The organism is Sphingobium fluviale (genome assembly GCF_004122115.1).
Classification (GTDB): Bacteria; Pseudomonadota; Alphaproteobacteria; order Sphingomonadales; family Sphingomonadaceae; genus Sphingobium; species Sphingobium fluviale.
The window spans coordinates 57,672-113,885 of record NZ_SBKP01000004.1 but is presented as its reverse complement, the minus strand read 5'-3'; the positions used below and the strand labels follow the sequence as shown (position 1 = coordinate 113,885).

Genomic DNA, 56,214 nt, shown 5'->3' with positions numbered 1-56,214 from the left:
TCGAAAGCTTGGTCCGCCCGCGAAATATCCCTGACTGGCAGGTGGCGAGGTCGAGGCCGCAGAACTTGAGGAACTGGCGATGGTGAGCAAATCGCCGAAGGTCGCCAGCCTCAGCCAGGATCGTCAGGGCATTGATCGGACCGATACCAGGGATCATGCGCAGGAGCTGATAATCACGGTTCGCGGCTAGTGCATCATGAGCAATGCGTTCGATCTCGTTGCGCTGCTGAATAAGGGTGCGGGCCTGGGCGATAACCATGCGGAACATGGTGACCGCAGTGGAATCCTCATCAATCGGCAACGCTATCGAAGCGCAGGCGGTCTCGTATATGTCGTTGACTACCCGTGCCTTGGAAACCTTGCGGCCGATCAGTGGCCATGCTTGTTTGGTAAAAGCTTCGCGACCGAGTGCGGTGATGCTGCCCGGCGTTGGAAACCGCTCGATCAGTGCCAGAAACCAATCGGACCGGCTGTTGCCGGCGAAACGCTCGATCTCCGGGAAATAGAGCGGCAGATAGTGCGTCAGGATCCGGTGCCAGGTCTGGGTTTTCGCCTTGGAAATGGCTTCATGCGTCTTCGACATCTCCTGCAGGTCATTGATGCCAGCGGCCAGCGGATCGACATAGCGCTGGGTCGCACCGATCCGCAGCATGTGCAGGATGACCTGGGCGTCTTTGGAATCGTTCTTGTCCCAGCCATTGTGCAGCGCTTCGCGCGTCCTGGCCAGGCCGACTGACGAAATCAGGCGCAGCTCGAACCCGGCGGAAAGCAACCGGTGCGCCAGCGTGCGGTGATAGTTGCCAGTCGCTTCGAAGCCAACAATGATGGGCCTTCCGATGGCGGCCAGATCAGCCGCCAGCCGATCATAGTCCTCCTTCGTCGCCATGACGGTCATGCGGCGACGGCGGCCGCCTTCCGGTCGTTCGAGCAGAACTTCCTGGCGGTGCTTGGACATATCGATGGCTACCAGAACGGCATCCGTGGGAGTAGAATGAAGCTTGGTCATGATCGGTCAGTCTCCAAAGGGTTGAGTCGACAACTTCACTTTAGAGACCTGCTGGCCGGTCATGGCCGCCTTGATGAAGCTGGCGGGCGCTACGCGCCCTTGTCTCCATCAAGGCATTGCGGCCCTTCAACAGGCCGCTCCCAATGTGCTACGGATCATGCTACAAAAGCTTCGCCTTCAGGGATGCCTGCAAAGCGCTCGGCCTCAAGCATATCCGTACCAAGCCCTACACGCCCAAAACCAACGGCAAGGCCGAGCGCTTCATCCAGACCAGCCTGCGCGAATGGGCCTACGCCCGCGCATATCCAACTTCAGACCACCGAAAACAGGCGCTCGATCCCTGGCTGCATAATTACAACTGGCACCGTCCGCACGGCAGCCACAATCCATGCCACCCATCAGTCGGCTCAATCAGCCAATGAACAGCCTGTTGAGCCTCCACAGCTAGGGGTTCATCCCTCCGTCGTCGGCCGTGTCGGCGGCGTGTCAGGCGGCGAGGATGCTCCCAATTCCCGATACCCAGGCGTAAACGGCTCCACGCAGCGGGTGCTCTCGGCGTTGAACAGCAGGCGTGTCACGTCGCGGCGCGCATAATGACCGACCGGATCGGCCGCCGATTTGGCGAGCGAAATCAGCCCAAGGTCGATCTCGGCAATGACGAGGCCTTCCTCGGTATGCGGAATAAAATCGGCGAGCGGGCGACCGTCTGGCCCGAAAATCATCGAGCGGCCGCCGCCTACGGGAAGGAACATACGGCGCTCGTCCGTGTCGCACAGAATCGCCTGCATCTCCGGCGTCACCACCGCTGTCGCCGCGACCACGAAACACCCACCCTCGGCGGCATAAACCTGACTGACCGCCGTGTTCAGCTCCGCGCCCAAAGCATAGGCACCACCTTCATAGAGCGCGAAACTGGGCCAGGAAGCCACATGGATCTGCTCATGCTGGGCATACATCGCATATTTGACGAGGGGCTGAAGATGTTCCCAGCAGCATAGCGCCCCAAGTCGGCCCAGCGATGTATCGTGCACTGCGAGATCGCTTCCGTCTCCCTCGCCGAAAACGGTGCGCTCCACATGCGTGGGCTTGAGCTTGCGCCGGTGGGCGATGACGCTGCCGTCCGGCGCGATGATAGATTGCCCGATATACAGTGTACCATGATCTCGCTCGCTGGTGCCGAGCACGACATGGATTCCCGCGTCCGCCACCGCAGAACGGATCGCTTCCATTTCCGGGCTTTCGGTCGCGATGCTGTTTTCATGGTAGGCCTGAACGAATTGCATCCCCCAGGCCGGGTGTCCCAGCCACGGCCAGAAGCAGTAGCCGGGCAACCAGGTTTCGGGGAAGGCGAGCAGTTCGACGTCGCGCGCCTTGGCCTGGCGGATGAGGTCGATCGTCTTGGCAACGGTTCCCGCCAGATCGAGATAGACAGGTGCGGCCTGAACTGCGGCGGCTAAAAACGGTTTGGCTTTCGGCACTATAGTATGTTCCCTGCGATGACAGACGCTTACCGAACGACAATAACCGAAGATTGCGTGTCCGCTGCTGGCACAGGGCGAAGAAAACCTTGACTGAGACCGAAACTGGGTGATGTTCGGATGTTGGAAAGGTGGGCGATGACAGCCGTACGCATGCGATCCAGCGATATTAAGGGAAACCCGCTTGCCTACTGGCAGGATGTTGTCTGCGACCTGTTCGTTCCGCTAACGTGTAACGCTGCGGAAAGTCGCTCGTTCGACTGGGAGTTTGTGAGCGACGGCATAAGTGACCTGCGGCTGGTGGAGATGCGCGTGACGCCGCATCATGTGTCTCACACGCGCGAGCATGTTCGCCGCTCCGCCGATGCCTATTTCATCCTGAGCCAGCATGTGAACGGCACGGGTGTGGTGGTGCAGGACGGGCGCGAGGCCGCGCTTCAGCCCGGTGATCTGGCGCTGTACGATTCGACCCGGCCCTATGATCTGCGCTTTGCGGGCTCCATGCACCAGCGCATCGTACGCATCCCCCAGCGACTGCTGAGCGACAGGCTGGCGCATGCCGAACGTTTCACCGCAAGGCCTGTTCGTGCGCAGACCCCGATTGGGCGTCTGTGCAGCGATTTCGTCACCAGCAGCTTCGGCATTATTGGGCATGCCGGTTCGGTGGGAACTACGGTACGCGACACGCTGATCGATCTGTTATGCGCCGCACTACGGGAAAACACCCTGTCGACCCGCCTGGACAGCGCCGTATCAGCCGATGTTCTTCGCCGCCGGATCATCCGCTATGTGGAAACGAACCTCTCGGACCCTGACCTCAATGTCGAGCAGATCGCTGGCGCGATGCGCATGTCTGCGCGCTATGTCCATATGCTGATGAGAGAGATGGATAGCACGCCCGGTCGGCTCATTTGGTCCCTTCGCCTCGACCGCTGTGCGCAGGCGCTGTCCGACCCCGCCAACGCAGCCATACCGGTCGCTCAGATCGCCTATGCGTGGGGCTATAAGGATGCCGCGCATTTCGCGCGATCGTTTCGGTCCCGGTTCGATATATCGCCCGGCGATTATCGGCGGCGGGCCTTAGATCAGGACACACAAGCGTAGCGCAGTCGCGGTATTCCTAGCCATCGCCGAATACGAACAGGTTTAGGCCTTCCTCGGAACGCGCGACCGTCACAGGCCAGCCGAGCACATCATTTTCGTGGGTCATAGCGATAGTCGCGGCATCGCCAGGTTTTGACCGGGCAATGAACCGTAAGCCCCCTGGCGTGCGCCCGATGACGACAGCCATTTCAGGCGCGCCCCTCACGTGCAGGACGCTGGCCGTTTCCACGGTTCCGGGGCCGTCATACCCATCGAGCAGCGGCTGTGCGGGCACAGCATCCAGCTCCGCCTGAAGCGACGTGCTGCTCCAGTTTCGCCAAGGCCGGGGAATGGTCGAGTAAACCCCGGCGCTGTATTTGGAGAGAAACCCGCCGTTTGCTCCGACAAAACCCGCCTTACCCGGTGCTTCCCGCAACACGGGAACAAGCGCCGCAATGGCATGCATGGAATAGTTGTTTCCCGGCCCTCCGAAGTACGGCAGCCCCCCGACAACGGAAAGTTTGCGGGGGTCATCTTCCGACAATCCAAACTCATCGATGGCGACGTTGGACACGGCAATGGGAAAGCAGCTATAGAAATCGAATGTCGCCACAGCATCGGGGACCAGCCCCGCCCGCTTAAGCGCCGCGCGGGCCGCGGCGCGAGCAGCTGGAGAAGCGCTAAGATCGGGGCGCGAGAGCAAGGGTTTTTCGGTCGCTCTGGCATAACCATGAAGATAGACGCGCCGATCGGGCGCGACCCCCAGATCATCGGCAACCCGCTGCGATGCGATCACCACCGCCGCACCCATATTGACCTGATCCCGCGCGACCAGTCTCAGGGGATAGGGATCGGCAATCCAGCGATTGCCGGGGCTAACCGTGATAAGGTCGCTGGCAGAATAGTTCGGCACATCCCACGCCGCCGCTGAATTTGTGCGCGCGACGGCTGCGAGGGGCGCAAAGAGGCGCCCCATGTGCTCGGCATAGTCCGCCTGAGTCATGCCCAATGCGGCGCGGCGCGCATTTTCCGCCAGAGCATAGCCAATCGGCGCGTCGACCACCCCATGCCGTTCGGCCAGCGGATCCTGAAACGCGCGTAGGTTCGCACCGCGATCCTCGACCTCTCCACCCGGGCTTTCCGAGAAATCGAGTGTACGCCCCTCTCGCGCCGCGTGGCGTATCGTAGAAATGGCTTCCGCACCGCACAGCAGAACAAGATCGAACTCCCCAGCGGCCACCCGCTCGCAGAATTCGCTGACAAGATCCTGAGGTGACTGGCCACCACCCTCGCCCCAGAATGCGGATCGCGGCTTTATGCCCAGTCGCGCCGCAATGGAGCGCGGAAAATTGTCTGAGGCGCCGAATATCGGTTGCTCTAGCCCACTGTCCTCGAATGTACGGGTGGTTACGATGGCATCGATATACGGGGCAAGATCGCGGCGGGCCATCGCATCGGAAATGGCAGCGCGGGCCGCCACCGCCGCCAGATCAGCCGCCGACCATGCTTGGTAATCGGGCGCGTCGATCCGGTCGACCGACTGGCCTACACCTATGATGACCGGTGTTGTGCCTGCCGCTCTCATCGCGCGCGCCAGACGGGCGGACGCTTTTCGGCAAACGCCTGCGCCCCTTCCATGGCGTCTTCAGAGGAAAATACTGCTTCTGTCTCTGCTTCGTTGCGGTGCCAGTCCGCTTCGTCGGCCTCGAATCTGCCGTCGCTCAATCGACGGGCGACGCGCTTGCTCGCCTGTACGGACAAGGGGGCGTTGACGGCAATCCTGCGGGCGAGGTCCATAGCGCGGTCCATCAGTGCATCCGCCGAAACGACAGCGTTGACCAGACCGAAATTCAACGCCTGATCGGCACTGACGGGATCGCCGGTCAGGAGGATTTCCATGGCGATCTTGTGCGGCACCTGCTGGACAAGCCGGAACGCCCCACCCGCAGCGGCCAGAAGGCCACGCTTCACCTCAGGCAGCCCGAATGTTGCGGTGTCCGACGCGACCGCCAGATCACATGCCAGCACGATTTCCGTACCGCCACCCATAGCGAAGCCGTTCACGGCGGCGATCAGTGGTTTGCTTATGGGATGGTTTACGACACCCGCGAATCCCCATGCTTTGCGCCGCTCGTCCTGCGGAATAACTGGTTGCCGAGCGGCAACGGACTTGAGGTCGGCTCCGGCACAAAAGGCCTTGTCGCCCGCGCCCGTGATGATGATGGCACGGATATCCGGATCACGATCCGCTGCATCCAGAGCATCGCCCAATGCCATGGCCACTTCAACATTGATCGCATTGCGCGCTTCGGGCCGGTGGATGCGCAGCACGAGGACATGGTCGTCCCGCGCCGACTGGAGAACGCCGTTGGCTATATCGTCAAAGTGCATGGGGAGGTGTCCTGCAAGGGAAGGAGAGGGCGCCAAGCGTCACCGGATGGTGCCGATAATGTTGCGTGCCATGAGATCCTGCATCTGCGAGGGGGACAATCCCAGCCAGTCGCTGAGCACAGCGTCGCTGTCCTGCCCAATCAACGGTGCGGGCGCCTGATCGGGATCTGGCATGTTTTGGGCGCGCACCGGCCGGGCCTCGACCAGAAAAGGCGCCGGGATGGCGGGATGCGCGATCTCGCGAAAGAAGCCACGCGATACGAAATGCGGAAAGCCGGGCATGTCTGCCACCCGCAGCATCGCGCCCGCCGGAACGCCGCTCGCCTGGAGCCGCTCCATGGCCTCATACGATGACCGCTCGGCGAGCCAGCTGGTGAGCGCATGCTCGATGGCCGGGCGGTGCCGCGCGCGATCAGAGCGGTTTGCCGTGTCGTGACCCTCGAAACCTATCAGGCGGGCAAGTGCGGTCCATTGCGCGTCGTTCTCGATGGTTACAACGCACCAGTCGTCATCACCGCCGCACGGATAGACGCCCCATGGCGCATCGGGGTCATCGTCAATCTGCTGCCCTTGTGCGCGCAGCGAGGCCACGGCCATGTCGACGCCGAGATGGTCGAGAATGATTTCTGCCTGCGCGATCGTCGCCTTGCCTCCCGCTCCGGTTGCTTTGCGCTGGACAAGAAGCGCGAGTGCGGAAAGCGCGCCCAGCCGTCCGGCCACATGATCGGGATAGACCGTCATCGCGTCGGAAAAGGAACCGGGATCATCAAGCGAACACCACAGCGCCGATAGCCCGGTGGCCGCGCGCACCAACGGTCCATAACCAAGCTGCCGGCTACGGGGACCGGTTGACCCGAAAGCAGAGCTCTGGATCGACACCAGACCGGGATTGATCGCTCGCAAAGTCTCGTCGTCAAAACCAAGCGCATCCAGCGTGCCGGGCTTGAAATTCGACAGGAGGACATCCGCCTGCGCGACAAGATCAAGGAACAGCGCCTTCCCCTCTGGATCGCGCAGGTTGAGCGAAAGGCTGCGCTTGTTCCGGCCGCCCGCCGCGAAGGAAGGCGACATGACGCTGCCGTCCTGCGTCTGCCGCACCCCATCGGGAAAGGCGGGATTCTCGATCTTGATCACATCCGCGCCCGCATCCGCAAGCAGCCTGCCGGTTTCCGCGCCCACCACGATGACGCCCATGTCAATCACGCGCAGCCCCTGTAGCGGCCCGGCAGACTGGGCACGCGGCACGCCCGTATCGTTCCTTAGCAGCGCTGCTCGCGCACGCTGCGCGTCCCGATCGGGTGTCGTTAGGGGCAATCGTGTTCCGTCGACTTCGACCGGGGCGCGGGGCAGGCGAATGTCGACACCGCGCAGCCTATGCGCTTCATAGAGCTGACGCGAGCGGTTCTGGTCGCTGTCGATTGCCTCGTCAGCGCTTTGCAAAGCCGCCGTGGGTACGCCGATCGCTTGTCCCTGTTGCTCCAGTTCCGCCCGTGTCTTGTCGGCAAAGAAGCGGGCGATGGCGGGAACCAGCGTTGTGGAATTGAAGCGCGTCCGAAGCTGTTCGTAGGCAGGATCGGCAAACTCGGCGGGTTCGCCCATCCACTTGAACATCGCCTGCCATTGGCGTGGGGAGAGGACACACAGCCGGACATAACCATCGGCGCAGGGAATGATGGGATATTGATGGTGTACGTCCGGGCGGCCGCGCGGCAATTCGCTCGCGCGGACTCCGGCCGCGGCGCTGCCGTTCACGCCAAAGCCGGGGTCCAGCGCCTGCACCACGCCATCGAGAATCGAAAAGTCGATCAGATCCCCTCGCCCGCTCTCCAGCCGCTCGGTGAAGGCCAGTAAAGCGACAAAGGCGGCATGGACCGCCGCGCATGCTTTCGCAATGGCTTCGGGTGGCATGACAGGGGGGTGGCCGGGCCTTCCGGACCGCGACAATCCACCCGACAATGCGTGGAGAACCGGATTGGTTGCGCGCCAGCAGGCCAGGGGGCTGGCTTCACCAAAGTCGGAAAGATTGAGGATGATCAGCGCCGGATTGGCCGCCCGCAAGGCGGCGTTCGCAAAGCGGGCATCTTCGAGCGCGGCGAGGCCGCCGTCGTCGATCAGGATGTCGCAATCCCGGATCGCATTGAGAAGCCGGTCACGATCGGCGGGGACAGCACGATCGATCGCCAGGGCGAGCTTGCCACGGCCCAGGGCGAGCTGTTCGATGTCTGTGCGCGTGATGGCCCGATCTGGATCAGAGCGGCCTTGCCCGCCGTTCTGGAAATCAACCCGCGTTACCAGCGCACCAAAGTCCGCCAGAACGCGCCCCGTGAGCGCCATCCCGCCCGACACGATATCCAGCACACGCACGCCCGCAAGCGCGGCGGAAACAGGCTGGGGCAAAGGATCACTCAGCATAACAAGAATATTCCGGCCTCGTTCCGTATCCCCTCTGGTCCGGTCTGCGGCAAGGCAACTTTATCATATTCGGGATGGTCATCCGGCGGGTGCAGCCTCCGGACAACCATCATGCGAACCCGAAGGAACGGTCCCTTGCCTGCTGGCGCTTGGCGCGCGACAACCGACAAGGCACCGCTGTCTCCTGCGGTCAGTACGTAAAGCCCAGCGTAACACCGTAAGTCGCAGGCATACCGGCAAAGCGGGTCAGCGTGTCGACCTGACGGCCAATGTTGGTGCTGTAATATTTGTTGGTGATATTCTGTCCCCAGATCTGCACGCGCCAGCGGTTGTCGGCGTCTGTCAGACCGGCCCGCAAGCCAACCAGCGCATATTTGTCAATCAGCAGATCCGGCTGCTCCCCGAAGTTGGCGAAGGCCGACGAGCGGTAGCTGACCGAGCCGCCAACATAGGCATCGAGGCTGCTACCAAGCGGGAAGCTGTATTCGGCGTCACCAGTGAGCTGCCACTTGGGCGTGTTAGGCAGAGCTTCGCCCTTCACGTCGATCGGGTTACCCAGCGTGTCCTGCGTCAGAAGACTGTTCTCGACTTGCGTCTTGAGATAGGTCCCGGCGGCATTGAGCTTCAGATTGCGCACCGGCCGCCAATCGATGTTCAACTCGGCGCCTTTCACGCTGGCTTTCGGCAGGTTGATCAGCGCATTGAAGGGGCCAAGAAATGTGGAGACAGTGCCAATTGCCTGTTTGTTACGGAAATCATAATAGAATCCCGCACCACTTATTTGGATCGTCTTGTCGAGCAACGCCGCCTTGAAACCTGCTTCATAGGCGAGCACCGATTCCTGATCCACGCGGGTCGCCTGATTGGAGAAGGTGATCGGCAGGTTGGAGAAGCTGCCCGACTTGAACCCCTTGGTCACGTTGCCATAGACCATCGCGTCCGGCGTGATCTTCCAGTTCGCACCCAGACGCCAGGAGAAATTGTTCTCATCCAGCGACTGGGGAATACCGTTGACGGGCTGGAAGGTGTTGATGTCCAGCGAGGTACAAGCCGCCGGAGCAATGGGCGGTGCGCCCGTAAGAATGAATGTGAGCGTCGATGAGAACGCCGTAGACGAGCCGTCGCCGCCGTCGCGCGTACAACCGTTATAGTCACGGTCCTGCGAAGTGTAGCGCGCCGACCCCTGCAACGTCACGCCAGAGCCGACATCGAGATCAAGACTACCGAAGACAGCGCTGGTGTCGACCTTCTGCGTGTTCAGATCAGACAGCTGGGTGAGCACGACGCCGAAAAGAAACGCGTTGGTGCCGCCGAAATCGATCCGCTGGTCTTCATAGAGCGACTGATGATCTAGGCTGCCGCCGATCATCCACTGCAAAGGCCCGGTCTTGCCGGAAAGGCGCAGCTCCTGGTTGAACGTCTTGATATTGGAAACAACGCGCGCAAAAATGTCGCGGTAGTCGGTGGCATCGCCATCATAGGGCGAATTCTGCTTGAATTCGAGATAGGAGGTCAGCGACGTAAGTGTGATGTCGGGCGTGACATTCACCGTGCCGGACAAGGCGACCTGCCAGAAATCATCGTCGCGTGCGAGATTGACGCCGGGATCGAAATCGGTTTCCCGCGCGTTTTTCGGAACAGGGCCATACACGCTCAGCGCATCGACCGGCGGCTGATAGGGGAAGAAGGTTGTAAACGGCGCGAAGCGTATGAACTGCGACGATTGTGTGTCGGACTTGTCGCGCCAGCCGTTGACATTGAGGGTGAAGTTAACATCAGCGCTTGGCTTCCAATCCAGCAGGACACGGCCCACAAGGAAATCGCGCTTGCCGTTCTCCTCGTTGCGCTTTGTGCTCTTTTGCCAGTTGCCCCGCATGTCAGCCTTGGCCGCGACGCGAATACCCAAGGTCGAAGACAAGGGCGCACTCACAAAGCCATCAACTCCCAGCTGGTTGAAGCGGCCATAGGTTACGCTGCCGCCCGCCGAAAACTGCTCGGTCGGCTTGGCTGCAATGTAGTTGACCGCACCACCCGTCGAATTCTGTCCGAACAGGGTTCCCTGCGGCCCCTTGAGTACCTCGACACGTTCCAGATCGAGCGCCGCGCCGCGCGTAAGTGTCGAGAAGGCCAGCGGTATCTGGTCGACATAGACACTGACCGCCGGATTGGCGAGCGAGGACTGGTCAAGGAAGCTGATGCCGCGGATGCCGTATACCGGCAGGCCGATATTGTTGATCTGATAGGTAAAGCCCGGAACCAGCCGGGGAAGATCGTCAACGCTCTCCACGCCGCGCTTGACGAGGTCTTCGCTGGCAAGCGACGCAATCGACATCGGCACATCGCTCAGACGTTCCGAACGCTTCTGGGCGGTCACTATTATCTCGAAGCCCTCGCCCGAAGCATCGTCAGCGACAGTGCCAGTGGAGGCTGGCGTCTGCGCGAAAGCAGGCCCGCCGAACGGGATTACCGCTGCGAGAATGGCGGCGGAAACACTCTGCATAAGTCGGTTACGTACCATGATGGTCTCCCTGATTTTTCTGACGTGATGCCTGCGCGGCTTAGGTGCGCTTCACCCATTTCCCTGTTCGACGCTCAGCCCCATGAGGCCAGCGCGTCAGCCTTCCCTAATCATTCTATCAACGTGCCATCAAGTTTACAATTAATCAACTAGCTAATTTTCAAACCGATGTATTTTTATCACTCTTTTGGCGCTTAGCTCTCCCAAACCGCCTGCAGTGCCCTGACGACTTTCTCCGTCGGCGCTCCGTCGTTGAAGTGGGTGAGATACTGCCCAGACCGATCCGTGATGTAGACCAGTGCGCTGTGCGGCACCGCGTAGCCTTCCGGATCGTCCTCGTCCGCCGCGCGCTGGGCGAACACCTTGTACGCGCTCCTGACCGCTTCGATCTGCTCCTTGCTGCCGGTCAGCCCTGTGAAGCGTGGAAAATTCGTCTCCAGGAATTCCTTCATACGCGGCGGATCGTCTCGTTCAGGATCGACGGTGATATACAGTGGCGCGAAGGCCTCCGCGCGACTACCGATCCGGTCGAGTACGTCCGACATTTTTCCCAGAGTTTCCGGGCACACCTTACGGCAATGGGTGAACCCGAAGAAAATCATCATATGCCGTCCGCGATAGGTGCGGTCGGTGACATGCTGCCCATGATGATCGATGAGTTCAAACGCGCCACCGATTTTCACGCGGTTAGTCGCCATATTCACTCCAGTTGGTTCAAAACCGCCCTGCGGGGGCACTTGGTCATAACGTGTGGTGCGCCTCAGCGTCTCCGGACATTCCGTTACTGGTTGACCCACAGGACCAGATCCGTCGCCCCCGATACTGGCAGGTCAAGGACAAGCAGGCCGTCCTCTATCGATCCGGTTACGGAGCCATCGTGAACATTGACGCTCGCACCATCTCCGGCGAGCAGCCGCGCCCCGTCGCGCTCCAGCACCCATTGGCCCGATCCTTGCGCGCTGTTCGCGAAGGCCAGCTGCGCCGTTCGCCCCTTTGCGCTGGCGTCGGCCTGAACCGTGACAACCAGCGCGCTTGCATCAGAGAGATAGCCCGCCCGCAGCACGTCAATAAACGGAGAGACATCGGCCAGGTTCGGCTCGGCGAAATGGGCTTTGTCCCACGGCTGGCTATACAGCTTGTGCAGCCCATCGGGGACGTTCATGCGGCTGAAGGCAATCAGCGCGTTGCCGACCCAAGGATCGACATAGACGAACCGTCCGTCCGCGTCGTAGAACTCGTCCCGGCGCGGATAATAGAGGCCGCCCTTTTCCCATGTTGGATTGAGATAAGTGTCGGCGTAGCACAGGATCTTTTCCAGCCGTTCCGCATCGCCCATTTCCGAAAACCACAGGGCTGCAAGGCCGACACCGGAGTCCGGTCGCTCGAACTTCTCGACATATTCGCCGGTAATCAGCCGTGGGCGGGGGAGCAGCATGCCCGGCTCCGGTTCGATGAAGCCCTTCTCCAACTGGCGCGGGTAGAGATCGCGCACGAATTCGGGGTTCCAGCTGTTCAGGATCGTCGCACTGTAACTGTTCTCAGCGCCGACGGTGTAGTCCTGCTTCACATAATAATAAGCGAAAAAGTCATCGTTAGTGACCCAGCCCTTGCGCTCCCATGCGGCATGGTAGGCGCGCGTGACTTCATCGGCGAACTCCGTGCCCTTGCGCACATCGTGAAAGCGGAAGCCCAGCATCGGAAACTGGTTGCAGCTGATGAACACCATATTGGGTTCGCACGCGATGCCCAGAAATCCGCTTTCGACCATCTGCCAGTAAATCACTTCATTGAGTGACGTCAGATCGTAGACAAAGCTCTCCGCGCCGGATGAGAAGACCGGCTTGAACTCGAACGTCAGCCCGCCCTCACGCTCGTAGCGATCATCGTCGAACAGCACACCGAATAGTCCCGCCATCGCATGGACATGGCCGCTGTACATGATGTTTTCCTTGACGACCGGGTCGCGCCAGCCCTCCCGAAGCTCAGTCAGGTCGGCATCGAAAAACGGGCCGGACTTGCTGGTATGTTCCCAGTAGTTCCACACATCATAGCGCAGCATCTTGCGCATCAGATGGGCATAGGATTGCTTGAACGCACCGGGTGCACCGGGCAACCGATGAAAATGCGCGATACCCAGCGCGTATGCCATCCACGCCAATTGATAGCGATAGGCGTTGATATATTCCTGCCCCGCCTCGATCCACCCCATGCGCGACCAGTCGCCATCGAGCTGCCGCGCCAGATTGCCGATGTGGCGCAGGTGGCCGATCTGCTTAGCATCGAGAAGCGGGAGCGCTTCCGCACCGGTCGGCAGCCAATGCGCCGCGTTGCCGTCTGATCGTGACACTGTCGTTGTCATGCGGTGCTGACCTGCTTGCCCCGGCGGAAAAGCGTTTGGGTATTGGTGTAATCCAGCAGCCCTTCCACGCCGCCTTCCACACCGAGACCCGATTGTTTCATCCCACCGAACGCCGTGGTCGGCGAGAGATGACGGGTCTCGTTGATCCAAACCGTTCCACTGGCGATCTGGCGCGCGATTTCGCTGGCCTTGTCTTCGTCGCTCGCCCAGACCGATCCGCCCAGCCCATATTCGCTGGCGTTGGCGCGGCGCACTGCATCGTCAATATCCCGGAAGCGAAGAAGGGGGAGAATTGGCCCAAACTGCTCTTCCTGAACGATGCGGCTATCTTCGGGAGGATTGTCGAGGATCGTGATAGGCACGAAATAACCGGGTGTTTCCGGCACGTCGCCGCCCATCAAGAAGACATGGCCCTGTGCCTTGGCATCCTCGATCAAGGCGAGAACGCGTTCATATTGTTGCCGGTTGTTGAGCGGGCCGAGCTGGGTGCCCTGTTCGGACCCATCGCCGACTTTGACCGTGCGCGCATAGGCGACGATGGCGTCGCGCACGCGGTCGTAGATGTCCTCGTGAACATACATGCGCTTGGTCGCAATACATATCTGGCCGCTGTTCGCAAACGCCGCCCAGAACAGGTCCTGCGCAACCGCATCGACGTCAACATCGGGCAGCACGATCGCCGCGTCATTGCCGCCGAGTTCCAGCGTTACGCGCTTGAGGCTGCTGGCAGCGGATTGCATCACGCGCTTGCCGGTCGCGGTGGAACCGGTGAAACTGACCTTGTCGATGCCGGGATGGCTGGTCAACCAAGGGCCGAGCGCGTCGCCCCCGGTAACGATATTGAGCACGCCGGGCGGAAGGATGTCCGCCACCAGCTGGCCGACGCGCAAAGTGGTGAGCGGAGTGAACGGCGAGGGCTTCAGCACCATCGTGTTGCCAGCAAGAAGAGCTGGGCCGATCTTGAACATCGCAAGGATAATGGGGAAGTTCCACGGCGCAATAGCACCTACGACGCCGATCGGCACGTGGCGCGTTTCGCTGGTGCGTCCATCCGCATCTTCCTGAACGGTGATGGGAAGATCGAGCGTCGCCGTCCCCCTCAACCAATAGGCCCCGCCTATGATCTCGCCCTCCGCGTCGGCATGCGGCTTGCCTTGCTCGCTGGTGAGCAGGCTCTTGAGCTCATCCTTATGGGCAACAATCACGTCAGCCATCGCATGGAGCGCTTTGCGACGCTCCTCGATCGGTGTGGCCGCCCAGCCTGGAAATGCCGCTCGCGCCGCCGCGACCGCGCGGTCCAGATCGTCTGGGCTGGCATCGGGCGCCGTACCGATCACCTGCTCGGTGGCGGGATTGATGACGCTCAGTCTCCCGTCACCCGCCACAGGCTGGCCATCGATCAGCATGGGTAGATGAATCTCGATGTTCATGGCAGCGCTCCAGTTCAGGGAATTAACACGGCTTTGACGCAATCGCCACGCGCCTGCGCGGCGATTGCCTCGTTGATTTCGGCAAGGGGAAAGGTCGTGATCAGGCGGTCAAACGGAAAGCGCCCTGCCTTGAAATGACCCAGCAACTCAGGAATGAAAGTTTGCGGATCGCTGTCGCCCTCGATGATCCCCATGATCCGCTGGCCCGATACGAGCAGGGAAGCGAGGTTGACCGATATCGCGGCTTCCCCGGTTTTGGGGATGCCGACCAGACCCATCGCCCCATGATTGCCTAGATGCGCGAGCGCCGTCTGCACCACCTGTTCGTTGCCGGTCGTGTCCAGCACATAGTCCAGCCCTTCGGCAGCAATGGCACGCAGAGCCTCCCCCGTATCGGTGGAAGCGGGATCGATGACGTGGGTTGCTCCCACGTCCCGCCCTGTATTCCGGCGGCTTGCAAGCGGATCGACCAGGATGATGGTCGAACAGCCGCGGATGACGGCGGCCATTACAGCAGCCAGTCCAACCGGCCCACCGCCGAAAATGGCAATGGATGAACCGGGCGTACAGGCAAGCGAGCGCATGACGCTGCCCGCGCCTGTCTGGAACCCGCAGCCCAAAGGGCCGAGCAGCGCGATCGGCAAGCCCGCATCGACTTTCACGGCGTTGCGCGCAGCAACGATCGTCGTGCTCGCAAACGACGACTGGCCGAAGAAGTGGGAGGACAATTCCTCTCCGTCCTTGCTGAACGCGGTCGAGCCATCATCCAGTCGTTTGCCGACATAGTTGAGCGCCCCGAATGACAGGCAATAGCTGGGAAGTCCCCGATGGCAACGAGGGCAGGTGCCGCAATGCGCGAAACCGAGAACGACATGATCACCCGGTACGAGATTGACCACGTCAATGCCCACGGCTTCCACCACCCCCGCGCCCTCGTGCCCCATCACAGCAGGCAGCGGATAGGGTATGAACTGATCCCGAATCACAAGATCAGTATGGCATACGCCCACGCCAAGGATTTTCACCCGAATCTCATCAGGCCGCAGGGGACCGAGCTGAATATCCTCAATGCTGAAATCCGAGTGCGGCTTTCGCGCGACAGCGGCAATAACCATGGGCGTTTCGGCTCCTCCAGAATCAGATGGTCCTGTTACGTCGCAGCGACCATCCTACGCTATTATAACGGACTGGCTAACGGTTGTCGTTTCGAGGCCCGCGGCGCTCCGGGCACGAGCAATTCCATCATATGCACTTTCATTCTACAGTTGATATTTAATTGATTAATTATATTAAGCAACAATCTTGTCTTCTGCTTCCGAAAGTGTTGCGCAGGGGAAGTGCGGAGACTGCGAGGGTCGAAATGCGGCAGGAGCGATCCGCCCAGGCGGTGTAAGTGCGCGGCCGGGGCGGTGCCACGGTGATGCGGGTGCGAGTTCTTGCTCCACAGGAGTGCATGCTTTAGCTAGGCGCTTGACGGAGCGAGCGCTCGCGATGATGGACCGGGCAGCGGGGACGGGAACGGAAATGCTCCTGTGGGGTAACTGAGGAACACTATGCGGACGGACAGCGTGCCTATAGCAAGGAAAACCAATGCTTCGGCGGAGGCGTTGCTCGTTGCAACGGCGGAACTCCTGTCCGAGCGCGGCGATCTTGATGTGTCGTTCGCAGAGATATCGCGGCGATCGGGCGTGAACGCGGCGATGATAAAATATTATTTCGGGAACAAGGATGGTCTGCTGCTTGCGCTTGTGGAACGGGACGCAGAGCGTCCGATGGCCGCGATGGACCATCTGTTGACGACCGCATTGCCTGCGGATGAAAAACTCAGGATTCACATAAGTGGCGTGATAAACACCTATCATCGCTCGCCTTATCTCAACAGGGTCACTCATCATCTGCTCAACAACGCTTCGCCGGATGCAGCGACACGGGTCATCGATATTTTCATGGCACCGATGGTGAACGCCTATCGGGTCATCATTGCGCAAGGAGTTGACGAGGGCACCCTCGCGGAGACAGACCCAAGGTTTCTCTATTTCACGATTGTCGGCGCTTGCGAGCATATCTTCTTCGCCAACAGCACTGTCCGCCATGTGTTGGGCGCAGCCAAAGTGACGGACCGCATCAAGCAGGAATTTTCCGCGCATGTGACGGAGATTTTGCTGGCCGGTCTTCGTCCCCGCCCTATCGGGTAGCGGCCCGCCGCCTGCGGCCAGCCTCTTCTGCACATCGGTTGCTGGAAAGATCATCCCAGCGGGCATAACACTTCCGTGCCGAGATCGAGAGCCAGACTGACCCCGAAGCGGGAAATGATTTCGCCCGAACACTGCCGCATTTCGGCCCATTCAGGTGACTCGATGCAGCGCAGTAGGGCGGCGCGATCGGCAAAGGTCATCACGGCGATGCGGTAGCTTGCTGGTTCCATGCCCGGCAACCCCTCCGCCACGGTCGCCGTCAGTTCCACCAGTTCCGGCAGCACGGCAGCGCGCGGAACATGGGTCGAGAGATAATATTGCTCGAACGCTTCAAGATCTTCAGGCTTTGGCCGAGACCAATAGGCATATAATTTATACAACTCTTCCTCTCCTTATCGCGACAGTTCAGGGGATCGTGATGATGACCTTTCCACTACGATGGGGCTTCGCGGCGTGCGCCAGCGCGTCTTTGACGCGGGCCAGCGGATAGGTCGCCTCCACCGGGATCGTGAGGTCGCCTTTGCCCAGCATGGCGCCCAGCTCGGTATAGAGTGCAGCGATTTCCTCTCGCGATGCTGTGTTCCACCAGCGCGCCAGCCAGAAGCCCCGCAACGACACATCGCGAAACACCGTGTCGCGCGCTGCAATGCGGCATGCCTCGCCCGACAGCAGCCCGTAGTTCACCACCACGCCGCCTTCGGCCACGCTGGAACCGAGATTTTGGGTCGCCTCTCCGCCGATGGCATCGATGGCGAGCCGGGGCAGCGCGCCTCCCGTCAGTGCAGCGACCCGCTCCGGCAGATCAGGACCATCAGTCAGGACGATGGCGTCGGGACTTGTCTGCCGCACTTCGGCCACCGCCGTTTCGCGGCGCACGATGTTGATAAGGCGCAACTGGCGCGCCTGCGCCAGTCGGTTGAGGTAACAGCCCACTCCGGAATTGGCGGCATTCTGCATCACCCATTCACCGGGTTGCAGGTCGACGAACTCCGTGAGCATCAGGCGCGCGGTCGCCGGATTGACCATCAGCATCGAAAGCTGGAGCGGATCGTTGTCGGGCAGAGGCACCAGCACGGCGGCGGGCATCAGTATCTGTTCGCGCCAAGTGCCGGTTTTTGCAAACACCTGGTGAGCCAGCACCCGATCGCCGCACTTCAGGTGCCTAACATCCGCGCCTACGTCTATAACCCTGCCCACCCCTTCTCCACCGGCAAAGATCGGCAGGGTGGCGATGTCTTTCCCATAACGCCCCTCAAAGCGCAACAAATCGCCCGGATTGATCGGCACCGCTTCCATGGCAATCAGCACCTGTCCGGCCTCAGGCGCGGGGGGCGGAAGTACCTCGATCAACTCGGCAACCTGATCGCCGGGACCGAACTGCGAATGACCGACTGCTAGCATGGCATCTCTTCCTCTCGCCCCTCTCCTGCGCATCATAAAATGTCCCGGCGAACCTGGCATCGTCGGTTCCGACGATTTTCCGCAAGGCACGCGCAATCTAAACACAAGATCAGCGTCTGGGATGGCAGGAAACGCAGATCGGAGATCAGATGACGTGCGCCTGATAGACTTTTTCGACCGTTCGGAGAGCCTCTATCCGGATCATGTCTTCCTCAAGCAAGGCGATGTCGAGACGTCCTATCGCGATAGCGCGGTGCTCATTCAGCGGATTGGTGCGGCACTGCAACGCGAGGCGGATGTTGCGGGACCGGTCGCACTTCTCACGCCCAATGATTATCGCTGCGTGCTGGCGATGTACGGCGCGATGCGCGCCGGTCGCCCGCTCGCCCCGGCAAGCGACCGCAATCCCCTCCCTGACATCGCAGCCTATCTCAATGGGGTGGGCGCACGAACGCTCTTTTTCCATTCCAAACATTTGGGCACGGTCGAGATTCTGCTGTCGGATTGCCCGAATTTGGAGGAGCTTGTCTGTCTCGACAGCACGGCCACGCGCTTTCCGGGTCTGGACGACTGGATGGCACCCGAAGGCGCGCCGGTGCGGGACGTGCCCGCCGCTCCGGGCGATGCATGGGCCTATTTCGGCACCAGCGGCACGACGGGCAATCCCAAGATCGCGATCCAGACACACATGACCGCGCTTGCGGTCACGGTCGACATGCTCTTCGGACTGCGTCTGCATGACCCTGTGAAGCATCTGGTAGCGGCACCGGTGACGCATTTTGCCGGATCGCTGCTCTTTGCACTGACTGCGGTCGGGTCCACGCATATCCTGCTGCCGGAAGCAAAGGTGGATCAGATTCTAGGCACGATCGAAACGGAACGCGCTGAGGTCGTATTCCTGCCGCCCACGCTCGTCTACCTCGCGCTGGATCACCTGAAGACCCATCCGCATGATGTCAGCTCGCTCAAGGCTCTTGTCTATGCGGGGGCGCCGATGGCTTCCGCCCGCGTGGTCGAGGCAATGGGCCGCTTCGGCGAGGTGTTGTACAACATGTACGGCCAGACCGAGGCCAATGGCCCCATCGCCGTCCTGCGCCCCGAAGAGCATCGCCCCGGCGTCAGCACGCGCTTGGATTTACGTCTCCGCTCGGTCGGGCGTGCTTCGTTGATGCGCCGTGTGGAGATCATGGATGACAGTGGCGCACTGGTCGGCCCCGGAGAAAGCGGGGAGGTGGTGATGCGCAGCTGGGGCAATTGCGCGGGCTATCTCGACAATCCTGCGGCGACGGCGGACCTGTACCGGCACGACTGGCTGCATAGTGGGGACATCGGCATCAAGGACGACCAGCAGTATGTCACGCTGGTCGATCGCAAGAAGGACATGATAATCAGCGGCGGCTTCAACGTCTTTTCGGCTGAGGTGGAGGAATGTCTCACAGAGCATCCGTCGATCTTGTTCGCCGCTGTATTCGGTATTCCCCACCCCAAATGGGGCGAGGCGGTAAAAGCAGTGGTTCAGCTCAAGGATGGCCAAACCCTCTCCGAAGCAGAGTTGATCGCGCATTGCAAATCGCGGTTGGGCAGTGTCAAATCCCCCAAATCGATTGAATTTTCGGATAGCCTGCCGCGCAGCCCCACCGGCAAGATTCTGAAAAAGCTTCTTCGCCAGCCTTATTGGGAGGGCCAGGAGCGCAATATATGAGCAAGGATAGTGGCACGGACAAGCGATACAGGCTGCGGCAGGGTCTTTCGGTTCCCGCCATTGCCGCGCCGATGTTTCTGGTTTCGGGGCCGGATCTGGTTATCGAGGCTTGCCGCAGCGGGATCATCGGCAGCTTTCCGTCCCTGAACGCCCGGACGCCCGACGAGCTCGACCGATGGTTCGCGCGCATTGCCGAGGAGACGGTCGGGTACGCGCCCTATGCTGTCAATCTGATCCTAGACCGGCGTAACCCCCGTCGGGATGAGGATTTCGCGCTGATCCTGCGCCACAAGCCGCCGGTCGTGATCACCAGCGTGGGGTCGCCAGAAACCGTCGTCGCGCCGATCCATGACTATGGGGGTATTGTATTTTCCGATGTCGCAACAATGCGCCATGCGACGAAGGCCATTGCCGCGGGGGCGGATGGCCTCGTCCTGCTCACGGCGGGGGCTGGAGGAAATACAGGATGGCTCAACCCCTTCGCCTTTACCGCTGCGGTACGCGCCATCTTCGATGGTCCGCTGGCCATCGCGGGGTGTGTGACGCATGGTGCCGAGTTGGCGGCTCTCGAACTGCTGGGTGCGGACTTCGGCTATATGGGAACCCGGTTCCTCGCGTCTAACGAGAGTCTCGCGCCCAGAGAACACAAGGATGCAGTCGTGGCAGCGACGGCGGATGACATCATCCTGACCGACCGAATATCCGGGATGCCAGCCAATTTCGTCCGCGCAAGGCTCGTCGAAGCGGGTGTGATGGACGCTCGTGGCGAGATCCTGTCGACGCCTGCCGAGGATTATTATTCCTTCGCGAACGTGTGGAGCGCCGGGCAGGCCGCCGGGAGTATCGAGCGCCTCGAACCGGTTGCGCAGATCGTCCGCCGACTGGTCAGTGAGTATCATGCCGCACGGAGCGGGCATCCATAGGTTCTGACCCCGGACGGCGCGTTATCGGGTCATTGCCAGTACTCTTGGAACGTTGCATGATCAGCCGGGGCCAGAGCACCCGGCGCACCGCACAGCCTGTCAGAAAGTAACGCCATTCGTTCCAGCCATTCCCATTTCGGCGCCAAGCTGTTTCAGCCCACAAGCCTGCAGGATGGGTTGCGCCGCACAGCGATTTGCGAGCAGGTTCTGGCTGCGCACCATGCGCGGCTTACGCTCTTTGTCGCGCCGGCCGGGTACGGCAAGACTGTTTCCATGACACAGGTCGCCGAGGATCTGACGGCAAGGGGTGTCACCCCCGTCTGGTTGAGCCTGGACGCGTCAGACAACGATCCCGATCGACTGCTGCAGAGCCTGGATGCCGCCACGCGAAGGCTGACCGAACCGGCGTGGGACAGCCATGGCGCAATGTCGGTAGACCGCTTCATTGAGCGGTTTTTCCAAGCCTCACGGCCCTATGCCCTGTTCCTCGACGATTTCGAGCAGATCAACGATCCCTCTGCGCTGAAACTGGTGAAAGAAATCATGAGGTCGACACCCGCGCATGGCCGCGTCGTCATCGGCAGCCGCACCCTGCCTGCTATTGGTCTTGCGAAGCTCAAGACCAGTGGCAGCATGGTGCAGATTGACGTCTCACGGCTTCAGTTCAGCGAGCAGGAAATGGCGCAGTATCTGAGCCGCAGTGGCCGGTCGTCTCTCCCAGCGGCAGACTTGCTCCATCTTTACAGGAAGACGGAAGGATGGCCAGTCGCCATCCGCCTGGCGTCCACGATATTGGACGGAGGGGCTGATCCAGAGAATTTCGTCAGCAGGTTTTCGGGATCGCAGGCGGAAATGTCAGCCTATCTCGCCGAAGAAATACTTATGGCGCAGCCCGAACACACCCGGCAATTCCTATTGCGGACATCGCTGTTCAAGGCGTTCGATGCCGGGCTATGCGACGCCATTTTCAGCCAGCGTACCAGCGCATCCGTCATCGACGAGCTGATCCGAACAGGAGTGCCGATTTCCAAGGCGGCCGAGGCGGATATCTACAAGTATCACAGCCTGTTCCGAAGCTATCTGCAGGGGCGTTTGGAGAGCGAGCAACCGGAGGAGGTTGATCGCCTCCATCACAAGGCGATGATCTGGTATCAGTCCCAGGGGCGGATGGTGGCCGCTGTCGACCACGCCATCGCGTGTCAGCGGTATGAGGATGCCATCCAATTTCTGAACGGCGTGGGGTTCAGCCTTCTTGAACAAGGCCGGGTTCGTCTGCTCTCTCGCTGGTTCGACAGCTTGCCTGCGGATGCGATGAAGACAGCGCCAAAGTTACAGATCGTGCAGGCATGGGCGACCTGCTTTACCGCCGGGCCGCGCGCTGCCGAGGATGTTCTGGATCGCTATGGCCTGTTGCACAGCGACGATGTGCCATCTTACGCGGATGCGGTGTGCATGCTGCCGATGATCCACGCCATGCTCGACAATTTTCCTGCGGCGCATGATGCGGGCATCGCCGCATCGGCCTACTTCGCCGGGGCGTCCCGATACACACGCGAGGTATTCCATATCTGCATGGCCAATGTCTTTGCCTCGCTCGGTCTGGCCGACAAGGCGCGGGAGCAGCTCGATCTGGCGGAGGACAACCCCCGCAAAAGCCGCGCGGTTTTCTCTGCCATGTATGCGGAAGCCTTGCGCGGCATCATGGACCTTCAGGAAGACAATTTTCGCAACGCGAAGGCGCGGTTCGACATAGCCGTGCGCACCCGGCGCGAAGACGAGATTTTTTCGTTCAACGGCTTCGCATGGGCGGGGGTCCTCCATGCTTACACCTATTACGAGGTGAACGAGCTTGACCGGGCGGCGCGCCTCCTGCGCTTCCACCTGCCGTTCGTCCGCGATGCCGGGATGCCTGATCACCTGATCATGGCTTATACATACCTGTCACGCGTTTCCTTCGAAGAAGGAGACATAGACGAGGCATACCGACTGCTGGTCGAACTGGAGGCGGCAGGCAAGCGCAATGGCTTGCGCAGAGTGGTGGCCGGAGCGCGGCTCGAACGCGCACGCTTGTTCCTGCGACAGGGCAATGGAGCGTCAGCGGCGATCCAGCTTACGAATCTGGAGGAAGAGACGCTCTGGTTGCGTGTACGGGAACAACGACTGATCGCTAACGATCTCGATACCTTAGATCTCGCGCGCATCCGCCTGTACCTCCATGAACACCGGGCGAGCGAGGCGCTTGCCCTGATCGAAACCGAGATTATGGATGCCCGCCGATCATCCCGGCTCCGCCGTCTGTTGGCGCTACGTTTGCTGGAGGCTGCGGCATTGCTGATGAACGGAGATGCGCGCCGGTCCCGTTCCACGATGCGCAGCACGTTGATGAAATGCGCGCGCGAGGGGTATGTCCGCCTGATTGTCGATGAGGGTGCGCACGTAGCGCGCGCCGTGCGCTCCTACGCGCTACCCGCCATTGAAGAAAAGCTGGGCCGCTCAAATCCTGTTTTTGCATCCTATCTCAATACGCTGCTAGATGCGCTGCCGCCGGGCCTGGACGCGCCCGATACTGCCGCCGACATGGGGGCAGACCATTTGACGCCCAAGGAGATCGATGTCTTGCGCCTGCTGGCCGAGGGTTATTCCAATGCGCGTCTCTCGAAACATCTTGGCGTGTCGGACAGTACGATCCGCACCCATTTACGCAACATCAACGCGAAACTGGGCGCGACCAGCCGGGGCGACGCGGTGGCGAGGGGGCGGCGTCTGGGCCTGATCGTCTGAGGTCGAAACCCCATGTCAGAGCGTCTGCCCGTCATCCACCGTGATGTCAGAGCCAGTCGTGTTGCGTGCCGCATCTGACAACAGATAGAGCAGGGCGCCATCCAGCCCGTCTTCCTCAACTAGCCGACGGCGCGGGAAGCCGTTCATCTGTTTCTGGCCTCCTTCGCTCGCGAACCAGTCGTTGACCAGATCCGATGCGATATAGCCGGGCGAAAGGCAGTTCACATTCGGTCCGGTGCGAACCCATTCGCGTGCCAGCTGTCGGCCCATATGGCTAACCGCCGCCTTGGATACGCTGTAGGGCGTCATTCCGGGCGACACGATGCGTGCCGTGATCGAGGAGATCAGGACGATCCGGCCCCTTTCGGCTATGTCGGCCGCCTGCATCCGCTTCGCGGCCGTCCGTGCGGTCAGGAATACACCGCGCACATTGACCGCGAAGACGGCATCGAAATCCTCGATCGCGATGTCATTCACGCGTCCAGAATGTTCTATCCCGGCATTGGCCACCACGGAGTCGATCACGCCCAGCTCTGCCTGCGCCCGGTCAAACGCCGCTTCGACCGAAGCTTCGCTGGTGACGTCCATAGGAAGGGCCAGGGTCTTGGCACCTGTATTGCGCAGCTCTGCCGCGATGGTCTCAAGCCGCTCCGTACGTCTCGCGGCCAGCACAACCGCCGCGCCGGCATTTGCGCAAATTCGGGCAAACCGCTCGCCCAGCCCACCCGACGCCCCGGTGACAAGAACGGTGCGACCCGCCAACATTTCTCCCGACATTCCCGATTCCCCATTTCCTCAGCGCGGCTGCATACGGATCGCGCCATCCAGCCGGACATCCTCGCCATTGAAATAGGCCGTCTCGATCATGGCCATGGCCAGGCGGGCATATTCCTCCGGTTTACCGAAGCGCTTGGGAAAGGCAATCGATGCAGCAAGCGCGCTTTTTACGGCATCGGGTGCGGAATTCATCAATGGCGTATCAAAAATGCCAGGCAGGATCGTGTTCACACGTATCCCTTCACTCATCAGATCGCGCGCGATGGGCAGGGTCATGCCGACAATGCCACCCTTGGATGCGGAATAGGCGGCTTGTCCCATCTGCCCGTCTTCTGCCGCGACCGATGCGGTCAGCACCATAGCCCCGCGTTCGCCATCCTCGCCCGCATCAAGGGTCAGCATCCCCGCGGCGGATTTTGCAACGCACCGGAACGTACCGACGAGATTGACCTGAATGACCAGATCGAAAATATCCATTGGGAAGTGGCGGATCGAGCCGTCGGTCCGCGACCGGTTAGCCGTGCGGTGGACATTGCCGACGCCTGCGCAGCAGACCAGTACCCGTTCTTGGCCGTGGGCGGCGCGGGCGCGGGCGAACCCGGCATCGACCGACGCGTCGTCCGTGACATCGACGCTGCAGAAGATGCCGTCAATCTCAGCGGCAAGCGCGGTTCCCAGTTCCTGATTGCGGTCGAAAATCGCGACGCGTGCGCCCTTGGCGGCGAGCGCCCGTGCGGTTGCAGCCCCCAGGCCGGATGCACCACCTGTGACGACTGCTACGGTTTCCTTGGTGATGTCCATGGTCTTCCTCAATCTACGAAGTGATCGATACGTTCGATGATGATGGCTGGTGCCATGCCTCCAGCCGCACACATTGTGGCAAGGCCATAGCGCTTTCCGGTTCGCTCCAGCTCGTCGACCAAAGTGCCGATAAGAATTGCGCCTGTCGCGCCTATTGGATGACCGAGCGCTATCGAACCGCCGTTGACATTGACCTTCGCCCGGTCGAGGCCAAGAGCGCGGATGAACTTTTCCGTCACGACAGCGAACGCCTCATTGATCTCCCAAAGGTCGATGTCCTCGATGCGCAACTTCGCCTTTTCGAGCACCTTGCGTGCGGCGGGTACGGGCGCGTTCAACATCAGCGTCGGATCGTCACCCATATTGGCGGTGGCAAGGATGCGGGCGCGGGGAGCAAGGCCGTGCCGCTCGGCATAGCTTCGCGACGCGAGCAGGATGGCGGCGGAGCCGTCCACCACGCCTGAACTGTTCCCCGCATGATGAACATGCTCTATCGCGAGATCGGGATAACGGCGCAGGATCTGCTTGCGGAAGCTATCTCCCTGCTCGTTATAGGCCCAGTCTGCCAGCGCCGCGAAGGCCGGTTTGAGCTGCCCCAGTGCTTCGGCCGTCGTGCCGGGACGCGGATATTCGTCACGGTCCAGCACCACCGCGCCCTGATCGTCGCACACCGGCACCAGAGACTTGGCGAAGCGGCCTTCCGCGATGGCGATGGCTGCCCGGCGCTGGCTTTCGGCGCCCCATGCATCCAGTTCTGCCCGGCCGATGCCCTCCAACGACGCAACCGCATCGGCGCAAATGCCCTGATGAGACTGGGGATGGAGTAGATCGAGGCTAGGGTTTTGGGCGCCCATGAGCGTAGGCTCCAGCCCGCCCGCCACCTCGGTGCGCTCGCGTTCGGAGGTGTAACTCATCATCTCGGTGCCGCCGGCGATGATGCACTCCTCCATGCCGCTCATGATCTGTGCGGTGCCGAGCGCCACGCTGGTAATGCCGCCTCCGCAGAAGCGGTCTAGCGTCACGCCGGATGCACTTATGTCGAACCCTGCATCCAGCGCGGCCATGCGGGCCAGATCGCCCCCCTGCTTGCCGCGCTGGGCTGAGGTGGACCAGATGATGTCATCTACGGTGCCCGTATCGAGAGAATTGCGGCTGGCAATTGCACGCAGGACCACCGCAGTCAGTTGCTGAGGGTGAAGATGCGCAAGCGCACCCTTCCCGATTTTTCCGATGCCGCGCGGGGTGCGCACCGCATCAATAATATACGCTTCCGTCATTGCGAGTCCATTTTCAGGGCGGGACCGGCGAGTTGCCCGGCCGCACCTTAAGAGTTAGTTAATTACATGACTAACAATGACGGCGCACGCAGTTTGCGTCAATTGGAATCTGGAGCGGGCGGATGAGTAGGGCCAAGAACCCATTTGTGCGTAGCTTGCTTTTGAAGCCCTCTTATGTCTGCCCTTATATATCCCCGTCGGTTTGATTTTGCGGTTGTGTGCGGAGGAATGGGCAAAAGTGGCACAGTGTTTATCGATGACAGTAATGCGGGGACAGGGGGGGGGAGATGCCGACCTTGAACAGGTGCGCCGAGGCGATCTGGGGGATGAGGCAGCAGTCGGCGAGGCCGGGGCCGCAGCCTAACGCAAACGTGCCGCCGTGACGCTTGATCATCGTCTCAAGTGCCCAAAGCCCCATGGCGTTCTATGCGTTGAGAGCCTCTTTCTCGACATCGAACCGGCTGCACAATGGTTGAAGGGCTGCCAGATTGTTACGCAGATGGATGCTGCAGGCGACAAGCTGGGCCATCGCACCCCAATGACAATGCCCGGCACCGTGTTGACTTGTCGCCAACAAGCTTATCACAAGGCCGGGGTATCCTCAGCAGCCCAGCTAGTGCCGACGATTCTGAATTCAGAGCGTTATTTGTGGTTGCGCGGTAAAAGTATGCGCACTGTCTAGGCAGCGGAAGCGATTGAGCAATAGATCGTGGAACCGCCCAGCTTTCGATAAATCGCTTGGCTGGTGACCCCTACGGGAATCGAACCCGTGTTTCAGCCGTGAGAGGGCCGCGTCCTGACCGCTAGACGAAGGGGCCGCGCTGCATATGCGTCAGCGAGAGCGGCCACCTAACGCGGCCGCCCCGCCAAATCAAGCGAATTACGCCGCGGCCTTGCGCCGCTCCGCGAGCTCGTCGTTCAGCATCTCGGCGAGCAGGAACGCCAGCTCCAGCGACTGCGCTGCGTTGAGGCGCGGGTCGCAATGGGTGTGATAGCGATCCGCCAGCCCCTCGTCGGTAATCGCGATCGCGCCGCCGGTACATTCGGTCACGTTCTGGCCGGTCATTTCGGCATGGATGCCGCCGCCGAAGCTTCCTTCGGCCCGGTGCACGGCGAAGAAGCCGCGCACTTCGGCCAATATCCGCTCGAACGGGCGCGTCTTATAGCCATTGGCCGCCTTGATGACGTTGCCGTGCATCGGGTCGCATGACCACAGAACCGGGTGGCCCTCCCTCATCACCGCGCGCACCAGCTTGGGCAGGCCCGCCTCGATTTTGTCATGCCCATAGCGAGTGATGAGCGTGATGCGGCCTTCCTTGCGGTCCGGGTTCAGCACATCGAGCAGGCGGATGAGAGCATCCGGCTCCAGGCTCGGCCCACATTTCATGCCGATGGGGTTGCCGATGCCGCGCAGATACTCGACATGCGCCGAGCCTTCGAAGCGGGTGCGATCGCCAATCCACAGCATGTGCGCGGAGGTGTCATACCAGCCGCCGGTGAGGCTGTCCTGCCGAGTCAGCGCCTGCTCATAGGGGAGGAGCAGCGCCTCATGGCTGGTATAGAAGCTGGTGCCATTGAGCTGCGGCACGGTGTCGGCATCGATGCCGCACGCCTTCATGAAATCGAGCGCCTCGCCGATCCGGTCGGCCATCTGCGCGAATTTCTTGGCCCATGGGCTGCGGCCCATATAATCGAGCGTCCAGCGATGCACCTGATGCAGGTTGGCATAGCCGCCCTGTGCGAACGCGCGCAGCAGATTGAGCGTGGCGGCGGACTGGTTATAGGCCTGCACCATGCGCTGCGGATCCGGCTCGCGGCTCTCCGGCGTGAAGGCGATGTCGTTGATGATGTCGCCGCGATAGCTGGGCAGCTCCACCCCGCCGATTACCTCGGTGCCTGCGGAGCGCGGCTTGGCGAACTGGCCCGCCATGCGCCCTACCTTCACGATCGGCAGCTTGGAGGCGAAGGTCAGCACCACCGCCATCTGCAGCAGCACACGGAAGGTGTCGCGAATATTGTTGGGGTGGAACTCGGCAAAGCTCTCGGCGCAATCGCCGCCCTGCAGCAGGAACGCCTCGCCCCGCTGCGCCGCCGCAAGGTCCGCCATCAGCGCGCGCGATTCGCCCGCGAACACCAGCGGGGGATAGCTCGAAAGCTGCTTTTCCGCCGCGCCCAGCGCCGCCGCATCATTATAGGTGGGCATTTGCAGCCCTTCATGGCCGCGCCAGCTATCGGGCGCCCAGTTTGCCACTACCACGTCATTTGCTCCCAAAACGTCCTGCTCAGACTCATATACCATGCCCTATGGGGATTTGGCAGCCTTGAGGCAAGGGTTAGCGTCTCACACACCATTGCGCGCGGCGCACCCCGGCTCCATATCTCGTGTCATGAGCATCATGATCCGCACCAATCTCGACGAGCCGGAAACGGGCGTAACCTTCGTTCCCCACCGCCCGGCGCGGCCGGACAAGGTAGACGGCGGCAAGCTGTTTCGCATCGTGTCGGATTATGAACCTGCGGGCGATCAGCCCCGCGCGATAGAGGAACTGGTCGAGGCAGCGGTTGCTGGCGAGAAAGATCAGGTGCTGCTGGGCGTTACCGGCTCTGGCAAGACCTTCACGATGGCGAAGGTGATAGAGGCGGTGCAGCGCCCTGCCCTCGTCCTCGCGCCCAACAAGATTCTCGCCGCGCAGCTTTATGGCGAGTTCAAGAGCTTCTTCCCGGACAACGCGGTCGAATATTTCGTCTCTTATTACGACTATTACCAGCCCGAAGCCTATGTGCCGCGCTCTGACACCTATATCGAGAAGGAGAGCAGCGTAAATGAGGCGATCGACCGGATGCGCCACTCGGCCACGCGTGCGCTGCTGGAGCGGGACGATGTGCTGATCGTCGCCTCCGTCTCCTGCCTCTATGGCATCGGTTCGGTCGAAACCTATGCGGCGATGACCTGCGCGCTGAAGAAGGGCCAGGTGGAGGACCAGCGCGAGATCATCCGCAAGCTCGTCGCCATGCAGTATAAGCGCAACGACGCCGCGTTCGTGCGCGGCACCTTCCGGGTGCGGGGTGACAATCTGGAGGTGTTCCCTTCGCATTATGAGGATAATGCGTGGCGGATCAGCTTCTTCGGTGACGAGATCGAGGAAATTTCCGAGTTCGATCCGCTGACCGGAAAGGCCTCTGCCAAGCTCGATTATATCACCATCTATCCCAACAGCCACCACGTAACCCCCGGCCCCACGCTGAAGCAGGCGATGGACAGCATCCGCGCCGAGCTGGCCGTGCGCCTCGCCGATCTGAACGCACAGAACAAGCTGCTGGAGGCGCAGCGGCTGGAGCAGCGGACCAACTTCGATCTGGAGATGATCGCCGCAACCGGAAGCTGCGCGGGGATCGAGAATTACTCCCGCTTCCTCACCGGCCGCATGCCGGGCGAGCCGCCACCGACCTTGTTCGAATATCTGCCCGAAAACGCGATCCTGTTTGTCGATGAAAGCCACCAGACGATCCCGCAGCTGGGCGCGATGGCGCGCGGCGACCACAAGCGCAAGACAACGCTGGCGGAATATGGCTTCCGCCTGCCGAGCTGCATCGACAACCGGCCCTTGCGCTTCAACGAGTGGGACGCGATGCGCCCCCAGACCATCTCCGTCTCCGCCACGCCGGGTGGCTGGGAGCTGGAGCGCACCGGCGGCGTCTTTGCCGAGCAGGTGATCCGCCCGACCGGCCTCATCGACCCGCCGGTGGAGATCAGGCCGGTCGAGGATCAGGTGCAGGACATGATCCACGAGGCGAAGCTGACGGCGGCGAAGGGCTATCGCACGCTCATCACCACGCTGACCAAGCGCATGGCCGAGGATTTGACCGAGTTCATGCACGAAGCGGGCGTGAAGGTGCGCTATATGCACTCCGATGTGGAGACTCTGGAGCGCATCGAGCTGATCCGCGATCTGCGGCTCGGCGTTTATGACGTGCTGGTGGGCATCAACCTGCTGCGCGAGGGGCTGGACATCCCCGAATGTGGCCTCGTCGGCATATTGGATGCGGACAAGGAGGGCTTTCTGCGCTCTGAAACGTCCTTGATTCAGACTATCGGCCGCGCCGCGCGCAATGTCGACGGGCGGGTCATCCTCTATGCGGATCGTGTGACGGGCAGCATGGAGCGCGCATTGGCCGAGACGGGGCGCAGGCGCGAGAAGCAGCGCGCCTATAATGATGCGCACGGCATCACGCCCACCACCATCAAGCGCAACATCAGCGATATCGTGGGCGATGTCGCCAGCCGCGATGGAGTCGTCGTCGAGATCGATGAGAACACCCCGCACCTCGTCGGCCACAATCTGCGCAGCCATATCGAGGATCTCGAAAAGAAAATGCGCGCCGCCGCCGCCGATCTGGAGTTCGAGGAAGCCGCCCGCCTGCGCGACGAGATCAAGCAGCTCGAAGCGGCGGAGCTGGGCCTGCCGCCGTCGGAGCAACGCACCACCCCCCGCGGCCGCGCGACCGAAGGCAAGCCGGGCACGCGCAAATTGCGCTTCGGCAAGACGCAGCGCAAATTCTGATACTTGATCCCCCGCTAACCACATCTCGCCACCCGCGCTTAATCCGCGCCGTGGCATGGGGTGCAATCGGCGTGGAGGATTTTCGGCATGCAGGCGATCGGCATTTCCTTGTCGGGCATACAGTCCAGCCTCTCCCGCTTTGACGCAAGCGCAGCGCGCGTGGCGCGTGCAAGCGCAAATCCGCCCGCGCCAGACTCCGCTCCGCAAGGCGGCGTAACCCCCGCGCCGCGTCAGGCAGCGGCTGACATCGATATCGCCAGCGAGATGATCGAGCAGCTCACCGCCAAGCTCACCTATGACGCCAATCTCTCGGTGCTGAAGACCGCCGAGGAGATGCAGCAGAGCATCATCCGCCGCTGGGCATGACCGGATCGCAGCGCGGCCCTTGAGCCGGGCAGCCTGCGCGGTCATAAGGGGCGGGATGACTATATCCAGCCCGCTTCGCCTCGCCTGCATCCTCGGAGGCGCGCTTATTCTCGCCAGTTGCGGCCCCAAGCCAACGCCTCAGCCGCTGCCACCGCCACCACCACCACCCGCCCCGATAGCCGTGCCGCTCTCTGCGGACTGGCGCGAATGGCCGGTCGCGGCGGGAGACTGGAGCTATCGCGCGGTTGACGGTGGATCGCTCGCCAGCTTCGGCGCGCCGGGCCAGCCCGCGCAGCTTATCCTCCGGTGCGACGTAGCGACACATCGCATTTCCGTCTCGCGCGCCTCCGCCGCGCCTGCCGAACTGATTATCGGGCAGATGACGATCCGCACCACATCGGGCGATGCGCAATGGCCGGTGCTGCCCGGCGGCGCGCCGGGCGCAGCAACCAGCCTTGCCGTTGCTACCCGCGCGGCCGTGGATGGCGTGTTTGACCGCATGATCTTCAGCCGAGGCCGCTTTGCCGTGGAGGCGCCCGGCGCGCAGCCTATAGCTGTGCCAGCCTGGGCCGAAGTGGCGCGGGTGATCGAGGATTGCCGGGGGTGAACGCGGTGTGCGCCAGATGAAAGGCGAAGCGCGGAGTATGATTCGAAAAAAGAAAATTACAAGCCTTGATCGCACCGCCAATATGACTCACAGTGCAGCTGTGGCCGGTGGTTTTTTAAGCGTCTGGTCTGACAATGCCCCGGTTACGCAGGCTTCAACAGCGCGAAAGGAGGTGATCCGATGTCTCATGGTTCAGCAAGAGGGTCGGACAAGTCCGTTCGGGGGATGCGCAGCTAGGCGGCGATACAGCGCCGCGTCCTGATTGCCCCCCTTCATCGCGCGGATGACATGAGCGTGATGCGGGGTTTCACTCAGGAAAGCGCGGTTTTCATTTCCCGATCAGGTCAGCCTTCCGACCGCTGACCATGTCATGATGGGCCGTCAGTGCTTGAGTGCGCTGGCGGCCCCTCTCATTTCAGGCGCATGCAGGCCCATATGGGCTGAAATCCCCACAGCCCCTAGCCCCTAGCCCCTAGCCCCTAGAGCGCGCTGCGTTAAATCTGACGCAAGATGCGCGCTCTAACTTTTTGCTGTCGCATCGTTTTTTGCCAAAAACCGGTTCCCACTTTTTGGCACGATGCTCTAGTAAAAGACGCCGCCCTTCATCACGCGCCTGACCCGGCCCTGCACCGGCAGCTTGTCAAACGGGGTGTTGCCCGCCGCCGCCGCCATGCGGTTGCTGTCGACGATCCACGGCGTATCGGGATCGACGAGGATGACGTCTGCCGGGCTTCCGCCTGAGAAACTGCCCGCGTTCACGCCCAAAATCCGCGCGGGGTTGGCGGAGAGCAGCCGCATCAGGCCGGTAATGCCGATCACGCCGTCCCGCACCAGATTGAGCGAGAGCGCGAGCAAAGTTTCGGCTCCCGCAACGCCCGGCGCGGCATCGGCAAAGGGCAGGCGCTTGTCCTCCGGCCCGCGCGGATCGTGGCTGGAGGTGATGACGTCTATCGTGCCGTCCGCCACCGCCGCCAGAGCGGCCTTGCGATCATCCTCTGAGCGCAACGGCGGAGAGAGGCGCGCGAAGGTGCGATAGTCCGACACTGCATTGTCGGCGAGGAACAGGTGCGCGGGCGATATGCCGCAGGTGACGCGCAGGCCTTCCCGCTTTGCGGCGCGAATAAGGTCGAACCCTGCCTTGGTCGTTACCAGCCGGAAATGGATCGCCGCGCCGGTCTCGCGCACCAGCGCGATATCGCGCGCGATCGCCATCGCCTCGGCACAGGCGGGTGCCGCCGCCAGCCCCAGCCGCGTCGCCGTCTCGCCATTGGTCGCCACCGCCCGGCCCGCCAGCCCGGCGTCCTCGGCATGGGAAATGACCGTGAGGCCCAGCCCGCTCGCATAGCTCAGTACCCGGTGCATCACGCCCGAATCCGCGATCCAACTGCGCCCGGTGCCCACCGCCTTGGCCCCCGCGACCCGACACAGGCCGATTTCCGCCAGCTCCGCGCCTTCCAGCCGCTTGGTTGCCGCCACAATCGGGTGGACCCAGAAATCGGGCTTGCCCTTGCGCGTCGCCTCGCGGATGAGGCCAACGTCGTCCAGCGGCGAGGACTGATCGGGCATCAGCGCGGCGCGGGTGATGCCGCCGAAATGGAAGGCGGGCTTGTCGGTCTTGAACACGCCGAGGTCCACAAGGCCGGGCGCGACGACAAGGCCGGTCGCATCGACAATTTCCGCGTCAGACGGCACATCGACCGTGCCGCTGGCAAGGATGGCGTCACCCGCGATCAGCAGCGTGCCGTGGATCGGCGCATCCTGCGCGGGATCAGCGAGCAGCCCGCCGGTAATGGCGATTTTCGGACCGTTCACCATCCCAGAATCTTTGTTGGTCGGGCTGTTCAAGTCCACCCCTCCACTCCCCTGGCAGATCGCGTCAGCACATCGAGGCACGCCATGCGCACGGCGACGCCCATCTCCACCTGCTCGGTAATGGCGGAGCGATCCGGGTCGTCGGCCACGCCGCTGGTAATCTCCACGCCGCGGTTCATCGGGCCGGGATGCATCACCAGCGCATCGGGCTTGGCAATAGCCAGCCGCTCTGGCGTAAGACCATAAAGCGCATGATATTCGCGCGGGCTGGGGATGAACGCGCCGTCCATCCGCTCGTTCTGGAGGCGCAGCATCATCACCACATCTGAACCCGCAAGCGCCTCGTCAAAGCGGGTATAGGGGGTCGCACCCATGCACTCCACGGCAGCGGGCATCAATGTCGGCGGGGCGACGACGCGCACCTGCGCGCCCAGCGCGGCAAGGCACAGCATGTTCGAGCGCGCAACCCGGCTGTGCAGCACATCGCCGCAAATGGTGACGATCTGCCCCTCGATGAACCCGCGCCTGCGCCGGATCGTGAGCGCATCGAGCAGCGCCTGCGTCGGGTGTTCGTGCCAGCCGTCGCCCGCGTTCAGCACCGGACAGTCGACCTTGTCGGCAATCAGCTGCACCGCGCCGGAGCTGCCATGGCGGATGACGATCACGTCCGCATGCATGGCGTTCAGCGTCACCGCCGTATCGATCAGCGTCTCGCCCTTTTTCACGCTCGACTGCGCGGCATGCATGTTGACCACATCGGCACCGAGGCGCTTGCCCGCGATCTCGAAGCTGAGGAGCGTACGCGTCGAGTTCTCGAAAAAGGCATTGATCTGGGTGAGGCCCGCCAGCCGGTCGTCATGCTTTTGCGCCGCGCCGCGATTGACGCCGACCCAATGCTCCGCCTCATCGAGCAGGAAACGGATTTCCCACGGCTTCAGATGCGCGATGCTGAGGAGGTGGCGATGGGGGAAAGCGTCTCGGCCCCCGGAGTCGGCGGGGCGGATCTGGCCAGCAGGCACTTCGGTTTCGCTCGGCATGAGCCGGTGCCTTACGTCAAGAGGCAGGAGCGGTCAACGCATCGATCGCCCCTTGCAGGATATAGCTCGCCGCCAGCTTGTCGACCAGCTCGCTGCGCCGGGCGCGGCTGGTGTCCGCCTCGATCATCATGCGCGTCACCGCCTGCGTCGACCAGCGCTCGTCCCACAGCAGGATGGGCAGGCCAAGGTCCGCCATATTTTGCGCAAAGGCGCGGCTCGCCTGGCTGCGCGGGCTGGCTGAGCCATCGAGATTGAGCGGCAGGCCGATGACGATGCCCTTCACCTGCTGTTCGGCCATGAAGGCGGCGAGCGTGGTCTTGTCCTTGGAAAACTTGCCCCGCGATATCGTGTGCGCGGCGGAAGCGATGGTCCAGCCCGCATCGCACAGCGCAAGGCCGATGGTCTTGGTGCCCACATCCATGCCGATCAGCCGCCCGCCTTGGGGCAGGGCATCACGAAAATCGGCCGCGAGTGTCGTTATCAGGGCGCGCGCGTTGATGATCCGTGTCCTTTTGCTGTTGCGCAGGCTCTACCAGCCGGGCTATCGGCCATTGCCATGTCGATCAATAGCAGCACCGTCAAGAAAGTCGCCAGCCTTGCGCGCATCGCCGTCTCTGACGACGAGGCCGAACGGCTGGTTCCCGAACTCAACAACATCCTCGGCTGGGTCGAGCAACTGGGGCAGGTGGATGTCTCCGGCGTCGAGCCGATGACTGCCGTGATCCCCAACGCCTTGCGCCTGCGCGATGATGTGGTGAACGCCGATCCGCTGACCGGCGGCAATGTGCGGGACAAGGTATTGGCCAATGCCCCGCAGGCCGAACATGGCTTTTTCGCCGTTCCCAAGGTGATCGAATAATGACCGACCATACCAACCTGACAGTCGCGGAGATCCGCGATGGCGTGGCGGCGGGTACATTTTCCGCGCGCGAAGTGGCGAGCGCCTTCAATGCCGCCGTGGAGGCAGGGCGCGCCCTGAACGCCTATATCGTCGAGACGCCCGAACTGGCGCTGAAAGCAGCCGATGCGGCCGATGCCGCGCGCGCGAGCGGCGATCTGAAGCCGCTATCCGGCGTGCCCATCGGCATGAAAGACCTGTTCTGCACGGCGGGCGTGCAGACGACAGCCGCAAGCCACATCCTCGAAGGCTTCACCCCGCCCTATGAGTCGACCGTTTCCGCCAAGCTCTGGGCGGCGGGCGCTGGGATGCTCGGCAAGCTCAATCTCGATCAGTTCGCTATGGGCAGCTCGAACGAGACGAGCGCGTTCGGCAAGGTCATCTCCCCGTGGCGCGATACGTCTGGCAAAGACTTGGCTCCCGGCGGCAGCTCCGGCGGCTCCTCCGCCGCCATCTCCGCGCGCCTCTGCCCGGCGGCGACCGGCACGGACACCGGCGGCTCGATCCGCCAGCCCGCCGCCTTCACCGGCATATCGGGCATCAAGCCCACCTATGGCCGCTGCTCGCGCTGGGGCATCGTCGCGTTCGCCTCCTCATTGGATCAGGCGGGCGCGATGGCGCGCACGGTGCGGGACAACGCGATCCTCCTGGAAGCCATGTCGGGGTTCGACGCGAAGGATTCAACCTCGCTCGATCTCCCCGTGCCGCAGTGGGAGGCGAACCTTTCGTCAAACCTCAAGGGCAAGCGCATCGGCATCCCCAAGGAATATCGGCCCGATGGCATAGACGCCGCCGTCGCCGCGCAGTGGGACCGGGGCATTGCGTGGCTGAAGGACGCAGGCGCGGAGATCACCGAAGTCTCGCTGCCGCACACGCACTATGCGCTGCCGACCTATTATATCATCGCGCCCGCAGAGGCATCGTCCAACCTCGCCCGCTATGATGGCGTGCGCTATGGCCAGCGCGTGCTGCCCGATGGGGCTGGCTTGCAGGATATGTACGCGGCAACGCGGGCGGCAGGCTTCGGCGACGAGGTGAAGCGCCGCATCATGATCGGCACTTATGTGTTGTCTGCGGGCTATTACGACGCCTATTACACGCAGGCCTGCAAGGTGCGCACGCTCATCAGCCGCGATTTCGAGGCGGCGTGGGAGAAATGCGACCTGCTGCTCACCCCCACCGCGCCGTCGGCCGCCTTCCCGCTGGGCGAGAAGCAGGAAGACCCGCTGGCGATGTATCTCAATGACGTGTTCACCGTGCCCGCTTCGCTCGCGGGGCTTCCGGCGATGTCTGTGCCCGGCGGACTGACGGCGGGCGGGCTGCCGCTCGGCCTCCAGATCATCGGCAAGCCGCTCGATGAGCAGGGTGTGCTCAACGCCGCGCTGGCGCTGGAAGAACGCGCGGGCTTTGCGGCGAGGCCGGAGAAATGGTGGTGAGCGGGGAGCTACAGCATGACTGAGGAATCTGAGGTTGGAGAAAACGAGCTTCAACTTTTTGTAACCAGCACGTTGACCGCGATCATGAAGGGCGTAGCTGATGCTCAATCTAGTGCTCGCGCATCTTCAGCACATGGCACCGGCGAGTTCGGATTTAATCCTCCAGACAGCGTTACATTTGACGTCGCTGTAACAGCTAAGCATACCGGCACTGCTCGGGGAGGATTTAAAATCCAAGTCTTTTCAATAGGCGCCAATGCGGGCGGTGATACCTCGTCTGAAGCATCTACGATTAGCAGAATTCAATTCAATATTCCGACTAGATATAAAAGTGATCGAAGCAGGTTTGACAGATGACTGAATCAACCTATCGCATACAGGGCGCAACCGGCGAGTGGGAGGTCGTGATCGGCCTTGAGGTCCATGCGCAGATCACGACGCAGGCGAAACTGTTTTCCGGCGCGGCGACCGCATTCGGCGCGGAGCCGAACACGCAGGTTTCGCTTGTCGATGCCGCCATGCCCGGCATGCTGCCCGTGCCGAACCGCGAATGCATCCGTCAGGCGGTGCGCACCGGCATGGCGATCAACGCGCAGATCAACCGATATTCGCGCTTTGACCGCAAGAACTACTTCTATGCCGATCTGCCGCAGGGATACCAGATCAGCCAGCTCTATCACCCGATCGTGGGCGAAGGGCAGATCGAGATCAGCCTCGATGACAAGAACCCCGATGCTGCCACCAAGACCATCGGCATTGAGCGCATCCATGTGGAGCAGGACGCGGGCAAGCTGATGCACGATCAGCACCCGACGCGCTCTTATGTCGATCTCAACCGCTCCGGCGTCGCGCTGATGGAGATCGTCTCGCGGCCAGACATGCGCTCACCTGCGGAGGCTGGCGCCTATCTCTCCAAGCTGCGCACGATCCTGCGCTATGTCGGCAGCTGCGACGGCAACATGGACCAGGGCAGCATGCGCGCGGACGTGAACGTCTCGGTCCGCAAGCCGGGCGAAGAGTTCGGCACCCGCACCGAGACAAAGAACGTCAACTCGGTGCGCTTCGTTATGGCCGTGGTGGAGCAGGAGGCGCGCAGGCAGGTTGACCTCATCGAGGATGGCGGCAAGGTGGTGCAGGAAACCCGCCTCTATGACCCCGATCGCAACGAGACGCGCTCGATGCGCTCCAAGGAAGACGCGCACGATTATCGCTATTTCCCGGACCCGGACTTGCTGCCGCTGGAGCTGGACGACGCGTTTCTGGAGGAATGTCGCGCGTCCCTGCCCGAACTGCCCGATGCCAAGCGCCACCGCTATGAGAACGACCTCGGCCTCTCGCCCTATAATGCGGGCGTGCTGACGGCGGATGCAGACACCGCGCGCTGGTTCGAGACGCTGATCGCTGCCTCGGCCGCCAAACAGGGCAAGGCGGAGGGCGATGTCGCGAAGGCCGCTGCCAACTGGCTGCTCTCGGAACTGTTCGGCGCGCTGAACAAGCTCGGCAAGGGTCTGGAGGACAGCCCCGTCTCGCCGGAAGCCGCAGCGGAGCTGCTCGCGCTGGTGGGCGATGGCACGATTTCCGGCTCCATCGCCAAGCAGGTGCTGGAAAAGATGCTGGAAACCGGCGCAGGCGCGGCAGAGATCGTCGAGCGCGAGGGATTGAAGCAGACGTCCGATACCTCAGCCATCGAGGCAGCGATCGCCAAAATCCTCGCCGACAATGCCGACAAGGTTGAGCAATATAAAGCGGGCAAGGAAGCATTATTCGGCTTTTTCGTCGGCCAGACGATGAAAGCGATGCAGGGCAAGGCCAACCCGCAGGTGGTGAACGAACTGCTGAAGAAAATGCTGGGGTAAAGTTCGAACAGGGGGTGGGATATGCGCTTGATGTGGGTGCTGAGCGGCTTGGCCGCGATACCATCCCCTGCGTTTGCGGGACGGATTACGATCCCCGAAGCCGCCGTCGCGACCGCGCTTCCCGCACGGACCGAAACCCGCCCGGTACAGTTTTCCCGGCTGACGATCAGGATTGAACGGGGCGATCCCATCGGCGTGACACGCTTTGGCCTTTTGTGCCTCGGCGAAGCGGAAATGAAATGGAAATCACGCGGTAACGAGCTTTCCACCAACGCATTTCAGGCGGCCTTCAGGGATGAATTGAGGCAGCTTGGCTATGATGTCGTCAGCAACTCGGATTCGCTGTTTGACAGTGAAGAAAATGATCGCGCCGAATATCAGATCGGCGCCACGATCACGATGCTGAGCATCGATGTGTGCAGGCCGAATTCCAGCCTTGGCGATAGCGTTTCCGCCAGAGGAAGCGTGCTGTTGCAAATAGATTGGCAGCTCTATGATCGGCTCGCCAGATCGGTTGTCGCGCGGGCTAGAACCTTTCAGGGATATGAGCAGAAGACGGCCAGCGCTGGCGGCCTCACAGCCATTCTTGTATCCGCTTTTGCGCAAAATGTTCGTGCGCTTGCCGCCAGCCGCCAACTGCTAAAGCTTCTGGTCGGTCCCCGGCGCGAGGCCAGTATCACGAGGGCGCCCTCCGCTGGCCTGCCGCCCATCGCCATGAGCGTGCCTTCACAGGGCGTTGCCCAGCTTGCCAAGGCGGTGGGCAGCACCATTCTGGTCGAAACCGGTTCCGGGCATGGCAGCGGCTTTTTGATATCGCGGGATGGCTATTTCCTCACCAACCATCATGTCGTGGGTGGTTCCAAATATGTGAAATTGCGCTGGTCCGACGGATTGGAAGCGCTTGGCGAGGTCATCCGGACGGACAAGGGGCGCGACGTTGCCCTGATCAAGGGCGATCCGCGTGACCGCGCGCCGCTGAAGATTGCCGAGAAACCGCCGGAAGTCGGCGCCAACGTCTATGCCATCGGTGCGCCGCTGGACCGCAAATTTCAAAACAGCGTCACCCGGGGGATTTTTTCGGCCAGGCGCATCGAAGACGGTTACAGCTTCTGGCAGAGCGACGTAGCGGTAAACCCCGGCAACAGCGGCGGACCCTTGCTCAATGCGCAGAGTGATGTCGTAGCGATCACGGTGAGCACCTATCGAACCGATAACGCGCCATCCGGCATCAATTTTTTCATACCCGCGCATGAGGCGCTGGAGTTCCTGTCGATCCGGCCGCAGATTTCAAAACCCTGACCAGCCTGCGGGATGGCAGGGCCGCTAAGCCGCTGCCATCCCGCCTTAGCGGTCAGAACTTGGCGACAAGGCCTGCCATCGGCCGGATAGAACGGAAGTTGCCCATCGTATCTACCTGGAGGCGCAGGCGAATATTGCTGTTGTCGCCCTGCTGCAGGCCGACATCGACCGGCGAAAGCTCAACGCCGCCGCCATATGTCCAGCCATCATGATCGCGGCCGTTGATGCCCTGGCTATCGAGGTTGACCCAGCGATACCCGACCTTGCCGAAGAACATGCTGTCCTTGCCAGCGCGGATGCCTACACGGCCGGCTGCGCCATATTCCCAGTCGATGTCGCCGGTGAAGCCCTTGGCGACATTGCCCTCGGCGCCCAGGGTCAGCGGGCCGAGATCGAAGTTGGCGCCGACGACGCCCTCCACGATGCCGCCTTCCGTGCTGCCGGGTATGCCGAGGTTGTTAGGCTCGCTATCGAAATCTTCATAGCCGCCCATCACGCCGAAATAGGGCTGAAAGCGCGTGTTGGTGGGCACGCCGTCATCGCCGCCGTCATTCTGCGCATAAGCGGTGGCGGGAATGAGGGACGCAGCGCCAAGCGCCGCCAGAAGCAGTGTCTTCATGTGTCTGAACCTTTTGCTATTGCTGTGTTTCCGGTGTGGACCCGGCGGCCAGCAAAATGCGCCATGGTCACGGCGCGCTGACAGGAGAGAAAATGCTTCGGCTGGCTTGGGGTTGCACCGTTCGTCGCAATTGTGCCGCATCTAACAGAATAGGTGGCAAAAATGTCACATTTTGACAGCGCCCGATTGGCCAGACCCTGTTTCCACATGGAAAAAGGCGTGGATTACTCCCCGCCTTTTCCGTTCTATTGCCATGTAATCCGGTGGATCAACCCACCGTCGCCTTCAGTATCTTGCCGGGTGTCCTCGGCGGCTCGCCCTTGGGCAGCGCGTCGACATGCTCCATGCCGCTCTCCACCACGCCCCACACGGTATATTGCTTGTCGAGGAAGGTCGCATCATCGAAGCAGATGAAAAACTGGCTGTTCGCGCTGTTCGGGTTCTGCGCGCGCGCCATCGAGCAGACGCCGCGCACATGCGGCTCCGCGTTGAACTCGGCCTTAAGGTCCGGAAGCTCAGAGCCGCCCATGCCGGTGCCGGTCGGGTCGCCGCCCTGCGCCATGAAGCCGGGGATCACGCGGTGAAAGACCACGCCGTCGTAGAAGCCTTCCTTGGCAAGAGTGCTGATCCGCTCGACATGGCCGGGCGCGAGATCAGGGCGCAGCTTGATGACGACATCGCCGCCGCTATCGAGGGTGAGAGTCAGTGTGTCGTCGGCCATGGTGTCGCTCCGTTCAGGGCTTGGGGAATATCGGCGCTCATATAGCGGGTCAGGCGCGCAGGGAAAGCCAAATCGCCTTGCAATTCAGCGGGGCATAAGCGAAAGCACAGCGATGATGGGCGAGCAGGCAACCGAGGGAGGCGTTGATGAACGAGACCGACGCTTTTCCGCCTCGGAGCAGCCACCCCGCTGACGATCCCGAAACCGCTTCCGAGGCGGTGGCGACCGAATCCCGCCATGATGAGGACGACCGGCTGAAACCCGAATATGTCTCTGCCGTGCGTGACGCGGTGGAGGCGGGGGATGCTGAGCGCGCCCGCGAACTCGTCTCCCCGCTGCATCCGGCGGACGTCGCCGACCTCATCGAGCTGACCCCGGCCGACGAGCGCGCCGCCGTAATCGCCGCTCTTGGCGATCTCGTCGGCGGCGAGGTGCTGTCCGAGCTCAATGATTATGTCCGCGATGACGTGATTGAGGAGATGGAGCCGGCCCAGGTCGCGGAGCTGGCCGCCGAGCTGGATACGGACGATGCCGTCGCGCTGATCGAGGATCTGGAAGCCGAAGACCAGCAGGCAGTGCTGGACGCAATGGAGCCAGAAGACCGCGCCGCCATTGAAAGCGCGCTGGCATATCCGGAGGAATCCGCCGGGCGCCTGATGCAGCGCGATCTCGTCGCGGTGCCGCAGCACTGGTCTGTCGGGCAGGTGATCGATTATCTGCGCGAGGCCAGCACGCTCACAAGCGATTTCTGGGAAATCTTCGTGGTGGACGAAGGCCATCACCCGATCGGCAGCTGTCAGTTGAGCTGGGTGCTCACCTGCCCACGCTCCGTCTCGGTCAGTGATGTAATGAAGCGTGAGCAGACACTGATCCCCGTCGATATGGATCAGGAAGAGGTGGCGCTGCGCTTCCAGAAATATGCGCTTATTTCCGCCGCCGTGGTTGATCCCGCCGGGCGGCTGGTCGGGATGATTACGGTCGACGATATACTGCATATCGTGCAGGAAGAAGCAGGCGAAGACATCTTGCGCCTATCCGGTGCGGGCGATGGCGACATCAATGAGCCTGTGATGGACAGCTACAAGGCGCGGGTGCGCTGGTTGCTTTCCAACCTGCTCACCGCGCTGCTCGCGTCCTCTGTCATCCGACTGTTCGAGGGCACGATCGAGCAGATGGTGGCACTGGCCACGCTGATGCCGATCGTTGCAGGCGTTGGTGGCAACGCCGGCAGCCAGACGATGGCGGTGACGGTGCGCGCGCTCGCCACCAACCAGATCACGGCGTCGAACACATGGCGCACCATCTTCCGTGAAATGCGCGTGGCGCTGCTCAACGGCGCAACGGTAGCGGTGGTGATCGGCATCGGCGTGACCCTCGTGTTCAGCAATCCGGCGTTGGGCGGCGTGATCGCGGCGGCGATGCTGACCAACATCGTCACCGCTGGGCTGGCCGGGGCGGCAATCCCGCTGATTTTCGACCGTTTCGATGCGGACCCGGCAGTGGCCTCCTCCATCTTTGTGACGATGATCACGGACTCGATGGGCTTCTTCGCTTTCCTTGGGCTGGCGACGCTGGCGGGCCTTACCGGCAGCGGTTGAAAAGCCGTCGCGCAAAGACCATCTCGCCTTCATGCCGCTTCATCTCACGAAAATCGCTTTCGGCTGCGATAGCGCGGACGACCTCGCGGCCCGGCTGGCGCAGCGCTCCGCCGAGGGAGAGGTGCGCCTCACGACCCGTTATGCCCCCAAACGCATGGAGGAGCTGGCTGGCGGCTCGCTCTATTGGATTCATGGCGGCGCGATTGTGGGCCGCAGCCCACTGATTGGCTTTGAAGATAATGGAGCCGGTCGCTGGTGGCTCAAGATCGAGCCGCGCCTGATCCCGGTTTCTCCCCTCCCCAAACGCGCGCATCAGGGCTGGCGTTATCTGGTGGACGAGGACGCTCCGCGCGATCTGGGCGCAGGCGAAGTCGTGGGAGACACCCTTCCCGCCGGAATGGCGATGGAACTTGGGCGGCTAGGGCTGGTCTAGGCCTCTATTTCGCTTCTGTGCCTTCTGCCGCTTTAGCTGCGGCTTCAGCCTTGGCTTTTTCTTCTGCCTTCACCCGCGCTTCGATCTCGTCTGAATCCGCATCTATAGTGCCAAGCCGCTTTGCCCGCTCAGCCGCAACCAGATCGGCCCAGCTCTTGTCCCCCATGGCCGCGCGCTCGGCCTTGGCCTGTTTTGCAAGCTTGGAGAAACAGCCCGTAAAGCTGTTTGCGCCACCTACCGGCGAACAGGTCTGGGTGCCGCCCGCGCCGACATATTCGATGGAGCGGACACGGCTGGTCCAAGCCTCATTCTTGGTCGAGCCGATCTCCTCTCGCCTCAACTCCTGAGGAATACGGTAGCGCTCCTTTTCATCCTGCCGGGCGCAAACGAGAATTTCGTCAGCCTGACTGATCGGACAAGGATCATCGCCATAGACGATAACCTGCTTTATGCGGGAATCGTCCGGCCCTTGCTGAGACGATTGCGCAACAGCGGGAAACGCAGCCAGAGCGGCGAGAGGAAGAGCTAGCAGAGCGGGTATCTTCAGCATCGTCTCATATCCTTTTCGAAAGCGCGATGGCGGCCCGGCAGCCCAAGCGGATAGCAAAGAACAGCAGGGGGTAGGCGGGCGCATTTTCCGCGCCCTGTGCCAGGGCGGTGTCGCGATGCTCCACTTCCTCCGCTTGAAAATCGCGGATGGCATGGGAAAGTTCCGGGTCGCTCTCACTCAGCTCGGCAAGCTGTTCGGCGTAATGGGCATCTATCTCTGTTTCTATCGCGGCTGTACAGGCCATCGCAGCCTCCGGCCCCAACGCTGCTGTCGCAGCGCCGAGAGCGAAGCCCGCCACATCCCAGAAAGGCTGGAGCAATGTGGGGCGCACTTTGCGCCGCGCCATCATCGCATCGAAGTGGAGGCGGTGGCGCTCCTCCTGTGCCGCCATCGCCGCGATGGAACGAGCCATCGGGTGCCTGCCACCCATCACCGCCATCTGCCCGGCGTATATACGGGTGGCGCCATATTCTCCTGCTTGATCGACGCGGAGCATCGCGGCGTGGTCTGGCGTGCGGGAGACGGGGCGAGGAAAATCGATCATCGCCTGCCTCCCGCCCCACGCAGGAGCAAGGCCGCGATCAGCGCCGCTCCACCTAGCGAAAAGAGCGCGTTAAACCCGGCAAGCGATATACCTGACAACGTCCAGGGCGCGACATCGCAGCGGATCAGCGGCGCATTCATGATCGAGTTCAGCATATCCTGTGCGCTGTCATGCCCGGCGGCGGCAGCGCATGTTGTCAGCCCTTCCCACCAGCCATATTCCACGCCGGCATGAAACACGCCGATCAGTCCACTGATGGCTATTGCCAATGCCGCCAGCGACGTGAAAAAATAAGACAGCTGAGGACGGCTTTTCAGCGCAAACGCATCAAGCGCAAAGAATATTGCTATCAGATGCGGCCAGCGTTGCCACATACACATCTCGCATGGGAACAGCCCGCCCACATATTGTGACAGCAACGCCCCGCCCAGCAGCAGCACGGGTATCATCAGCGCAATCAAGCGGGCGCGGGCAAGAGTGGCGGCGGGCGTCATGATCCATCTATAGGCTGATAAGGCATCAGGGTCAGCTACTATAATGATAGATTAAAACCGAACCGCAGATGAACGCATTGCGCCGCTATTCCCTATTTCGCCGAGGCCTTTTTCAATGCCTCTGTTGCCTTCACACCGCTCACCGGCACTTTGCCGAGCCGCCCTATCGTCTGCACCGCATAGAAAAGTTGGAAATCGGTAATCCCCTTGGCTTTCAGCTGCTCCGCTGTCATCGCGAAGCGCGGATCTGCCTTGAGATCTTCCTCCAGCGTGGGATCAGACGCCTTGGCCTCGTTGCGCAGGTGACGGCGCAGATCTGATTCGCGCACTGGCTGGCGCAGCTTGTAATCGGGATCAGACACCTGCGGCACCCGCACGTCCGGCTTGATGCCACCCTCCTGAATCGAGCGGCCGGATGGCGTATAATAGCGTGATGTTGTGAGCTTGATGCCCGTCTGCTCGCTGATCGGGATCACGGTTTGCACGCTGCCCTTGCCGAAGCTGCGCTCGCCCATGATGAGTGCGCGGTGATGATCCTGCAAAGCACCCGCGACGATCTCCGATGCGGAGGCCGAGCCGCCGTCGATCAAAACTATGACCGGGGCGCCGCCTGTGTCATCGAGTCTGTCGGCATTATAGCGGCGAATGTCTGTCTTGTTGCGTCCGCGATCGGAGACCACTTCACCGCCATCAAGGAACACGCCTGAAACACTGACGGCCTCGCCCAATATGCCGCCGGGGTTGGACCGCAGATCAAGCACATAGCCTGCAGGCTTACGGCCAAGCGCTCTGGTGATTCCGCGTACCGCTTCTTTCACATCCGCGCCCGTATTGGCGGAAAATTCGTTGATGTTGATGACGCCGACACCATCCTTCACCTCCCACTTCACGGGCTTGAGATCGATCTTCTCACGCACCAGATCAACATCGAAGGGTTTGTCGCGCCCAGGCCTTACGATGGTGAGCTTGATCGGGGTGCCCGCCGGGCCACGCATCTTCGCCACAGCCTCATCAAGCGAGATGTCATAGATCAGCTCGCCGTTGATATAGGTGATATAGTCGCCGGATTTCAGGCCCGCGCGATAGCCGGGCGTATCCTCGATCGGCGCAATAATCTTCACCGCACCTTCGTCCATCGTTACCGAGAGGCCAAGGCCGCCATAAGAACCTTCGAGCTTGATCGTGAGGTTTTGAAACTCGCTCTCGTCGAGATAGTTGGAGTGCGGATCAAGGCTGGAGAGCATGCCTGAAATCGCGCCACGGATCAGCTTCTCGTCATCCACCTTGTCGACATAATCCGAGCGCACCTTCTGGAACACATCCATGAACTCGCCAATCGCAGCGTAATTGTCAGCATCCGCCTCGGCCAGCGCGGCTGTGGTAGCAGGGATCAAGGCGAGCGCAGAAAGGGCAAAGGCGTTACGCAAAAAGCTTGATGTCATCAGATCAGGTTCCATGGGCGGTTGACCGGGTTATAGGGAGTAGCGGACACTGCGCAAAGGGTTGTTTTGATGCGGCAGCCTGAGCCAGGCTTTCAGTATCGGGCACCGGTCATCGCTGCGATGTCGACCGGGCGCCCTTGCCGCCGCAACTCTACCGTGATTGCAGGATTCGCAGACGCTTTGGCTGTGCCCAGCGGCTCACCCTGACGCACTCCCTGCCCCACCCGCGCGGCCAGCCGGGCCATATCGGTTATCAGGCTGGTCCAGCCGCCACCATGATCGATGATCACAATCTGCCCAAAGCCGCGATAGGGACCGGCGAATACGACGCGGCCATCGGCAGGCGCGACAATCTGCGCCCCCGACTGGGCAGCGATGGTTAGGCCGCGCGCGCGGACGCCACTCTCCGAACGCTCGCCCATACCGGTGACGATCGCGCCTATTACCGGCACGCGATAGGCGGGCGGACCGGCCGCGCGGTCTTCCTCACGCACATCCTGTTGCGACAGAACCGGAGCACCGCCTTGCCCCGGAAAGCGCGGGCGGATGTTCGGCCCCGGCAGGCTGGCCAGCCGGGCGCGCACATCCCCCGCCGCCTCCAGCTCCTGCATCAGCGCCCCGATGTCGCGCGCCTCCTCTCCCAGCGCGGTGGCGCGCTCTGCCTCGATGTTGGCGCCAGAGGCCAGCCCGCGCGCGGCGATGCGCTTTTCCGTCTCCAGCCTGCCGAGCGCGACTCGCTGTTGCGCCAGGGTTTCACGCCCCCGCGCCAGCGCCGCCGCCGCCTCCACAGCTAGCGCCTTCAACTGGCGGGAGCGCGCAAGATCGGCGCGCAAGGCCATAGTGCGCTGCTGGATCACCGGCAGAACCTGCGCGAATGCGGCGCGCATATGCACCGCATCGGCAAGACTGCCCGGTTGTACCAGTGCCAGCACTGGCGGGCGGCGCGCCATGCTTTGCAGCGCGGCGACAAGGCGCACCAGCGGCCCCTGTCGCGCGGCCAGCCGAGCCGACTGATCGGAAATCAGCCGATTGATGATCGCCACGCGCACCACGCCCGCGCGCAGCTCGGCCTCGCTCTGCTGAATCCGGGCGGCGAGCGCGGCGGAACGCGCACTAAGGCGCTCTGCTTCGGCGGTGGCGCTTTTGGCGCGCGCATCAAGCTGGAGCGAGAGCTTGCGGGCCTGAGCTGCCTGCGCATTCGCCTGCCGCAACGCCTGTTGCTGCTCGCCAAGGCTCGTCGCCCGACCGGAGATAACCACCTGATCGGCACCCGCAGTAGAAGGCGCGCTCCACAGCGTCGCTGCTGCAGCCATCGCAGTTGCCGTTGCCCTGATCCACCCCACCCGCATGCCGCTATCCTTCCCGATGATAGGGGTGGTTGGCAAGGATCGATGTTGCGCGCCAGAGCTGCTCGGCCAGCATAGCGCGCGCCATCATATGCGGCCAGGTCATGCGGCCAAAGGCAATGAGCAGGTCTGCGCGAGCGCGCTCTTCCTCGTCAAAGCCGTCTGCCGCGCCAACCATCAGTCTGCACTCGCGCATACCCGTGTCGCGCCAGCGGCCCAATGCCTCGGCAAATTCCATGGAGGAGAGCTGCTTGCCCTTTTCGTCGAGCAATATGGTGACGACCGGCATGGCTGAGGGCGCGGGTAGCTTCCCGCCCGTGTCCGGCAGTTCGGTAATACGCACAGGCCAGCTTATGCGTTTGCAATAGCGGTCCACCAGCTCGGCCTCCGGGGAGCGGCCGATTTTCCCGCGCGCGATGATATGCAACAGCATCGCGCGATCTTACTGCCCTCCCGGCGCTAAGGCGAGAGGTTAATGTGCCGTCGCCTGCGCCGGGGCAGCAGGGGCGTCTGTAAAGCCCCACATCCGTTCCAGATTGTAAAAGCTGCGCACTTCCGGTCGGAACAGGTGCACGATGACATCACCCGCGTCGATCAGCACCCAGTCGGCGGTGGCCAGCCCCTCGATCCGTGCGATCTGCCCCGTCTCCTTCTTGATCCGCTCGGCAAGCTTCTGTGCCATCGCCGCGACATGGCGCGAAGACCGCCCGGAAGCGATGACCATATGATCCGCGATGCTGCTCTTGCCGGCGAGGGGGATGGAGATGGTTTCCTGCGCCTGATCGTCGTCTAGCGACTGCATCACGAGGGCGTGGAGATCTTCGGGCGAGGGACCGGCGCTGGTGGTGGCCGGTGCGCTGGCGCTGTGGGTAGCGGTCAAGGGTGCTCCTTCATGGGTTGGGTCATACCGGGATCATGCGATGCGTAACGGGATCACGCTGGCGCGCACCCTTATATGCATCATGCCAAAGAGGGATAGCCTGCCTGAGCAGGGTTGCCGACCGTGGATCAGGGCGAAAGCGCAAATGCACGAGCGCCGGTGGTCTCCAGTGCGTCCAGTTGCTGGCGTGGCCTGCGGGCCGGACGATGCGCCGCAGCCAGTTCGCCGCCGGAGAGCCGCGAACTACATCAGTATAGCCCGGACGGGCGACAACAGCAATGGGGATGATACGCGCAATGCCGCGCCAGTCTTTCCACTGGCCGAACTGGTGCAGATTGTCCCCGCCCATCAGCCAGATGAAGCGGTGGCGCGGGTAGCGGCGGACGAGCGCGCGCAGCGTATCGACGGTATAGCGTGTGCCCAGTTGCGCCTCGATCGTTGTGGGGCGGATCGGCGCACGTCTGGTCTGCGCGCGGGCGCTCCGCAACCGGGCGGAGAGCGGCGCCATCCCCGTTGCCGGTTTCAGCGGATTGCCCGGCGACACCAGCCACCAGACCTCGTCCAGTCCCAGCGCAGCGCGCGCGGCAAGGCTGATCGCGCGATGGCCGCCATGCGCCGGGTTGAACGATCCGCCAAGCAGGCCGATGCGCCTCATGGAATGGCCCCATCATGAAATATAGAAGAGAAGTCGTCATGCTGAACTTGTTTCAGCATCCATGTGTCCTCTTGGTGTCGCATTTCATGGCAGGATGGACCCTGAAACAAGTTCAGGGTGACGGTAGAAATAAAGGTAAACGCTTGGATATCACGCTATCGCCTCCGCCTCATCAATGCCCGCGCTGTTGTGGCGCAGGGCGGAGAGAACCGTGGCAACGATGCCCTCCGCATCCAGCCCGGCGTCGGCATATTGCTTTTCGGGCTTGTCCTGATCCTGAAACTTATCGGGCAGGCGCAGGGTGCGCAGCTTCAACCCCGCGTCGATCAGTCCCTCGTCGCTCGCAAGGGTAAGCACATGCGCGCCAAAGCCGCCGATGCTGCCTTCCTCCACCGTCACGCATACCTCATGCGTCGTGAGCAGGCGGCGGATCAGCGCTTCATCAAGCGGCTTGGCAAAGCGCAGGTCCGCTACCGTAGTGGGCAGGCCGCGCGCATCGAGCGCGTCCGCCGCTTTCAGAGCTTCCTCAAGACGCGTACCGAGCGAGAGTATGGCGACCTTCTTGCCCTCGCGCACAACACGGCCCTTGCCGATTTCCAGCCGCTGCGGCACGTTCGGCAATTCGGCGCCAGTGCCGTTGCCGCGAGGGTAACGCACCGCAATCGGCCCGTCATCGTAGCACGCCGCAGTATGCACCATATGCACCAGCTCCGCCTCATCGGCGGCGGCCATCACCACCATGTTGGGCAGGGTGGCGAGGTAAGTTATGTCAAAGCTGCCCGCATGGGTGCTGCCGTCCGCGCCGACCAGCCCGGCACGGTCCATCGCAAAGCGCACCGGCAGGTTCTGGATCGCGACATCATGCACCACCTGGTCATAGGCGCGTTGCAGGAAGGTGGAGTAGATGGCGCAAAACGGGCGCATGCCCTCCGCCGCCAGCCCTGCCGCGAAGGTCACGGCGTGCTGCTCCGCTATACCGACATCGAAGCAGCGGTCGGGATAGGCATCGGCAAATTTGTCCAGCCCCGTGCCAGACGGCATGGCAGCTGTGATCGCGCAGACCGTGCTATCCCGCGCGGCCTCGGCAATCAGCGCCTTCGCAAACACGCTGGTATAGCTCGGCGGGCCGGGCGGGGCCTTTACCTGCGTGCCGGTAACGACATCGAACTTCTGCACGCCATGATATTTGTCGTCCGCCGCCTCGGCGGGGGCATAGCCCTTGCCCTTTTGCGTGACGACATGGACGAGGCACGGCCCGTCCGCCATATCGCGCACATTTTCAAGCACGGGGATCAGCTGATCGAGATTATGCCCGTCGATCGGGCCGACATAATAAAAGCCCAGCTCCTCGAACAAGGTGCCGCCCATCGCCATCCCGCGCGCATACTCATCGGTCTTCTTCGCCGCGTTATGCAGCCTGCGGGGCAGGTGCCGTGCAAGCCGCTTGGCGAGATCACGCAGGCTCATGAACTCGCGGGAGGAAACAAGCCGCGCGAGATAGGCCGAAAGCCCGCCCACCGGCGGAGCAATCGACATATCGTTGTCATTGAGGATCACCACGAGGCGGTTGCCCGCGTCGCGGGCATTGTTCATCGCCTCATAAGCCATGCCGGCGGACATCGCGCCGTCGCCGATCACCGCTATACCCTTTCCGGGCCGATCCTGCATCTTGTTGGCGATGGCAAATCCCAGCGCCGCGCTGATGCTGGTGGAGCTGTGCGCCGCGCCGAACGGATCATAGTCGCTCTCGGAACGCTTGGTGAAGCCGGAAAGGCCACCGCCCTGTCGCAGCGTACGGATGCGGTCACGCCTGCCGGTCAGTATCTTGTGCGGATAGCATTGGTGGCCGACATCCCAGACGAGCTTGTCCTGCGGGGTGTTGAACACATAATGGATCGCGGTCGTCAGTTCCACCACGCCGAGGCCTGAGCCGAGATGCCCGCCAGTCGTGCCCACGGCGCTTATAGTCTCGGCCCGTAGTTCATCAGCCAGCTGGCGGAGTTGTTCCGGCTTCAGTGTACGCAGCTCGGCCGGGTAGTTCACCTGATCAAGCAGCGGAGTTAAAGGGCGATCATTCATAAGAAACCGGGTTCTCCACGCGCCAGTATAGACGGCGCAGTGCGCACTGTCGAACCCATTGCGTCAGATTGAAACATGTATCAAGGGGCAGTCGCGCAAGTATCGCACCTTCCCTGCACCTCGATCACAGTGCGGGTTGGCGCAAAACCGGTGCGTGTGGCCTGTTCGCGCAGATGAGCAGTCATGCTGTCATCATCAACATGGATCGCCCTGCCGCATTGCGTGCACACCAGAAAGATACAGTCATGCTGGCATCCGGGATGCGCGTTCACAAGATAGGCATTGGCGCTTTCCACCCGCGTGGCGAGGTTGGAGGCAACAAACAGATCGAGAATACGATAGACGCTGTTAGGCGCCACCCGCTTGCCTCGCGCCTGAGACACTACGTCCGCGATATCATAGGCTGAGCTGGGGCGAGACTGGCTGGCAAGCGCTTCGAAAATGCTCTCGCGCATCACCGTCCACTGCTCGCCCTGCGCTTCAAGTGCCGCTTGAGCTGCTGCGCGCAGGCGCTCGCCGGCCAGATTATGATGATGGTGATGCGCTGCCATTGGCACTGTTTAAGCAGAGCTTCGCATGGGCACAAGTGTAGGCTTCAGAAGCTCTCTTCAGCGTAGACACGAGAAAGGTCGCCTGCCCAAGCACCCGCATAGCGCGCCAGCAACGATTCGGCGGGTGTTTGCCCGCGCGCGACGACATCATGCAGGGCGGCGAGATAACCGGTCTCGTTGTTGCCGCTGGCGTCGAAACGCGCCCGCGCCGCCAGCCCCTCCTGCGCTATATCCAGAACCTGGGCGGCGATATCCTGCAATGTCCGCCCGCCCGGCACCGGCGCCTTGAGACCGAGGCGCGGCACCGAATCGCGCAATGTCTGGCGCGCGTCCATGCTCCAGTCCTTCACCAGATCCCATGCGGCGTCGAGTGCGCCTTGATCATAGAGCAGGCCCACCCAGAAGGCGGGCAGTGCACATATCCGGCCCCACGGCCCGCCATCCGCACCGCGCATTTCGAGGAAGCTTTTCAGGCGCACTTCCGGGAAAGCGGTGGAGAGATGGTCGTTCCAGTCCGCGATCGTCGGCTTTTCGCCGGGCAGGGCAGGCAGGCGACCATCGAGGAAATCGCGGAAGCTCTGGCCCGCAGCGTCGATATACTTGCCGTCGCGATAAACAAAGTACATCGGTACATCGAGCGCATAATCGGCATAGCGTTCATAGCCAAAGCCATCCTCGAACACGAACGGCAACATACCTGTGCGCGCCGGATCGGTGTCTGACCAGATATGGCTGCGGTAGGAAAGCATGCCGTTCGGCTTGCCCTCCGTGAACGGCGAATTGGCGAACAGGGCGGTGGCCAGCGGCTGAAGCGCCAGGCCGACTCGAAACTTCTTAGCCATATCGGTTTCAGACTGATAGTCCAGGTTAACCTGTATGGTGCATGTACGCAGCATCATATCCAGCCCCATACTGCCCACACGCGGCATATGGCGCAGCATGATGGCATAACGGCCCTTGGGCATGACAGGCAGCTCCGCACGCGTTTTATCCGGCCACATGCCGAGGCCAAGAAAACCTAAGCCAAGCTTGTCGCCTACAGCCTTCACCTGAGTCAGGTGTCGCCCCGTCTCCGCGCAGGTCTGATGCAGGTTTTCCAGCGGCGCACCGGAGAGCTCAAGCTGCCCGGCGGGTTCGAGGCTGATTGTGCCGTCCGACCCGGCGAGAGCGATAACATGCTCACCCTCATACACCGGCTGCCAATCATAATCCGCCGCCAATCCGGCCAACAGATCGCGTATGCCGCCCGGTTCATCATAAGAAGGCGCGCAGCGATCCGCCGTGCGATAGACGAATTTCTCGTGTTCGGTGCCAATGCGCCAGCGCTCCGGCGGCTTTTCTCCGCGCGCGAAAACCGAGATCAATTGATCTCGCGTTTCAATGACGGGATCATCCGCTCCCGTATCCGTTCTGGTGCTCATCCCGTCAGCCTGCCCCTGTTGTGTGGGGGCAGATAGGGACTGCGCGTGCCGCAATCAATCGGGGGGCAGCGAGAAAGACTATTTCCCATCTGCAATAATATCTGTCGACCAGTCGCCATTTGCGCTCATCCAGCAGGCGGTGGCGGCTATCGCGGCGGTTTCCGCGCGCAGGATGCGGGGGCCGAGCGTGATCGGCACGGCGGCAGGGTGGGCGCGGATGGCATCGCGCTCTTGCGCGGTAAAGCCTCCCTCCGGGCCGATCAGCAGCGCCGCCGAGCCGGGATGCTTGGCAAAGCCAGTGCGCATAGGTTCGCCGCCCAGCTCATCCGCGAAGAACAGCGCTCGCCCCTTCGGCCAGTCACGCAGCAACATATCGAGCTTCGCCATGTCCGCCAACTCCGGCAGGGCGGTGCGGCCGCATTGCTCCGCGGCCTCGATCATCTGCGCGAACAGGCGCTCAGGATTCAGCTTGTCTACCACACAGCGCGAGGTGAGCACCGTGACGATGCGGGCGACGCCTAACTCTGTGGCTTTTTCCACGGTGAAATCGATTCGGCCTTTTTTGATCGGGGCGACGCATAGCCAGAAATCTGGCACTGATTCCAGTGACTTAGACTGATCCACGCACTCCAACACGAGGTCACGCTTGCGCAGCGCGCCTGCCCGCGCCGCCCACTCGCCATCCCGCCCGTTGAACAGCAGCACAGCGTCGCCGTCTTTGATTCGCATGACCGAAAGCAGATAGTGCGCGGCATTGCCGTCTACTTGTACCTGCGCCCCCAAACACAAATCCGCCTCAACATAAAGGCGCGGGGCGCTGCGCGGCGGCCAGGCGGGGGTTGCGGGCATGCGGGACTTCCTCCAAAGAAACGGCACCATGTCTCAAGACGCGCAAAAGGCCAATATGCAAGCCGCGATCGTGCCGGATAGCGAAGCGCGTGGCCTGATGGGCCTGCTGCCGCCCCGCCTGCGCGACCTCATGTCGATGGCACGGCTGGACCGGCCGATCGGCTGGTGGCTGCTCTATTGGCCGGGCGCTTGGGCAATCGCTCTCTCTGGCAATGGCCTTGCGCACTGGCGCATGATGCTGTGGTTCCTGTTGGGCAGCATCGCCATGCGCGGCGCGGGATGTGTGTGGAATGACATTGCCGACCGGGAACTGGACCGCAAAGTCGCGCGCACGGCATCCCGGCCTCTGGCAAGCGGAAGGCTGAGCGTGGCCCAAGCCGCGCTGTGGATGGGCGCGCTATGCTGTGTCGGCCTTGTCGTGTTGCTGCAATTGCGGTGGCAGGCACAGCTCGTCGCGCTCGCCAGCCTCGCGCTCGTCGCCGCTTATCCCTTCATGAAGCGCATTACATGGTGGCCGCAAATATGGCTGGGCCTTGTGTTCAGCTGGGCGGCGCTCGTCGGCTGGGTGGAGATGACGGGCGGCCTTAATCTTGCGGGTGCGCTGCTCTATGCGGGCAGCATCTGCTGGGTGGTGGGCTATGACAGCATCTACGCGCTGCAGGACCGGGAGGATGACGCGCTGGTCGGCATCCGTTCCAGCGCGCTTGCCATGGGGCGGCATGTGCGCGCGGGCGTGGGTGGATTTTACGCGGCGGCACTGGCGTTGTGGGCGGGCGCGATCTGGTACGCCCGGCCTGATCCGCTGGCGCTCATCGCGCTAGTGCCAATGGCGGCGCATCTGGGCTGGCAGGTAGCAACGCTGAAGGAAGATGGCGCCGATCCGTTGCAGAAATTCCGCGCCAACCGCTTTGCCGGGCTGCTGATGTTCGCCGCCTGCGTGGTGGTGGGCGCGAGCTAAACCATCGCGCCAAAAAGTGGGAACCGGTTATTGGCAAAAAAGCGATGCGACAAAACAAAAACTGAGAGCGCGCTGACTGATCCAGATTTAACGCAGCGCGCTCTAAATCCCAAGGATTTTCCGCAGCTCCGCATTGATGCGGCTCTGCCAGCCCTTGCCGGTGGCACGGAACTTCTCCAACACATCGGCATCGAGCCGCAGCGTCACTTGGCGTTTGGGATGTTCGAGGCGCGGACGGCCCGGCTTGGTGAGCGTGCCGCTGGCCGGGCGGATGAGCTTGTCGCCATGCCATATGGCGGCGCGGTCCCACTGCTCCGGCGTCCATTCCGGCAGGTCGTCGTCATCCCAATCGGGTAGCAAAGGCTTTCTGCTCTCGGTCATTGCATTTTCTCATCGATATGACCCTGATGCCGCGCGATATCGGCGTCCACGCAATCATGACCAGGCGGCCGTTGATTCGACCGTAAGTCTGATAGCGCAGTTCGGGGTAGTCGTATCGATCATCCTCCTGCGTGAAATGGGCATCATCAAAAATCTGGCCGGCATCGGCAAAGTCGAGGCCGCGATGGATCAACGTCCAATGACGCTTGGCCTCGTTGTAACTGAGTTCCATACGTTCATTCCTTTGGCGAAGCTGCGCCAAGGACGCAGCGGATTGTTGGGATTG

General features: G+C 62.0%; 51 protein-coding genes, 1 tRNA gene and 2 pseudogenes (1 of these 54 cut by a window edge). 17 read left to right on the top strand and 37 right to left on the bottom strand.

Annotation, left to right across the window (positions count from 1 at the left end):
* Nucleotides 1-1,006: pseudogene (locus tag EQG66_RS06120) on the bottom strand (IS110 family RNA-guided transposase) (it extends 291 nt beyond the left edge of the window).
* A gap of 152 nt (nt 1,007-1,158) precedes the next feature.
* Here EQG66_RS06120 and EQG66_RS06115 point away from each other — a divergent pair.
* A pseudogene (locus tag EQG66_RS06115) lies at nt 1,159-1,454 on the top strand (integrase core domain-containing protein); the annotation flags it as partial.
* 4 nt (nt 1,455-1,458) lie between these two features.
* Here EQG66_RS06115 and EQG66_RS06110 read toward each other — a convergent pair.
* Entirely contained in the window at nt 1,459-2,484 is a 1,026-nt protein-coding gene (locus EQG66_RS06110; protein ID WP_129403712.1) for a carbon-nitrogen hydrolase family protein, read from the bottom strand.
* A 138-nt stretch (nt 2,485-2,622) separates the two neighbouring features.
* Between EQG66_RS06110 and EQG66_RS06105 the strand changes: the two genes are divergently transcribed.
* Complete coding sequence (locus tag EQG66_RS06105; protein ID WP_164975604.1) at nt 2,623-3,588, top strand: AraC-like ligand-binding domain-containing protein; 966 nt, start codon at nt 2,623-2,625, stop codon at nt 3,586-3,588.
* A gap of 16 nt (nt 3,589-3,604) precedes the next feature.
* Here the strand turns inward: EQG66_RS06105 and EQG66_RS06100 are convergent, their stop codons facing one another.
* The 8 genes from EQG66_RS06100 to EQG66_RS06065 form a co-directional block, all read right to left on the bottom strand.
* Complete coding sequence (locus EQG66_RS06100) at nt 3,605-5,152, bottom strand: acetyl-CoA acetyltransferase (protein WP_129403710.1); 1,548 nt, start codon at nt 5,150-5,152, stop codon at nt 3,605-3,607.
* A complete protein-coding gene (locus EQG66_RS06095) occupies nt 5,149-5,958 on the bottom strand; it encodes a crotonase/enoyl-CoA hydratase family protein (protein WP_129403709.1) in 810 nt (269 codons plus the stop codon). Before EQG66_RS06095 ends, EQG66_RS06100 begins: the two co-directional genes overlap by 4 nt.
* A gap of 39 nt (nt 5,959-5,997) precedes the next feature.
* Nucleotides 5,998-8,370 carry a CaiB/BaiF CoA-transferase family protein gene (locus EQG66_RS06090; protein WP_129403708.1) on the bottom strand — a complete coding sequence of 791 codons (2,373 nt, stop codon included), beginning with the start codon at nt 8,368-8,370 and terminating at the stop codon, nt 5,998-6,000.
* 190 nt (nt 8,371-8,560) lie between these two features.
* A complete protein-coding gene (locus EQG66_RS06085; RefSeq protein WP_129403707.1) occupies nt 8,561-10,888 on the bottom strand; it encodes a TonB-dependent receptor in 2,328 nt (775 codons plus the stop codon).
* 194 nt (nt 10,889-11,082) lie between these two features.
* Complete coding sequence (locus tag EQG66_RS06080) at nt 11,083-11,586, bottom strand: SCO family protein (protein WP_129403706.1); 504 nt, start codon at nt 11,584-11,586, stop codon at nt 11,083-11,085.
* Between the two features lie 83 nt (nt 11,587-11,669).
* Entirely contained in the window at nt 11,670-13,247 is a 1,578-nt protein-coding gene (locus EQG66_RS06075) for a linalool dehydratase/isomerase domain-containing protein (protein ID WP_129403705.1), read from the bottom strand.
* On the bottom strand, nt 13,244-14,677 hold the full coding sequence (locus EQG66_RS06070; RefSeq protein WP_220428641.1) for an aldehyde dehydrogenase family protein: 1,434 nt from the start codon (nt 14,675-14,677) through the stop codon (nt 13,244-13,246). Before EQG66_RS06070 ends, EQG66_RS06075 begins: the two co-directional genes overlap by 4 nt.
* Before the next feature lie 14 nt (nt 14,678-14,691).
* Entirely contained in the window at nt 14,692-15,792 is a 1,101-nt protein-coding gene (locus EQG66_RS06065; protein ID WP_129403704.1) for an NAD(P)-dependent alcohol dehydrogenase, read from the bottom strand.
* 438 nt (nt 15,793-16,230) lie between these two features.
* Between EQG66_RS06065 and EQG66_RS06060 the strand changes: the two genes are divergently transcribed.
* Nucleotides 16,231-16,872, top strand: coding sequence for a TetR family transcriptional regulator (locus tag EQG66_RS06060; RefSeq protein ID WP_129403703.1), 642 nt, complete (start codon nt 16,231-16,233; stop codon nt 16,870-16,872).
* A gap of 50 nt (nt 16,873-16,922) precedes the next feature.
* Here the strand turns inward: EQG66_RS06060 and EQG66_RS06055 are convergent, their stop codons facing one another.
* Nucleotides 16,923-17,252, bottom strand: coding sequence for an EthD family reductase (locus EQG66_RS06055; RefSeq protein WP_129403702.1), 330 nt, complete (start codon nt 17,250-17,252; stop codon nt 16,923-16,925).
* A 25-nt stretch (nt 17,253-17,277) separates the two neighbouring features.
* Complete coding sequence (locus EQG66_RS06050; RefSeq protein ID WP_129403701.1) at nt 17,278-18,273, bottom strand: zinc-dependent alcohol dehydrogenase family protein; 996 nt, start codon at nt 18,271-18,273, stop codon at nt 17,278-17,280.
* Between the two features lie 154 nt (nt 18,274-18,427).
* Here EQG66_RS06050 and EQG66_RS06045 point away from each other — a divergent pair, with 154 nt between their 5' ends.
* Together EQG66_RS06045 and EQG66_RS06040 are read left to right on the top strand one after the other, a co-directional pair.
* Nucleotides 18,428-19,975: an AMP-binding protein gene (locus tag EQG66_RS06045; RefSeq protein WP_164975603.1), complete on the top strand. Its 1,548-nt coding sequence runs from the start codon at nt 18,428-18,430 to the stop codon at nt 19,973-19,975.
* The gene (locus EQG66_RS06040; protein ID WP_129403699.1) at nt 19,972-20,898 is read left to right on the top strand and encodes an NAD(P)H-dependent flavin oxidoreductase; all 927 of its coding nucleotides are present in this window, start codon (nt 19,972-19,974) and stop codon (nt 20,896-20,898) included. The genes EQG66_RS06045 and EQG66_RS06040 overlap by 4 nt, the downstream gene beginning before the upstream one ends.
* Nucleotides 20,899-20,997: 99 nt before the next feature.
* On the opposite strand, the gene EQG66_RS15705 is transcribed toward EQG66_RS06040, so the two are convergent.
* The gene (locus EQG66_RS15705) at nt 20,998-21,120 is read right to left on the bottom strand and encodes a hypothetical protein (RefSeq protein WP_281273912.1); all 123 of its coding nucleotides are present in this window, start codon (nt 21,118-21,120) and stop codon (nt 20,998-21,000) included.
* A gap of 51 nt (nt 21,121-21,171) precedes the next feature.
* On the opposite strand from EQG66_RS15705, the gene EQG66_RS06035 reads away from it, so the two are divergent.
* On the top strand, nt 21,172-23,679 hold the full coding sequence (locus EQG66_RS06035; protein ID WP_129403698.1) for a winged helix-turn-helix domain-containing protein: 2,508 nt from the start codon (nt 21,172-21,174) through the stop codon (nt 23,677-23,679).
* Nucleotides 23,680-23,694: 15 nt separating this feature from the next.
* Here EQG66_RS06035 and EQG66_RS06030 read toward each other — a convergent pair whose 3' ends face one another.
* From EQG66_RS06030 to EQG66_RS06010, 5 genes are all read right to left on the bottom strand, one after another.
* The gene (locus EQG66_RS06030; protein ID WP_129403697.1) at nt 23,695-24,456 is read right to left on the bottom strand and encodes an SDR family NAD(P)-dependent oxidoreductase; all 762 of its coding nucleotides are present in this window, start codon (nt 24,454-24,456) and stop codon (nt 23,695-23,697) included.
* A gap of 18 nt (nt 24,457-24,474) precedes the next feature.
* Nucleotides 24,475-25,257, bottom strand: a complete 783-nt coding sequence (locus EQG66_RS06025) for an SDR family NAD(P)-dependent oxidoreductase (RefSeq protein WP_129403696.1) — start codon at nt 25,255-25,257, stop codon at nt 24,475-24,477.
* Between the two features lie 8 nt (nt 25,258-25,265).
* Nucleotides 25,266-26,534 carry an acetyl-CoA C-acetyltransferase gene (locus tag EQG66_RS06020; RefSeq protein ID WP_129403695.1) on the bottom strand — a complete coding sequence of 423 codons (1,269 nt, stop codon included), beginning with the start codon at nt 26,532-26,534 and terminating at the stop codon, nt 25,266-25,268.
* A gap of 743 nt (nt 26,535-27,277) precedes the next feature.
* Nucleotides 27,278-27,352, bottom strand: a tRNA-Glu gene (locus tag EQG66_RS06015).
* Nucleotides 27,353-27,414: 62 nt separating this feature from the next.
* Entirely contained in the window at nt 27,415-28,833 is a 1,419-nt protein-coding gene (locus EQG66_RS06010; protein WP_129403694.1) for a class II 3-deoxy-7-phosphoheptulonate synthase, read from the bottom strand.
* Nucleotides 28,834-28,921: 88 nt separating this feature from the next.
* Here EQG66_RS06010 and uvrB point away from each other — a divergent pair, with 88 nt between their 5' ends.
* The 3 genes from uvrB to EQG66_RS05995 all read left to right on the top strand — a co-directional run bounded on the left by uvrB (nt 28,922) and on the right by EQG66_RS05995 (nt 32,069).
* Complete coding sequence (gene uvrB / locus EQG66_RS06005) at nt 28,922-31,096, top strand: excinuclease ABC subunit UvrB (RefSeq protein WP_129403693.1); 2,175 nt, start codon at nt 28,922-28,924, stop codon at nt 31,094-31,096.
* Nucleotides 31,097-31,183: 87 nt separating this feature from the next.
* Entirely contained in the window at nt 31,184-31,462 is a 279-nt protein-coding gene (locus tag EQG66_RS06000; RefSeq protein WP_129403692.1) for a flagellar basal body rod C-terminal domain-containing protein, read from the top strand.
* Between the two features lie 55 nt (nt 31,463-31,517).
* On the top strand, nt 31,518-32,069 hold the full coding sequence (locus EQG66_RS05995; protein WP_129403691.1) for a hypothetical protein: 552 nt from the start codon (nt 31,518-31,520) through the stop codon (nt 32,067-32,069).
* 582 nt (nt 32,070-32,651) lie between these two features.
* Here EQG66_RS05995 and EQG66_RS05990 read toward each other — a convergent pair.
* Genes EQG66_RS05990 through ruvX form a run of 3 tightly spaced genes read right to left on the bottom strand, consistent with a single transcriptional unit; the run spans nt 32,652 to nt 35,402 of the window.
* Complete coding sequence (locus tag EQG66_RS05990) at nt 32,652-33,884, bottom strand: dihydroorotase (protein WP_129403690.1); 1,233 nt, start codon at nt 33,882-33,884, stop codon at nt 32,652-32,654.
* Between the two features lie 26 nt (nt 33,885-33,910).
* A complete protein-coding gene (locus EQG66_RS05985; RefSeq protein ID WP_129403689.1) occupies nt 33,911-34,918 on the bottom strand; it encodes an aspartate carbamoyltransferase catalytic subunit in 1,008 nt (335 codons plus the stop codon).
* Nucleotides 34,919-34,934: 16 nt separating this feature from the next.
* Nucleotides 34,935-35,402, bottom strand: a complete 468-nt coding sequence (ruvX, locus tag EQG66_RS05980; protein WP_129403688.1) for a Holliday junction resolvase RuvX — start codon at nt 35,400-35,402, stop codon at nt 34,935-34,937.
* 72 nt (nt 35,403-35,474) lie between these two features.
* On the opposite strand from ruvX, the gene gatC reads away from it, so the two are divergent.
* Genes gatC through EQG66_RS05955 form a run of 5 tightly spaced genes read left to right on the top strand, consistent with a single transcriptional unit; the run spans nt 35,475 to nt 40,407 of the window.
* Complete coding sequence (gene gatC / locus EQG66_RS05975; RefSeq protein WP_129403687.1) at nt 35,475-35,777, top strand: Asp-tRNA(Asn)/Glu-tRNA(Gln) amidotransferase subunit GatC; 303 nt, start codon at nt 35,475-35,477, stop codon at nt 35,775-35,777.
* Entirely contained in the window at nt 35,777-37,252 is a 1,476-nt protein-coding gene (gatA, locus tag EQG66_RS05970) for an Asp-tRNA(Asn)/Glu-tRNA(Gln) amidotransferase subunit GatA (protein ID WP_129403686.1), read from the top strand. The genes gatC and gatA overlap by 1 nt, the downstream gene beginning before the upstream one ends.
* Nucleotides 37,253-37,267: 15 nt before the next feature.
* Nucleotides 37,268-37,609, top strand: a complete 342-nt coding sequence (locus tag EQG66_RS05965; protein WP_129403685.1) for a trypco2 family protein — start codon at nt 37,268-37,270, stop codon at nt 37,607-37,609.
* On the top strand, nt 37,606-39,108 hold the full coding sequence (gene gatB, locus EQG66_RS05960; RefSeq protein WP_129403684.1) for an Asp-tRNA(Asn)/Glu-tRNA(Gln) amidotransferase subunit GatB: 1,503 nt from the start codon (nt 37,606-37,608) through the stop codon (nt 39,106-39,108). Before EQG66_RS05965 ends, gatB begins: the two co-directional genes overlap by 4 nt.
* Before the next feature lie 21 nt (nt 39,109-39,129).
* The gene (locus EQG66_RS05955; RefSeq protein ID WP_129403683.1) at nt 39,130-40,407 is read left to right on the top strand and encodes a S1C family serine protease; all 1,278 of its coding nucleotides are present in this window, start codon (nt 39,130-39,132) and stop codon (nt 40,405-40,407) included.
* A gap of 52 nt (nt 40,408-40,459) precedes the next feature.
* Here EQG66_RS05955 and EQG66_RS05950 read toward each other — a convergent pair whose 3' ends face one another.
* Nucleotides 40,460-41,026, bottom strand: coding sequence for an outer membrane protein (locus EQG66_RS05950; protein WP_129403682.1), 567 nt, complete (start codon nt 41,024-41,026; stop codon nt 40,460-40,462).
* A gap of 268 nt (nt 41,027-41,294) precedes the next feature.
* Nucleotides 41,295-41,747, bottom strand: a complete 453-nt coding sequence (locus EQG66_RS05945) for a peptidylprolyl isomerase (protein ID WP_129403681.1) — start codon at nt 41,745-41,747, stop codon at nt 41,295-41,297.
* A gap of 146 nt (nt 41,748-41,893) precedes the next feature.
* On the opposite strand from EQG66_RS05945, the gene mgtE reads away from it, so the two are divergent.
* Nucleotides 41,894-43,345, top strand: a complete 1,452-nt coding sequence (mgtE, locus tag EQG66_RS05940) for a magnesium transporter (RefSeq protein WP_129403680.1) — start codon at nt 41,894-41,896, stop codon at nt 43,343-43,345.
* Between the two features lie 31 nt (nt 43,346-43,376).
* Nucleotides 43,377-43,778 (top strand): DUF1489 family protein, encoded by a 402-nt coding sequence (locus EQG66_RS05935; protein ID WP_129403679.1) that lies wholly within the window; start codon nt 43,377-43,379, stop codon nt 43,776-43,778.
* Nucleotides 43,779-43,782: 4 nt separating this feature from the next.
* Here the strand turns inward: EQG66_RS05935 and EQG66_RS05930 are convergent, their stop codons facing one another.
* The 12 genes from EQG66_RS05930 to EQG66_RS05875 form a co-directional block, all read right to left on the bottom strand.
* Entirely contained in the window at nt 43,783-44,328 is a 546-nt protein-coding gene (locus tag EQG66_RS05930) for a hypothetical protein (protein WP_129403678.1), read from the bottom strand.
* Nucleotides 44,329-44,332: 4 nt separating this feature from the next.
* Entirely contained in the window at nt 44,333-44,872 is a 540-nt protein-coding gene (locus EQG66_RS05925) for a demethoxyubiquinone hydroxylase family protein (RefSeq protein WP_129403677.1), read from the bottom strand.
* Complete coding sequence (locus EQG66_RS05920) at nt 44,869-45,366, bottom strand: disulfide bond formation protein B (RefSeq protein ID WP_129403676.1); 498 nt, start codon at nt 45,364-45,366, stop codon at nt 44,869-44,871. Before EQG66_RS05920 ends, EQG66_RS05925 begins: the two co-directional genes overlap by 4 nt.
* A 92-nt stretch (nt 45,367-45,458) precedes the next feature.
* Nucleotides 45,459-46,808, bottom strand: coding sequence for a S41 family peptidase (locus EQG66_RS05915; RefSeq protein ID WP_129403675.1), 1,350 nt, complete (start codon nt 46,806-46,808; stop codon nt 45,459-45,461).
* A gap of 92 nt (nt 46,809-46,900) precedes the next feature.
* Nucleotides 46,901-48,121 (bottom strand): murein hydrolase activator EnvC family protein, encoded by a 1,221-nt coding sequence (locus EQG66_RS05910; protein WP_245987898.1) that lies wholly within the window; start codon nt 48,119-48,121, stop codon nt 46,901-46,903.
* A 40-nt stretch (nt 48,122-48,161) separates the two neighbouring features.
* Nucleotides 48,162-48,587 (bottom strand): 23S rRNA (pseudouridine(1915)-N(3))-methyltransferase RlmH, encoded by a 426-nt coding sequence (locus tag EQG66_RS05905; RefSeq protein ID WP_129403673.1) that lies wholly within the window; start codon nt 48,585-48,587, stop codon nt 48,162-48,164.
* A 39-nt stretch (nt 48,588-48,626) separates the two neighbouring features.
* Nucleotides 48,627-48,956, bottom strand: coding sequence for a ribosome silencing factor (rsfS, locus tag EQG66_RS05900; protein WP_245987911.1), 330 nt, complete (start codon nt 48,954-48,956; stop codon nt 48,627-48,629).
* Between the two features lie 100 nt (nt 48,957-49,056).
* Nucleotides 49,057-49,689, bottom strand: a complete 633-nt coding sequence (locus EQG66_RS05895; RefSeq protein WP_129403671.1) for a nicotinate-nucleotide adenylyltransferase — start codon at nt 49,687-49,689, stop codon at nt 49,057-49,059.
* Nucleotides 49,690-49,839: 150 nt separating this feature from the next.
* Nucleotides 49,840-51,768 carry a 1-deoxy-D-xylulose-5-phosphate synthase gene (gene dxs, locus EQG66_RS05890; RefSeq protein WP_129403670.1) on the bottom strand — a complete coding sequence of 643 codons (1,929 nt, stop codon included), beginning with the start codon at nt 51,766-51,768 and terminating at the stop codon, nt 49,840-49,842.
* An 80-nt stretch (nt 51,769-51,848) separates the two neighbouring features.
* Nucleotides 51,849-52,319 (bottom strand): Fur family transcriptional regulator, encoded by a 471-nt coding sequence (locus EQG66_RS05885; protein WP_129403669.1) that lies wholly within the window; start codon nt 52,317-52,319, stop codon nt 51,849-51,851.
* 44 nt (nt 52,320-52,363) lie between these two features.
* Entirely contained in the window at nt 52,364-53,740 is a 1,377-nt protein-coding gene (locus EQG66_RS05880) for a glutamate--cysteine ligase (protein WP_129403668.1), read from the bottom strand.
* A gap of 78 nt (nt 53,741-53,818) precedes the next feature.
* Nucleotides 53,819-54,589 carry a 16S rRNA (uracil(1498)-N(3))-methyltransferase gene (locus EQG66_RS05875; RefSeq protein WP_129403667.1) on the bottom strand — a complete coding sequence of 257 codons (771 nt, stop codon included), beginning with the start codon at nt 54,587-54,589 and terminating at the stop codon, nt 53,819-53,821.
* A gap of 55 nt (nt 54,590-54,644) precedes the next feature.
* Between EQG66_RS05875 and ubiA the strand changes: the two genes are divergently transcribed.
* Nucleotides 54,645-55,547 carry a 4-hydroxybenzoate octaprenyltransferase gene (gene ubiA, locus EQG66_RS05870; protein WP_129403789.1) on the top strand — a complete coding sequence of 301 codons (903 nt, stop codon included), beginning with the start codon at nt 54,645-54,647 and terminating at the stop codon, nt 55,545-55,547.
* A 102-nt stretch (nt 55,548-55,649) separates the two neighbouring features.
* Here the strand turns inward: ubiA and EQG66_RS05865 are convergent, their stop codons facing one another.
* Both EQG66_RS05865 and EQG66_RS05860 read right to left on the bottom strand, forming a co-directional pair.
* The gene (locus EQG66_RS05865; protein WP_181951787.1) at nt 55,650-55,928 is read right to left on the bottom strand and encodes a BrnA antitoxin family protein; all 279 of its coding nucleotides are present in this window, start codon (nt 55,926-55,928) and stop codon (nt 55,650-55,652) included.
* Complete coding sequence (locus EQG66_RS05860; RefSeq protein ID WP_129403666.1) at nt 55,888-56,160, bottom strand: BrnT family toxin; 273 nt, start codon at nt 56,158-56,160, stop codon at nt 55,888-55,890. Before EQG66_RS05860 ends, EQG66_RS05865 begins: the two co-directional genes overlap by 41 nt.
* Between the last annotated feature and the right edge of the window lie 54 nt (nt 56,161-56,214).

What these genes read in the sequence shown, in the direction of transcription:
- EQG66_RS06070 (WP_220428641.1), bottom strand. Translation starts at nt 14,677, where the DNA reads ATGAACATCGAGATTCATCTACCCATGCTGATCGATGGCCAGCCTGTG.
- EQG66_RS05965 (WP_129403685.1), top strand. Translation starts at nt 37,268, where the DNA reads ATGACTGAGGAATCTGAGGTTGGAGAAAACGAGCTTCAACTTTTTGTA.
- EQG66_RS06060 (WP_129403703.1), top strand. Translation starts at nt 16,231, where the DNA reads ATGCGGACGGACAGCGTGCCTATAGCAAGGAAAACCAATGCTTCGGCG.
- EQG66_RS06050 (WP_129403701.1), bottom strand. Translation starts at nt 18,273, where the DNA reads ATGCTAGCAGTCGGTCATTCGCAGTTCGGTCCCGGCGATCAGGTTGCC.
- EQG66_RS05895 (WP_129403671.1), bottom strand. Translation starts at nt 49,689, where the DNA reads ATGAGGCGCATCGGCCTGCTTGGCGGATCGTTCAACCCGGCGCATGGC.
- EQG66_RS05930 (WP_129403678.1), bottom strand. Translation starts at nt 44,328, where the DNA reads ATGCTGAAGATACCCGCTCTGCTAGCTCTTCCTCTCGCCGCTCTGGCT.
- gatB (WP_129403684.1), top strand. Translation starts at nt 37,606, where the DNA reads ATGACTGAATCAACCTATCGCATACAGGGCGCAACCGGCGAGTGGGAG.
- rsfS (WP_245987911.1), bottom strand. Translation starts at nt 48,956, where the DNA reads ATGCAGTCGCTAGACGACGATCAGGCGCAGGAAACCATCTCCATCCCC.
- EQG66_RS06065 (WP_129403704.1), bottom strand. Translation starts at nt 15,792, where the DNA reads ATGGTTATTGCCGCTGTCGCGCGAAAGCCGCACTCGGATTTCAGCATT.
- EQG66_RS05990 (WP_129403690.1), bottom strand. Translation starts at nt 33,884, where the DNA reads ATGGTGAACGGTCCGAAAATCGCCATTACCGGCGGGCTGCTCGCTGAT.
- EQG66_RS05885 (WP_129403669.1), bottom strand. Translation starts at nt 52,319, where the DNA reads ATGGCAGCGCATCACCATCATCATAATCTGGCCGGCGAGCGCCTGCGC.
- EQG66_RS05915 (WP_129403675.1), bottom strand. Translation starts at nt 46,808, where the DNA reads ATGACATCAAGCTTTTTGCGTAACGCCTTTGCCCTTTCTGCGCTCGCC.
- mgtE (WP_129403680.1), top strand. Translation starts at nt 41,894, where the DNA reads ATGAACGAGACCGACGCTTTTCCGCCTCGGAGCAGCCACCCCGCTGAC.
- EQG66_RS06025 (WP_129403696.1), bottom strand. Translation starts at nt 25,257, where the DNA reads ATGGACATCACCAAGGAAACCGTAGCAGTCGTCACAGGTGGTGCATCC.
- EQG66_RS05880 (WP_129403668.1), bottom strand. Translation starts at nt 53,740, where the DNA reads ATGAGCACCAGAACGGATACGGGAGCGGATGATCCCGTCATTGAAACG.
- EQG66_RS06035 (WP_129403698.1), top strand. Translation starts at nt 21,172, where the DNA reads ATGACACAGGTCGCCGAGGATCTGACGGCAAGGGGTGTCACCCCCGTC.
- EQG66_RS06105 (WP_164975604.1), top strand. Translation starts at nt 2,623, where the DNA reads ATGACAGCCGTACGCATGCGATCCAGCGATATTAAGGGAAACCCGCTT.
- EQG66_RS06020 (WP_129403695.1), bottom strand. Translation starts at nt 26,534, where the DNA reads ATGACGGAAGCGTATATTATTGATGCGGTGCGCACCCCGCGCGGCATC.
- EQG66_RS06090 (WP_129403708.1), bottom strand. Translation starts at nt 8,370, where the DNA reads ATGCTGAGTGATCCTTTGCCCCAGCCTGTTTCCGCCGCGCTTGCGGGC.
- EQG66_RS05985 (WP_129403689.1), bottom strand. Translation starts at nt 34,918, where the DNA reads ATGCCGAGCGAAACCGAAGTGCCTGCTGGCCAGATCCGCCCCGCCGAC.
- dxs (WP_129403670.1), bottom strand. Translation starts at nt 51,768, where the DNA reads ATGAATGATCGCCCTTTAACTCCGCTGCTTGATCAGGTGAACTACCCG.
- EQG66_RS06095 (WP_129403709.1), bottom strand. Translation starts at nt 5,958, where the DNA reads ATGCACTTTGACGATATAGCCAACGGCGTTCTCCAGTCGGCGCGGGAC.
- EQG66_RS05995 (WP_129403691.1), top strand. Translation starts at nt 31,518, where the DNA reads ATGACTATATCCAGCCCGCTTCGCCTCGCCTGCATCCTCGGAGGCGCG.
- gatA (WP_129403686.1), top strand. Translation starts at nt 35,777, where the DNA reads ATGACCGACCATACCAACCTGACAGTCGCGGAGATCCGCGATGGCGTG.
- EQG66_RS06075 (WP_129403705.1), bottom strand. Translation starts at nt 13,247, where the DNA reads ATGACAACGACAGTGTCACGATCAGACGGCAACGCGGCGCATTGGCTG.
- EQG66_RS06080 (WP_129403706.1), bottom strand. Translation starts at nt 11,586, where the DNA reads ATGGCGACTAACCGCGTGAAAATCGGTGGCGCGTTTGAACTCATCGAT.
- EQG66_RS06040 (WP_129403699.1), top strand. Translation starts at nt 19,972, where the DNA reads ATGAGCAAGGATAGTGGCACGGACAAGCGATACAGGCTGCGGCAGGGT.
- EQG66_RS06100 (WP_129403710.1), bottom strand. Translation starts at nt 5,152, where the DNA reads ATGAGAGCGGCAGGCACAACACCGGTCATCATAGGTGTAGGCCAGTCG.
- EQG66_RS15705 (WP_281273912.1), bottom strand. Translation starts at nt 21,120, where the DNA reads ATGGTGCGCAGCCAGAACCTGCTCGCAAATCGCTGTGCGGCGCAACCC.
- EQG66_RS06010 (WP_129403694.1), bottom strand. Translation starts at nt 28,833, where the DNA reads ATGGTATATGAGTCTGAGCAGGACGTTTTGGGAGCAAATGACGTGGTA.
- EQG66_RS05865 (WP_181951787.1), bottom strand. Translation starts at nt 55,928, where the DNA reads ATGACCGAGAGCAGAAAGCCTTTGCTACCCGATTGGGATGACGACGAC.
- EQG66_RS05935 (WP_129403679.1), top strand. Translation starts at nt 43,377, where the DNA reads ATGCCGCTTCATCTCACGAAAATCGCTTTCGGCTGCGATAGCGCGGAC.
- uvrB (WP_129403693.1), top strand. Translation starts at nt 28,922, where the DNA reads ATGAGCATCATGATCCGCACCAATCTCGACGAGCCGGAAACGGGCGTA.
- EQG66_RS05920 (WP_129403676.1), bottom strand. Translation starts at nt 45,366, where the DNA reads ATGACGCCCGCCGCCACTCTTGCCCGCGCCCGCTTGATTGCGCTGATG.
- EQG66_RS05945 (WP_129403681.1), bottom strand. Translation starts at nt 41,747, where the DNA reads ATGGCCGACGACACACTGACTCTCACCCTCGATAGCGGCGGCGATGTC.
- EQG66_RS05860 (WP_129403666.1), bottom strand. Translation starts at nt 56,160, where the DNA reads ATGGAACTCAGTTACAACGAGGCCAAGCGTCATTGGACGTTGATCCAT.
- EQG66_RS06030 (WP_129403697.1), bottom strand. Translation starts at nt 24,456, where the DNA reads ATGTCGGGAGAAATGTTGGCGGGTCGCACCGTTCTTGTCACCGGGGCG.
- EQG66_RS05905 (WP_129403673.1), bottom strand. Translation starts at nt 48,587, where the DNA reads ATGCTGTTGCATATCATCGCGCGCGGGAAAATCGGCCGCTCCCCGGAG.
- EQG66_RS06085 (WP_129403707.1), bottom strand. Translation starts at nt 10,888, where the DNA reads ATGGTACGTAACCGACTTATGCAGAGTGTTTCCGCCGCCATTCTCGCA.
- EQG66_RS05875 (WP_129403667.1), bottom strand. Translation starts at nt 54,589, where the DNA reads ATGCCCGCAACCCCCGCCTGGCCGCCGCGCAGCGCCCCGCGCCTTTAT.
- gatC (WP_129403687.1), top strand. Translation starts at nt 35,475, where the DNA reads ATGTCGATCAATAGCAGCACCGTCAAGAAAGTCGCCAGCCTTGCGCGC.
- EQG66_RS05955 (WP_129403683.1), top strand. Translation starts at nt 39,130, where the DNA reads ATGCGCTTGATGTGGGTGCTGAGCGGCTTGGCCGCGATACCATCCCCT.
- EQG66_RS06000 (WP_129403692.1), top strand. Translation starts at nt 31,184, where the DNA reads ATGCAGGCGATCGGCATTTCCTTGTCGGGCATACAGTCCAGCCTCTCC.
- EQG66_RS05950 (WP_129403682.1), bottom strand. Translation starts at nt 41,026, where the DNA reads ATGAAGACACTGCTTCTGGCGGCGCTTGGCGCTGCGTCCCTCATTCCC.
- ubiA (WP_129403789.1), top strand. Translation starts at nt 54,645, where the DNA reads ATGCAAGCCGCGATCGTGCCGGATAGCGAAGCGCGTGGCCTGATGGGC.
- EQG66_RS05910 (WP_245987898.1), bottom strand. Translation starts at nt 48,121, where the DNA reads ATGGCTGCAGCAGCGACGCTGTGGAGCGCGCCTTCTACTGCGGGTGCC.
- EQG66_RS05925 (WP_129403677.1), bottom strand. Translation starts at nt 44,872, where the DNA reads ATGATCGATTTTCCTCGCCCCGTCTCCCGCACGCCAGACCACGCCGCG.